The sequence below is a fragment of the Nocardia sp. FBN12 genome, assembly GCF_054031145.1.
Map to the genome: position 1 here is coordinate 5,023,134 of NZ_CM132926.1, position 57,671 is coordinate 5,080,804.

Annotated in this window: 49 protein-coding genes, 1 tRNA gene and 1 pseudogene (2 of these 51 cut by a window edge); 22 read left to right on the forward strand and 29 right to left on the reverse strand. The window is 67.9% G+C overall.

The window, feature by feature from the left end; all coding sequences use genetic code 11:
- The 6 genes from eno to ACWZHB_RS23875 form a co-directional block, all read right to left on the reverse strand.
- Positions 1-406, reverse strand: partial view of a phosphopyruvate hydratase gene (gene eno, locus ACWZHB_RS23850; protein ID WP_427904058.1) — the 5' end (the start) only. The gene continues 881 nt to the left of window position 1, outside the view; only the first 406 of its 1,287 coding nucleotides appear in the window; the start codon lies at positions 404-406; its stop codon lies off the left edge, out of view.
- 114 nt (positions 407-520) lie between these two features.
- A complete protein-coding gene (locus ACWZHB_RS23855; RefSeq protein WP_427904059.1) occupies positions 521-1,249 on the reverse strand; it encodes a lytic transglycosylase domain-containing protein in 729 nt (242 codons plus the stop codon).
- Between the two features lie 40 nt (positions 1,250-1,289).
- On the reverse strand, positions 1,290-2,396 hold the full coding sequence (locus tag ACWZHB_RS23860) for an LppU/SCO3897 family protein (protein ID WP_427904060.1): 1,107 nt from the start codon (positions 2,394-2,396) through the stop codon (positions 1,290-1,292).
- Between the two features lie 179 nt (positions 2,397-2,575).
- Positions 2,576-5,002, reverse strand: coding sequence for an ABC transporter ATP-binding protein/permease (locus ACWZHB_RS23865; protein ID WP_427904061.1), 2,427 nt, complete (start codon positions 5,000-5,002; stop codon positions 2,576-2,578).
- Positions 4,999-5,928, reverse strand: coding sequence for an ABC transporter permease (locus tag ACWZHB_RS23870; RefSeq protein ID WP_427904062.1), 930 nt, complete (start codon positions 5,926-5,928; stop codon positions 4,999-5,001). Before ACWZHB_RS23870 ends, ACWZHB_RS23865 begins: the two co-directional genes overlap by 4 nt.
- 5 nt (positions 5,929-5,933) lie before the next feature.
- Positions 5,934-7,439: an ABC transporter substrate-binding protein gene (locus ACWZHB_RS23875; RefSeq protein ID WP_427904063.1), complete on the reverse strand. Its 1,506-nt coding sequence runs from the start codon at positions 7,437-7,439 to the stop codon at positions 5,934-5,936.
- A 327-nt stretch (positions 7,440-7,766) separates the two neighbouring features.
- Here ACWZHB_RS23875 and ACWZHB_RS23880 point away from each other — a divergent pair, with 327 nt between their 5' ends.
- From ACWZHB_RS23880 to ACWZHB_RS23900, 5 genes are all read left to right on the forward strand, one after another.
- Positions 7,767-8,843 carry a TauD/TfdA family dioxygenase gene (locus ACWZHB_RS23880; RefSeq protein ID WP_427904064.1) on the forward strand — a complete coding sequence of 359 codons (1,077 nt, stop codon included), beginning with the start codon at positions 7,767-7,769 and terminating at the stop codon, positions 8,841-8,843.
- Positions 8,815-9,825 carry an ornithine cyclodeaminase family protein gene (locus ACWZHB_RS23885; RefSeq protein WP_427904065.1) on the forward strand — a complete coding sequence of 337 codons (1,011 nt, stop codon included), beginning with the start codon at positions 8,815-8,817 and terminating at the stop codon, positions 9,823-9,825. Before ACWZHB_RS23880 ends, ACWZHB_RS23885 begins: the two co-directional genes overlap by 29 nt.
- A 143-nt stretch (positions 9,826-9,968) precedes the next feature.
- Positions 9,969-11,258, forward strand: coding sequence for a type III PLP-dependent enzyme domain-containing protein (locus ACWZHB_RS23890; RefSeq protein ID WP_427909276.1), 1,290 nt, complete (start codon positions 9,969-9,971; stop codon positions 11,256-11,258).
- A 36-nt stretch (positions 11,259-11,294) separates the two neighbouring features.
- Positions 11,295-12,326 carry a PLP-dependent cysteine synthase family protein gene (locus ACWZHB_RS23895; protein ID WP_427904066.1) on the forward strand — a complete coding sequence of 344 codons (1,032 nt, stop codon included), beginning with the start codon at positions 11,295-11,297 and terminating at the stop codon, positions 12,324-12,326.
- Between the two features lie 118 nt (positions 12,327-12,444).
- On the forward strand, positions 12,445-13,836 hold the full coding sequence (locus tag ACWZHB_RS23900; protein WP_427904067.1) for an MATE family efflux transporter: 1,392 nt from the start codon (positions 12,445-12,447) through the stop codon (positions 13,834-13,836).
- A gap of 55 nt (positions 13,837-13,891) precedes the next feature.
- On the opposite strand, the gene ACWZHB_RS23905 is transcribed toward ACWZHB_RS23900, so the two are convergent.
- From ACWZHB_RS23905 to mfd, 4 genes are all read right to left on the reverse strand, one after another.
- Positions 13,892-14,467 (reverse strand): TerD family protein, encoded by a 576-nt coding sequence (locus ACWZHB_RS23905; protein ID WP_301903359.1) that lies wholly within the window; start codon positions 14,465-14,467, stop codon positions 13,892-13,894.
- Between the two features lie 38 nt (positions 14,468-14,505).
- Positions 14,506-14,991 carry a hypothetical protein gene (locus ACWZHB_RS23910; protein WP_427904068.1) on the reverse strand — a complete coding sequence of 162 codons (486 nt, stop codon included), beginning with the start codon at positions 14,989-14,991 and terminating at the stop codon, positions 14,506-14,508.
- A gap of 153 nt (positions 14,992-15,144) precedes the next feature.
- The gene (locus tag ACWZHB_RS23915; protein ID WP_427904069.1) at positions 15,145-15,882 is read right to left on the reverse strand and encodes a MazG family protein; all 738 of its coding nucleotides are present in this window, start codon (positions 15,880-15,882) and stop codon (positions 15,145-15,147) included.
- On the reverse strand, positions 15,879-19,487 hold the full coding sequence (gene mfd, locus ACWZHB_RS23920; RefSeq protein WP_427904070.1) for a transcription-repair coupling factor: 3,609 nt from the start codon (positions 19,485-19,487) through the stop codon (positions 15,879-15,881). The genes ACWZHB_RS23915 and mfd overlap by 4 nt, the downstream gene beginning before the upstream one ends.
- Before the next feature lie 218 nt (positions 19,488-19,705).
- Between mfd and ACWZHB_RS23925 the strand changes: the two genes are divergently transcribed.
- Both ACWZHB_RS23925 and ACWZHB_RS23930 read left to right on the forward strand, forming a co-directional pair.
- Positions 19,706-20,989, forward strand: coding sequence for a hypothetical protein (locus tag ACWZHB_RS23925; protein WP_427904071.1), 1,284 nt, complete (start codon positions 19,706-19,708; stop codon positions 20,987-20,989).
- Positions 20,990-21,049: 60 nt separating this feature from the next.
- Positions 21,050-21,673 (forward strand): TIGR03085 family metal-binding protein, encoded by a 624-nt coding sequence (locus tag ACWZHB_RS23930; protein WP_427904072.1) that lies wholly within the window; start codon positions 21,050-21,052, stop codon positions 21,671-21,673.
- A 1-nt stretch (position 21,674) separates the two neighbouring features.
- Here ACWZHB_RS23930 and ACWZHB_RS23935 read toward each other — a convergent pair whose 3' ends face one another.
- Both ACWZHB_RS23935 and ACWZHB_RS23940 read right to left on the reverse strand, forming a co-directional pair.
- On the reverse strand, positions 21,675-22,322 hold the full coding sequence (locus ACWZHB_RS23935) for a TetR/AcrR family transcriptional regulator (protein WP_358071707.1): 648 nt from the start codon (positions 22,320-22,322) through the stop codon (positions 21,675-21,677).
- A 160-nt stretch (positions 22,323-22,482) separates the two neighbouring features.
- Entirely contained in the window at positions 22,483-23,121 is a 639-nt protein-coding gene (locus ACWZHB_RS23940) for a TetR/AcrR family transcriptional regulator (protein WP_427904073.1), read from the reverse strand.
- A gap of 225 nt (positions 23,122-23,346) precedes the next feature.
- Between ACWZHB_RS23940 and ACWZHB_RS23945 the strand changes: the two genes are divergently transcribed.
- From ACWZHB_RS23945 to ACWZHB_RS23970, 6 genes are all read left to right on the forward strand, one after another.
- Positions 23,347-23,417, forward strand: a tRNA-Gln gene (locus ACWZHB_RS23945).
- Between the two features lie 91 nt (positions 23,418-23,508).
- Entirely contained in the window at positions 23,509-24,999 is a 1,491-nt protein-coding gene (gene glmU, locus ACWZHB_RS23950; RefSeq protein ID WP_378940722.1) for a bifunctional UDP-N-acetylglucosamine diphosphorylase/glucosamine-1-phosphate N-acetyltransferase GlmU, read from the forward strand.
- Positions 24,996-25,976, forward strand: coding sequence for a ribose-phosphate diphosphokinase (locus tag ACWZHB_RS23955; RefSeq protein ID WP_101465805.1), 981 nt, complete (start codon positions 24,996-24,998; stop codon positions 25,974-25,976). The genes glmU and ACWZHB_RS23955 overlap by 4 nt, the downstream gene beginning before the upstream one ends.
- Before the next feature lie 207 nt (positions 25,977-26,183).
- Positions 26,184-26,801 (forward strand): hypothetical protein, encoded by a 618-nt coding sequence (locus ACWZHB_RS23960; protein WP_427904074.1) that lies wholly within the window; start codon positions 26,184-26,186, stop codon positions 26,799-26,801.
- A gap of 73 nt (positions 26,802-26,874) precedes the next feature.
- The gene (locus ACWZHB_RS23965; RefSeq protein WP_427904075.1) at positions 26,875-27,540 is read left to right on the forward strand and encodes a DUF2461 domain-containing protein; all 666 of its coding nucleotides are present in this window, start codon (positions 26,875-26,877) and stop codon (positions 27,538-27,540) included.
- 54 nt (positions 27,541-27,594) lie between these two features.
- On the forward strand, positions 27,595-27,969 hold the full coding sequence (locus ACWZHB_RS23970; protein WP_427904076.1) for a hypothetical protein: 375 nt from the start codon (positions 27,595-27,597) through the stop codon (positions 27,967-27,969).
- A gap of 38 nt (positions 27,970-28,007) precedes the next feature.
- Here the strand turns inward: ACWZHB_RS23970 and egtD are convergent, their stop codons facing one another.
- From egtD to egtA, 4 genes are all read right to left on the reverse strand, one after another.
- A complete protein-coding gene (gene egtD, locus ACWZHB_RS23975; RefSeq protein WP_427904077.1) occupies positions 28,008-28,979 on the reverse strand; it encodes an L-histidine N(alpha)-methyltransferase in 972 nt (323 codons plus the stop codon).
- On the reverse strand, positions 28,976-29,950 hold the full coding sequence (locus ACWZHB_RS23980; RefSeq protein WP_427904078.1) for a class II glutamine amidotransferase: 975 nt from the start codon (positions 29,948-29,950) through the stop codon (positions 28,976-28,978). Before ACWZHB_RS23980 ends, egtD begins: the two co-directional genes overlap by 4 nt.
- Positions 29,950-31,284 carry an ergothioneine biosynthesis protein EgtB gene (gene egtB, locus ACWZHB_RS23985; protein WP_427904079.1) on the reverse strand — a complete coding sequence of 445 codons (1,335 nt, stop codon included), beginning with the start codon at positions 31,282-31,284 and terminating at the stop codon, positions 29,950-29,952. Before egtB ends, ACWZHB_RS23980 begins: the two co-directional genes overlap by 1 nt.
- A 244-nt stretch (positions 31,285-31,528) precedes the next feature.
- The gene (gene egtA / locus ACWZHB_RS23990; RefSeq protein ID WP_427904080.1) at positions 31,529-32,818 is read right to left on the reverse strand and encodes an ergothioneine biosynthesis glutamate--cysteine ligase EgtA; all 1,290 of its coding nucleotides are present in this window, start codon (positions 32,816-32,818) and stop codon (positions 31,529-31,531) included.
- A gap of 122 nt (positions 32,819-32,940) precedes the next feature.
- On the opposite strand from egtA, the gene ACWZHB_RS23995 reads away from it, so the two are divergent.
- Entirely contained in the window at positions 32,941-34,119 is a 1,179-nt protein-coding gene (locus ACWZHB_RS23995; RefSeq protein ID WP_427904081.1) for an aminotransferase class V-fold PLP-dependent enzyme, read from the forward strand.
- Here ACWZHB_RS23995 and ACWZHB_RS24000 read toward each other — a convergent pair.
- The gene (locus ACWZHB_RS24000) at positions 34,109-34,669 is read right to left on the reverse strand and encodes a TetR/AcrR family transcriptional regulator (RefSeq protein ID WP_427904082.1); all 561 of its coding nucleotides are present in this window, start codon (positions 34,667-34,669) and stop codon (positions 34,109-34,111) included. The genes ACWZHB_RS23995 and ACWZHB_RS24000 overlap by 11 nt on opposite strands.
- Positions 34,670-34,765: 96 nt before the next feature.
- Here ACWZHB_RS24000 and ACWZHB_RS24005 point away from each other — a divergent pair, with 96 nt between their 5' ends.
- Positions 34,766-35,428 (forward strand): lysophospholipid acyltransferase family protein, encoded by a 663-nt coding sequence (locus ACWZHB_RS24005; RefSeq protein ID WP_427904083.1) that lies wholly within the window; start codon positions 34,766-34,768, stop codon positions 35,426-35,428.
- Positions 35,429-35,544: 116 nt separating this feature from the next.
- On the forward strand, positions 35,545-37,188 hold the full coding sequence (locus tag ACWZHB_RS24010; RefSeq protein WP_427904084.1) for a fatty acyl-AMP ligase: 1,644 nt from the start codon (positions 35,545-35,547) through the stop codon (positions 37,186-37,188).
- Positions 37,189-37,606: 418 nt separating this feature from the next.
- Here the strand turns inward: ACWZHB_RS24010 and pth are convergent, their stop codons facing one another.
- Together pth and ACWZHB_RS24020 are read right to left on the reverse strand one after the other, a co-directional pair.
- Entirely contained in the window at positions 37,607-38,185 is a 579-nt protein-coding gene (gene pth / locus ACWZHB_RS24015; RefSeq protein WP_266293272.1) for an aminoacyl-tRNA hydrolase, read from the reverse strand.
- 21 nt (positions 38,186-38,206) lie between these two features.
- A complete protein-coding gene (locus tag ACWZHB_RS24020; RefSeq protein WP_427904085.1) occupies positions 38,207-38,818 on the reverse strand; it encodes a 50S ribosomal protein L25/general stress protein Ctc in 612 nt (203 codons plus the stop codon).
- 418 nt (positions 38,819-39,236) lie between these two features.
- Here ACWZHB_RS24020 and ACWZHB_RS24025 point away from each other — a divergent pair, with 418 nt between their 5' ends.
- Positions 39,237-40,877: a peptide chain release factor 3 gene (locus ACWZHB_RS24025; RefSeq protein WP_427904086.1), complete on the forward strand. Its 1,641-nt coding sequence runs from the start codon at positions 39,237-39,239 to the stop codon at positions 40,875-40,877.
- 21 nt (positions 40,878-40,898) lie between these two features.
- Here ACWZHB_RS24025 and ACWZHB_RS24030 read toward each other — a convergent pair whose 3' ends face one another.
- Positions 40,899-41,465, reverse strand: a complete 567-nt coding sequence (locus ACWZHB_RS24030) for a nuclear transport factor 2 family protein (protein WP_427904087.1) — start codon at positions 41,463-41,465, stop codon at positions 40,899-40,901.
- 241 nt (positions 41,466-41,706) lie between these two features.
- Positions 41,707-42,579, reverse strand: coding sequence for an Abi-alpha family protein (locus ACWZHB_RS24035; RefSeq protein ID WP_427904088.1), 873 nt, complete (start codon positions 42,577-42,579; stop codon positions 41,707-41,709).
- Positions 42,580-42,982: 403 nt separating this feature from the next.
- On the opposite strand from ACWZHB_RS24035, the gene ACWZHB_RS24040 reads away from it, so the two are divergent.
- Both ACWZHB_RS24040 and ACWZHB_RS24045 read left to right on the forward strand, forming a co-directional pair.
- A complete protein-coding gene (locus ACWZHB_RS24040; RefSeq protein WP_427904089.1) occupies positions 42,983-44,197 on the forward strand; it encodes a hypothetical protein in 1,215 nt (404 codons plus the stop codon).
- Positions 44,188-45,024: an Abi-alpha family protein gene (locus ACWZHB_RS24045; protein ID WP_427904090.1), complete on the forward strand. Its 837-nt coding sequence runs from the start codon at positions 44,188-44,190 to the stop codon at positions 45,022-45,024. Before ACWZHB_RS24040 ends, ACWZHB_RS24045 begins: the two co-directional genes overlap by 10 nt.
- Here ACWZHB_RS24045 and ACWZHB_RS24050 read toward each other — a convergent pair.
- Both ACWZHB_RS24050 and ACWZHB_RS24055 read right to left on the reverse strand, forming a co-directional pair.
- Positions 45,021-46,811, reverse strand: coding sequence for an ABC-F family ATP-binding cassette domain-containing protein (locus ACWZHB_RS24050; protein ID WP_427904091.1), 1,791 nt, complete (start codon positions 46,809-46,811; stop codon positions 45,021-45,023). The two genes, ACWZHB_RS24045 and ACWZHB_RS24050, sit on opposite strands and share 4 nt — an antisense overlap.
- A 188-nt stretch (positions 46,812-46,999) precedes the next feature.
- Complete coding sequence (locus ACWZHB_RS24055; RefSeq protein WP_427904092.1) at positions 47,000-47,935, reverse strand: 4-(cytidine 5'-diphospho)-2-C-methyl-D-erythritol kinase; 936 nt, start codon at positions 47,933-47,935, stop codon at positions 47,000-47,002.
- Positions 47,936-48,088: 153 nt separating this feature from the next.
- On the opposite strand from ACWZHB_RS24055, the gene ACWZHB_RS24060 reads away from it, so the two are divergent.
- Positions 48,089-48,295, forward strand: coding sequence for a heavy-metal-associated domain-containing protein (locus ACWZHB_RS24060; RefSeq protein ID WP_358071300.1), 207 nt, complete (start codon positions 48,089-48,091; stop codon positions 48,293-48,295).
- 333 nt (positions 48,296-48,628) lie between these two features.
- On the opposite strand, the gene rsmA is transcribed toward ACWZHB_RS24060, so the two are convergent.
- The 5 genes and pseudogenes from rsmA to ACWZHB_RS24085 all read right to left on the reverse strand — a co-directional run bounded on the left by rsmA (position 48,629) and on the right by ACWZHB_RS24085 (position 54,210).
- Positions 48,629-49,513 carry a 16S rRNA (adenine(1518)-N(6)/adenine(1519)-N(6))-dimethyltransferase RsmA gene (gene rsmA / locus ACWZHB_RS24065; RefSeq protein ID WP_427904093.1) on the reverse strand — a complete coding sequence of 295 codons (885 nt, stop codon included), beginning with the start codon at positions 49,511-49,513 and terminating at the stop codon, positions 48,629-48,631.
- 34 nt (positions 49,514-49,547) lie between these two features.
- Positions 49,548-50,702 carry a lipase family protein gene (locus ACWZHB_RS24070; protein ID WP_427904094.1) on the reverse strand — a complete coding sequence of 385 codons (1,155 nt, stop codon included), beginning with the start codon at positions 50,700-50,702 and terminating at the stop codon, positions 49,548-49,550.
- A 121-nt stretch (positions 50,703-50,823) separates the two neighbouring features.
- Positions 50,824-51,863 (reverse strand): annotated as a pseudogene (locus ACWZHB_RS24075) (alpha/beta fold hydrolase).
- 192 nt (positions 51,864-52,055) lie between these two features.
- Entirely contained in the window at positions 52,056-53,183 is a 1,128-nt protein-coding gene (locus ACWZHB_RS24080) for a transglycosylase family protein (protein WP_427904095.1), read from the reverse strand.
- Between the two features lie 172 nt (positions 53,184-53,355).
- Positions 53,356-54,210, reverse strand: coding sequence for a TatD family hydrolase (locus ACWZHB_RS24085; protein WP_457204119.1), 855 nt, complete (start codon positions 54,208-54,210; stop codon positions 53,356-53,358).
- Between the two features lies 1 nt (position 54,211).
- Here ACWZHB_RS24085 and metG point away from each other — a divergent pair, with 1 nt between their 5' ends.
- The gene (gene metG, locus ACWZHB_RS24090) at positions 54,212-55,780 is read left to right on the forward strand and encodes a methionine--tRNA ligase (protein WP_427904097.1); all 1,569 of its coding nucleotides are present in this window, start codon (positions 54,212-54,214) and stop codon (positions 55,778-55,780) included.
- 96 nt (positions 55,781-55,876) lie between these two features.
- Here the strand turns inward: metG and rsmI are convergent, their stop codons facing one another.
- Positions 55,877-56,707: a 16S rRNA (cytidine(1402)-2'-O)-methyltransferase gene (rsmI, locus tag ACWZHB_RS24095; protein WP_427904098.1), complete on the reverse strand. Its 831-nt coding sequence runs from the start codon at positions 56,705-56,707 to the stop codon at positions 55,877-55,879.
- Between the two features lie 189 nt (positions 56,708-56,896).
- On the opposite strand from rsmI, the gene ACWZHB_RS24100 reads away from it, so the two are divergent.
- Positions 56,897-57,671, forward strand: the start of a protein-coding gene (locus ACWZHB_RS24100; RefSeq protein ID WP_427904099.1) for a dolichyl-phosphate-mannose--protein mannosyltransferase. 830 nt of this gene lie beyond the right edge of the window; 775 of the gene's 1,605 nt are visible here — the first part of the coding sequence; the start codon lies at positions 56,897-56,899; its stop codon lies off the right edge, out of view.

Genomic DNA, 57,671 nt, shown 5'->3' on the forward strand with positions numbered 1-57,671 from the left:
GGCCGCCCAGGTAGCGGAACAGCTCGAGGCCCGAGGACTCGGCGGCACCACGGGCCACGGCCAGCGACACACCGAGCAGGGCGTTCGCGCCGAGGCGGGACTTGTCGGGGGTGCCGTCCAGATCAAGCAGGACCTGGTCGACGGTGCGCTGCTCCACGGCGTCGAGGCCGATGATGGCGGGCGCGATCTCGTCGAGGACGCCCTCGACGGCCTTGGTCACACCCTTGCCGCCGTAGCGGTCGCCGCCGTCACGCAGCTCGACGGCCTCGTGCTCGCCGGTGGACGCACCGGAAGGTACGTCTGCCCTGGTCAGGGTGCCGTCGTCGAGGGCGATCTCGACCTCGACGGTGGGATTGCCGCGCGAATCCAGAATCTCGCGAGCTCCGACCTGTTCGATAATGGCCACGAAAACTGCTCCTTACGACGGAAGGCACGGTAGGTATCACGGGAAGGGCCGTGCGCGGTCGAGCCTATCGTCTCGGCGGAGTGTGGAGTAACCGGCACTCCGGGCCGTGCGCAACTACACGCGGCGGCCGATGCTGTATATGGCGGCGCGATCGCGCACCACATGCATGTATTTGTTCGACTGGTTGTAGGCGAACAGAGCGCGCTGCCAGCCGTCGGCCGAGGTCAGGTCGCCGCCGCGGGTGCAGAGGTAGCGGGCGGCGGTGAGGGCGGCGTCGTCGATGTTCTGTGGGTCGGCCACGCCGTCGCCGTTGGCGTCGACGCCCCAGCGCTTCCAGGTTTCGGGGATGAACTGCAGCGGGCCGACGGCGCGGTCGTAGGTGGTGTCGCCGTCGAGGCTGCCGCCGTCGGTGTCGCGGATGTCGGCGTTGCCCTTGGTGCCGTCGAGGGCGACGCCGATGATCCCAGGGCGCACCGTCCCGTCGGCGTCGACGCCCGCGCCGCGGTGGGTGCCGTGTCCGCTCTCCACGCTGGCGATACCGGCGATGGTGGTCCAGGCGATCCCGCATTCGGGCTTGGACTTCGCCAGCACGGCCGCGGCGTACCCGTAGGCCTCGAGTGCGACCGGCTGGATGCCGATCGCGTCGGACTGCTCGTCGGCCCAGCCGCGCAACTGCTCGGAGGCGCGGCCGGGTGCGTCGACATCGATCATGGGCAGGGGCACACCGGGCCCCGGCGGCATGTCGCCGGGGATCGACGCGAGCGAACTGCACCCCGCTAAGAGGGCGCTGATCGCGACTGCGGCGAGCACGCCGACTTTCTGCACTGTCACCTGCTCAATCATCCAGATCCAGCGCGCATTGTGCACATCTCACAGGCACTTCTCAGAGTGGCACGTAGCAAACCACCAATCCTGAGGACGCCGCGGGCTTCAGGGTGAACGCCCCCGAGGCGCCCACCGGCCGTGGACATTCCGCGCCCGCGCCCCGGAGAACCTCGCTCACCGTCGCATTGGCGGCCGGGTCGGCACAATCGACGAGCACCGGGGCCGAATCGCCCGTGCCGCCGAACCCGATCAGGCAATCGCCCGGCTTCCCATATCCCAGGTGATCGAGATTCGCCGGACCGAGGCAGACCACCACGCGCAGATCGGTCGTCCCACCGCCGTTGACGACCACCGCGCTGACATTGCCGTCGTCGGGGCACTGCGGCGATACCGGTTCGACGTGCTGGGTTCGCACCGACAGCACTCGATGACGAACCCCCGGCTGGTCGCACGGGGCCAGGGTCATCGTCGTTTCAGCGGCGCAATCACCGACTTTGCTGCTGGTCATCGCGGTCGATGTCACGGCGGGCCGGGCGCACACGACGACCGCGCGACCGCCGAGCGAAACCTGGGCAACGGCGTCGCGCGTCGAGGCGTGGGCTTTGCAGGCTTGGTCGGTGACGGGGATCTTCGCGTGGATTTCGATGGCGACGACGGCGAGGGTGGCGGCCGATGCGCCGCACGTCATCCGCACGATGGTCGCGCCGCCCTTCTTCACGTCGACGCAGTCCCCGGCGAGCAGCGAGCCGGGATCGGTGGTGTTGGCGCGGGTGGGCGACAAGCACAGGGCGGCAGCGGGATTCGACTCATCCGGCTTCGGGTCGAGGACCGCACGGGTGGCAGCGGCGTATTTCATACAGAGGATCCCGAACGGCCACTGCGCCGACTCCCTCGCGACGATCCGGTAGGTCGCCTGCGCGTCTGCACAGCTGTACTCCACCGGGACATCAGCACCGGACACGCAGTCCCCCACCGCCATTGCCGGTGGTTCGGCGCGGGTGAGCGCATACCCCGCCACCCCGGCAGCCGCACCGAGGACGACAACGACACCGAGCACGAGCCATAGCACCCACCGCCTGCGCGTGGAACCAGCAGTCGGAGGTGGTGCGGACGGCGGTGCGGCGGGCGCCTGCATCAGCTCGCTGTGCTGGGGTGGGTACATCATCGAGGTCCGTCTCCTGAAATCGCTTGGAGGACAACCCGATTTAGTCGGAGGTGGGGTAGTAGCCGTTACAGACCGTCGCCGGCCGGTGTGGCCGCGTCAACACGCCGGAGGGGATCAGCACACGGAGCCGCCCGGGCGCAGGGACACGACCAGCGGCTCGGCGGGCGCGGCGCGACGTGTCAGCCCAACAGGTCGGCGGTGGCCTGGTGCGATGGTGCGGCGAGAACCGCTGCCGGGGCGCCTGTTTCGACAATTCGGCCGTGGTCGAGGACGAGGAGGTCGGTGCAGTGGCCGCGGACCAGGGTCATGTCGTGGCTGATCAGGATGATCGCGGTGCAACGGTCGGCGCGGAGGCGGTCAAGCAGGGTCATGATGGCGACGGCGGTAGCGGTGTCGAGGGCGGTGGTGATCTCGTCGCAGATCAGGACGGCCGGGTCGGCCGCGAGAGCGCGGGCGAGGGCTACTCGTTGGCGTTGTCCGCCGGAGAGTTCGTGGGGTCGGCGCGCGGCGAAGTGGGCGGGGAGTTCGACGGCGGCGAGGAGATCGGTGACGCGAGCGGGCGTTTCACGCTTGGGCACCCGCGCGATGCGACGGAGTGGGCGAGCCAGAGTCTGCTCGACGGTGCGCCGCGGGTTCAACGCCGCGCGCGGGTTCTGTGTTACGAGCTGAATCCCGTTGGCGCCGACCTTGATTCGTCGCTTCTGCCCGACCGGGATCCGGACACCACCTACCTCCAGCAACCCGGCCGCGTCGGCATGCAAGCCCGCGATCACCCGCGCGAGGGTCGTCTTCCCTGCCCCGGAAGGCCCCACAACCGCGAGGGCGGCACCTGCGGGCAGACTGAACCCGACGCCCTCGAGCACCACTCGGCCGCCTGCTTCAGCGTTGATGCCCATGGCGTGCAGGGCAATTGCCTGTTCGGAACTCGACGGATCGTTGATCGCAGATGCGGTCGCGGCGAGGTCAGTGGCCTGACCTCCGGAGTCGCCGTTGCGGCCCGCCGGCACCTCGCCCAACGGATCGTCACCGATATCAGGCTCTGCGACAGTGCCCACTGACCGTTCGCTGGGCGGGTGAAGTTCGATCACGGTGTCGGCGATGGCAGTGACCGCCTCGGTGTCGTGCCCGGAAAGCAGGACGGTGGTGGAGTTCTCGGTGGCGAGGTCCGAGATCAGCTGGGCGATGTCGGTGCGAAGCGTGCCGTGCAGGCCGGCCAGAGGTTCGTCGAGGACGAGGATTCGGGGGCGACGGAGGATGGCTCGAGCCAGGGCGACACGGCGCTGCTGACCACCGGAGAGGCGGGCGCAGCGGCGGCGCAGATGCGTAGCGTCGAGTCCTACTTGTTCGAGGACGGCAAGGCGGTCAGCATCGGAAGAGTCGGGCGCCGCCTCCGCCAGGACCGCGCGGACGCGCAGCAGCGGGTTGAGCTCGGATCCGGGATCCTGGCCGACGTAGGCGATGTGTTCGCGGCGGAACGTGCGCAGTGCGCCCGTGTCGAGTGCGAACACATCATGTCCCGCGACGAGCACCGCGCCCTGCCCGCGAGCACCAACGGGCAGATGCCCGAGCAGCGCACGCATCGCCGTCGACTTTCCCGCCCCCGACGCCCCGGTGAGCGCGGTGACCGTCCCCGACTTCAACCGAAACGACAACGGCGCCAGCAACACCGCTCCGCTGTCGGCGACAACGCGGAGCCCGTCCACCACCGCCGCATCCCCGGAATCCACCACGGAGATCCCACATCCCCGCGCATCCGATGCGGTTTTCGGGGTCCGGCGTTTCCCTGGCCCACTCGTCACCACCAGATTCACTCCGACCGCCACGATGGCGATGGCAGCGCTCGGCGCCAGGACCGCCCAGGGGTTCAAGAGGAGCCCGGAGGCGTTGTCGCGGACCATGATCGCCCAGTTGTCCGGGCCGAGCGCCGAGACACCAAGGAAGGCGATGGTGCTGACGAGGTAGACGGCGACGACGAAGCGAAGGCCGAGCTGAGTGGTGAAGACGGCCCGAAGGTTCGGAAGGATCTCACGGAAGACCAGGTGGGACAGGGATTCTCCGCTGGCGACTGCGGCTTCGACGTAGCCGGAGGCAGCGATGGTCGAGGCGGAGGCCGCGAAGATCCTGGCGCAGTAGGGAACGCCGAAGAGCAGCGATACCGCGATCAGCGCGGCGACACCGCCCTGGGGCCATGCGGTGAGCACGAGCAGGATGCCGAGGACCGCGGGCAGCAGGATGACCAGGTCGCCGCACAATTCGATGACCTTGCCCGCGCGCGGGCGCACCGCGGCGATCGCGCCGACGACGGCCGACAGCACGGTCACCGCCACCGCGATCACCGCGGACACGGCCAGCAGCTGGGTGCCGCCGGTGAGCAGGTGACTCAGCACATCCCGCCCGAGCCGATCGGTCCCCAGCAGCGCTCCCCCACCCGGCTGCGCGAACGGCATCCCGACAGCCTGGTCGCTCGAATACGGCGCGAACAGCGGCCCTGCCACCGCGAGCAGGACGAAAAGCCCCACACCGCCCGCCACCGGGTACCGCCACCATGCGACACCAGATCTGGACGCCTGTTCACCAGGCTGTGGCGTCGACATCGGCCTGTTCATCGCGCGCTCCCTGCCGCCCATGCCCGGACAACGTCGGCGATCGCGAGCAACGCCATGATGACGATCGCCGTCAGGGCGACCACCGCGACGACCATGGTGGCGTCGCGGTCGGCGACGGACCCGGCGAGCACGGCGCCGACCCCGGGATAGTTGAAGAGTGTCTCGACCACCAGCGCGCCGCCGAACAGCATGCCGACAGAGGTGGCGTAGCCGGCGACGATGGTCGGCGCCGCGAACGGCAGCATGTGCCGGAGCAGAATCGTGCGGGGCGCGAGCCCGTCCAGCACGGCACTTTCCACATGTGGTGCGGCAGCCACGTCGAGCAGAGCCGAGCGTACGACTCTGGCGTTCCAGCCGATCTGCGGAATAGCCAGCGCCAGCACCGGCAGCACCAGCATCTCGGGACCGAGGGGAAAACCGGAGCGCCCCGTGATGGTCACGGCCGGGAGCCAGCCGGTAGCCAGGGAGAACACCAGGATCAGCAAGGTCCCGCCGACGAATTCGGGCACGGCGACCGCGACAGTGCTGGCCGGCTGCAGGATTCGCGATCCGACCGCGGTCGGGCGCATCGCCCACCAGCAACCGAGCGCCAACGACAGCACAATGGTGAGCAGCAACGCGATCCCACCGAGCAGCAGTGTCTGCGGGAACCTGTCGGCCAGCAGTGCGCCGATCGAATTCCCCCGCGCGGTCTGCCCGAAATCTCCGGTGAACACCCCGGAGATCCAATCCAGGAACTGCACCGGCAGTGCGCGATCCAGGCCGAGCTCGTGTTCCTTCGCCGCCAGCGCGGCCGGGTCCGCGTCCCTACCGAGCGCCGAACGGGCCGCGTTGCCCGGCAGTAGATCCACCGCGACGAACACGATCGCCAGCAATGTCACCAGGAGCGCGATCCGCCGGAACATCGGCACGGCAAAGGTTTTCATCGCCGTCACGCCAGCCAGGCGCGTTCCAGCTGAACGCGCGCGAACCCACCGAGGGTCGGCAGATCACGCACCGTCGACGCGGCGATGTCGATACCGTCGGCCATGCCCCACACCAGATAGCCGCCCCGCTCGAACTCGATGCGCTGCAGGTCACGGGTAGCCCGGGTGTACTCGTCACCGGAAGATGCCAGCGCCTTGGCATTAGCGGCGTCGAATTCGGTGTCGCGGAACGCGGTTTCGTTGCGGTTGGAGCCCGACGTCATCAGCTTGTCGGCCAGGAACAGCACCGAGTCGTTGGTCCCCCACGACACCGTGTACAGCGGCGCGTTCAGCCAGGTCTGGTCGTAGAACGCGGCCGATTCCGCCACCTGCACGTCGAGCCGGACACCGATCTCGGCGAGCTGAGTGGCGATCACCTTCGCCGATTCGACCTCGCCCGGCACTTCGGCCTTCGTGACGAACGGGTAGCTGCGGCCGGTGTCGAAATTCGCTTCGCGCAGCAGGGTTTTCGCGCGCTCGACATCGCGGTCGCGGCGCAGCGAGGTGTCGTAGAGCGGGTCGGCGGTGCCGAGCACATCCGCGGCGACGGTGCCGTAGCCGGAGTGCACCTGGTTGACCAGCGCCGTCCGGTCGACACCGAGGCGCAGCGCCGAGCGCACCCTGGCATCGGCGAACGGGCCGTCGGCGGTACGCATGGCCACCCCGAGCATGGTGTCGTTGGCACGCCGGATGACCTGCAGGTCACCGCGTCCGGCGGCGGTGCGCCCGGCGATCGCGCCGACATTGGAGGCGAGGTCGATCTGCCCGCCGAGCGCCGCGTTACCCAGTGCGGTGACACTGTCGAACATCGTCACCTCGATGGCGTCGAGCAGCGGCGGCGTGCCGTGCCAGCGCTCGTTGCGCACCAGCCTGGCATTGCCGCCCTGATAGGACTCGAGCCGGAACGGACCGGTGCCGATCGCGGCGGCGAAGTCGGTGGTGCCCTTCGGCACGGTGAACGTCATCAGCCGAAGCAGCAGTGGCAGTTGGGTATTGGGCTCTGGCACGGTGAAAACGACGCGATTCGCGCCGTCGGCGACGATATCGTTCTCGGCCACCGGCATCTTCGACGCGCCACCGACCGAGCGCAGGCGCCGCATCGACCACACCACGTCGTCGGCGGTCACCGGTGCGCCGTTGTGGAAGGTCGCGCCGTCGGCGATGGTGAAGGTCCAGCGCCGGTTGTCGGCGCTGGGCTCCCACTTCGAGGCGAGCCGCGGGGCGACGGTCGGATCGGCGCCGGGGACGGTGAGCGCGTCGTAGACGAGCGAGGTGATGAGAAAGTCGCTGTCGTTGCTGAGGTTGGCGTGCGGATCTCGTTCGCTGCGCGCGGCGGTGCCGAGCGCGCCGACGCGCAGCGTGCCACCGCGTTGCGCGGTCGCGGACCGATCATCGCTGGTGCACGCGGCGGCCAGGAGTAGCGCGGTGACGCCGACGCCGGATTGGAAGAGCTGCCTGCGAGTGAAACCCATCGTTTTGCCTCCTCGAACCGCGCGCGCCGAAACCCCTTTCCCGACGCCGCAAACTAGGCGAGGCTAGCCTAAAACCGAACCCGAGTGGGGAGGTTCACATCGACCGTCACCGAACCGCAGCGACCCGCGACACCCCGGTCAGCGCTGACAACGACCGCTCGGGTAGAAAGCTACGTTATATGGATCGGCTATTTCCCTTGCCGACACGTTAGGTAAGTCTTGCCTAATCAGATGGTAGGCACTACCTTCGCACATCGAGCCTGAAGACCACCCGCGTTCGACTGATGCGAAGAAGGGAAGCCGGTGAAAAGCGTTCTCTCCGAACGTATGACGATTCACCAGCACGACATCGAATACCGCGAGCTCGATCCCGCCGCCGCTGCGGCGCTCCGATCGCTCGCGACCGATATTCGCCACCGCTTAGGTGACGCACCCCATACGACCACCCTGCACGACCCGGCGCTGATCGGCCAGATCACCGAGCGCGTCGGCGAACTTCCCGACAGCGTGCGCCACGCGGTTCGACCACCCGCCACCGCGGCGGGCGCGACGGTGGTGCGCGGATTGCCCGTCGACGATGCCGAATTCGGTCCGACACCGGCGCACTGGCAGGCCGCGGCCGAGCAGGCGCACGACGGCTCGCTCGAACTGGACATCACGATGCTGCTGCTCGCGCGGTGTGTCGGCGAACCGTTCGGCTGGCAGGGACAGCAGAACGGCAGGCTGGTGAACAACATCGTGCCCGCCGCGGGCCACGAGGACGAGCAGTCGGGCGCGAGCAGTTCCACCCTGCTCAGCCCGCACACCGAAGACGCCTTCCACGCGCAACGCGCCAACCTGCTGATGCTGACCTGCCTGCGCAACCCCGACCGGGTCGCCACCACGGTCTCCTCGGTGCGCGAGGTGTGCCTGTCCGACGAGGATCTGCGGACGCTCACCACCCCGACGCTGCCGATCCTGCCCGATGTCTCCTACGGCACCGGCTTCGATCGGCTCGCACCGCTGCCCACGCTGTGGCTCGACGAGAACGGCGCTGCCACAGCACGTTACGACCCCGCCTACACTCCGCTCGACGATGCCGACGAGGTCTTCGGCGCCGCCTACACCCGGCTCACCGCCGAACTCGCCAGGGTCAGTCACGCCCCCGCGCTGGCCCCCGGCGAGATCCTGCTGGTGGACAACGATGTGGCCGTGCACGGGCGCGTTCCGTTCCGCGCGCGCTACGACGGCACCGACCGCTGGCTCAAACGCGTCAATATCCGGCTGCCCGAACGCCGTCGGCGTGCGCAGGAGTCGTCCGAGAATGGGTATGGCCAACGAGTGGTCTCGCCGTTCCGGGCGACCGCTGATCGGACAGCAGAGCGGGGCATTGCAGATGAACGAGGATCCGTTGAACAACCGTGACCGCGGCATCGGACTGCGAGTACTCTCCCGCAGCGATCTGGCCGACGTGCCGATCAGCCCCGCCGAAGTGGTGCGCGCCGTCGAGGAGGCCTATCTCGCCTTCGCGGCGGGCGAGTCCGACAATCCACGCAAGCTGAGCGTCGCCGACCCCGGCGGCTCGTCGGTGTCCTACGCCATGCTCGGCCGCGACGGGCGCCGCCGGGTGGTGGCGATGAAGACCTCCTACAAATTCGATCCCGGCCACGACCGCAGCACCAAGCGGTACTACACCACCATCACGCTCTACGACGACACCACCGGCGCCCCTATCGCGATGATGGACTGCTCGCGGGTCGGCGCGTTGCGCACGCCCGCGGTGTCGGCGCTGCTGGTGCGCGAGACGGCGCGGCGCGGGGCGGAGAGCGTACTGCTCATCGGTACCGGCACGCAGGGGCGAAATGCGTTGCCGCACTTGCTCGCCGCGAACCCGCAGTTACGCAAGCTGATGGTGTACGGCACCCATCCCGAGGGGCTGGCGGCGGTGCACTCGCAACTGGCCGATGCGGCGCCGCACGCGCTGCTCGACGTGGTCGACGACCCGTACGCGGCGGCGGCGTCCGCCGATGTGGTGCTGGCGACAGCGGGACCGGGTACCGAGGTCGCGCTCGAATCCTCGCATCTGGCACCGGGTTCGGTGGCCGTGCTGGTCGGCTACGGACTCGCCCCGTCGACGCTGGTCGAAGCCGATCGGGTCGTCGCCACCAGTGCGGCACAGATGGCGCTCACGGGCACCGACATGGTGGGCCCCGACGGGACCCTGCGCTCGGTGGATGCCGAACTCCCGCAGGTCCTCACCCGCAGTGCCGTGGCCCGCCGCAACGAGGACGAGAAGATCTTCGTCTACAACAGCGGGCTGGTCCTCACCGATATCGCGGTCGCGCACGCGTTGGCGGCCAGGGCGATCGCCGAAGGACGCGGCACGGAGGTGCCGTTGTGGGACTGACGGGTGCGCAGACCGGGGAAGGCAGCGCGTCGCCACCTGACACGGCGGCAAACCTGTACACCCCGTCGGCGCGAGTGCCCGCACAGCACACCACCGCCGGTCGGCCCGTCAGCGGCAGCGTGCCGGAGCACTGCGCTCCGCCGATGCCGGCTGACATCGACCCGATCGAGCGGCGACTGCTCGCGGATCCATTACTGCTCAGCGATATCGCCGAGGCGGTCGGCGGACCGTTTCACGTGTTGTTCCCAGAGCGGGTTTCGGTGAATATCGCCGCTTTTCAGTCAGCATTCGCCGACGCGGGTGTCGACGGTGTCGTCTACTTCGGGAAGAAGGCGAACAAGGCGGCATGTGTGGCTCGGGCGTGCGCGGAGAACGGGGCGGGGATCGATGTCGCCAGTACCGGCGAGCTGATCGCGGCCATGGCCCAGGGGGTGCGTGGCGAGGATCTGGTGGTCACCGGACCCGCCAAGTCCGACGATCTGCTGTGGCTGGCCGCTCGGCATCGCGCGCTGATGGCGATCGACGCCCTCGATGAACTCGACCGGCTCACCGCGCTGAATCTGCCGGTACGCGTGCTGTTGCGGGTGCTGCCCGCAGGCTCGACCAGCCGGTTCGGACTCGATCCCAGGGAACTCGAACAGGCGATCCACGCCATCAGCGCACCGATCACACTGTCGGGCTTCAGCTTTCACCTTTCCGGATACGACGCCGTCGCCCGCTCCGAGCAAGCGGCCGCGTTGGTCGGACACTGCAGGCGCGCGCGGGCCGACGGCCATCCGGCGGACACGATCTCGATCGGTGGCGGGTTCGGGGTCGACTATCTCGACGCCTCGACCTGGGCTGAGTATCAGAACACCCTCAGCGACAACTGGTTTCACACCAACCCGCCCGGCGACTACTACCCCTACCATTTCCCGGTTCCCGGCGCGGCCATGCTCGAGGCGATCCTGGCGCATAACGATCTCGCGACACTGTTGCGCGCCGCCGGAATACGACTCGCTGTCGAGCCGGGTCGGGCATTGCTCGATCGCGCCGGTAGCTCCGTCTTTCGCGTCCAAGGCGTGAAAACCCGGACCACACAAGGAAACCCGTACGACATCCTCACCGTCGACGGCACCAGCCTCAGTCTGTCCGAACAGTGGTTCGACAGTGAATACCTGCCCGATCCCGTGCTGTGGCCGCCAACCACCGGCCACCTCACCCCCACCTGCGTCGGCGCCACCACCTGCCTGGAGTCCGACCTGCTGAGCAGACGGCGCATCCCGCTGCCCCGCCGCGCACGCACCGGCGACCTGCTCGTCTACCCGAACACCGCCGGGTACCAGATGGACTCCAACGAGTCCGGCTTCCACGAACTCCCGCTCCCGCCGAAAGTAGTGCTGCGCGCAGACGCCGACCGACTGCGCTGGAGTCTGGACGGCACAGCCCGCTGATCCACCCGAGATATCGATCCGATGGAGGAACACCCCATGGCTCTCGTCACGCGCGTGACGGACCTGATCGGCCGCACCCCGCTGTTCGAACTCGCCGTCACCGACACCGGCACGCGGCTGCTGCTCAAGCTCGAACAGTTCAATCCCACCGGCGCCGCCAAGATCAGAATGGCCCGTTCGATGGTGCTCGACGCGGAGCAGCGGGGTTTGCTGCGCGATGGCGGGCATATCATCGAGTCGACGTCCGGCAACACCGGACTCGGCTTGGCGGTGGTCGCGGCCGAACGTGGCTATCGATTCACCGCCGTGGTCGACAACCACGCCTGTAAGGACAAGTTGCGCGCGATGCGAGCCATGGGCACCGACCTGGTGTTCGTCGCCGATGACGACAGCGACGAACTGGCCACCTCGGCACGAGAAGATCTCGCCGAGGCGATGGCCGCCGCGCGCGAGGACGCGTACTTCACCGAACAGCACAACAACGACGCCAACGCCGTCGGCTACTACGCCGTCGCCGAGGAGTTGCTGGCCGAGGTCGACCGGGTCGACATCCTGCTCTCGGCGGTCGGCACCGGCGGCTCGCTGTTCGGCACCGCCACCCGCTTGCGCGACCTCGGTCTGCCCGCCCGGGTGATCGGCGTCGAGCCGGTCGGCTCCATCGCCTTCGGCGGCGAGGGCGGACCGTACTGGCAGTCGGGCACGGGCACCCCGCCCGGCGCGACCATCGGCACGGCCGTCGACTATTCGCTGCTCGACGAGGGCGTGAAGGTCAGCGATGTCGACGCCTTCGCCACCACGCGCGCCGTCGCCAGGACACACGGACTGTTGATCGGCGGTTCAGCGGGCGGTTCGGTGCACAATGCCTTGGCGCGGCTCGCGGAGTTCCCGGCCGGGTCCACCGTGGTGACCATCGTGTGTGATGGTGGCGAGAAGTATCTCGACACCGTGTTCGACGACGACTGGATGCGCGCCCGCGACCTGCTCGATCCCGCCGCCGAAGAAGAAGTGACCACGCTGCTGCGCCGCTATTCACCGCTGCGGCGCCACAACGAACTGATGGAGGTCTGAGTGAGCGCGATCGCGCGCCACCCGAGCGTCTGCCCCGGAGCATCCGGGTGAACGTCACTACCCGTTTCGCCAGCCGGAGCGCCAACGTCAACCGGAAGAGCCACGCCGGAGCGAGCCGATGAGCGCCGCGCGCGCGGACGGCGGCGCGCTGGCCAGGCTGGCGACGCCGATCGCACTCACCCAATTGGCGCAGATCGCGGTCTCGACGACCAATCTCGCGCTGATGGGCACGCTCGGGGTGCGCGAGGTCGCCGCGGGTGGGCTGGCGCTGGTGTTGTTCAACCAGATCCGGACGATGTGCGTCGGGCTGATCACCGGCACCGGGAATCAGATCGCCGGCGCGCTCGGTGCGGCCGGTAAGCGTGGCGGTTCGGCCGACGACGAAGTGCGCGCGGTGGTGCGTGCCGCGTTCGTGATCGCGACCATCGCCGGCCTGCTCGGTGGTGCGCTGCTGGTCGGGCTGGGCTGGGTATTGCCATGGCTCGGCCAGGATGCGGCGGTGCTCGAGCTGGCCCGGCCGATGATGATCGCGCTCGCGCCCGGGTTGCTGCCGTGCCTGTGGTTCCAGGTCTTGCGGCAGTACACCGTCGGCATGCAGCGTCCGCAGGCGTTGTTGCTGGTCACGCTCGGTTCGGTGGCGTTGAACGTGGTGCTCGCGCTGGCCTTCATCCACGGCTGGGCCGGCATTCCGGCGATGGGCCTGACGGGTGTGGGCATCGCGACCTCGCTGGTCTTCCTGATCACCTTCGGGGTGCTCTGGGCGATGGTGCGCCACGACGAATATCTCGGCCGCACGCTGCCGTCGACGCCGTGGCCGGTGCGCTGGTCGACCGTGCGCGAGGAGTTGCGGCTCGGCACGCCGATCGCGCTCACCTACGGTTCGGAAGCGGGCATGTTCTCGGTACTCGCGCTGGTGATGGGCAGTTTCGGGCCCGCCGCGCTCGCCGCGCACAATGTCGTCTACCAGATCATCTACATCGTGTTCCAGGTGGCGATCGGCCTGTCCCATGGCGCGTCGATCCTGGTCAGCGATGCTGTCGCGCGTGACGAGTACAGCCACGCGAGGGCACTGGCCTGGCTGGCGCTGCGGATGGCCGCGGTGCTCGCGATCGTCACCGGTGCCGTCTACGTGCTCGCACCGGACCTGGTGCTGGCGCCGTTCCTCGACGCGTCCGATACCGACACGGTCGCGATCGCGCACACGCTGCTGCTCATCGGCATCGTGCTGCAGTTCTTCGACGCCGCCCAGAACATCGGCACCGGGCTGCTGCGCGGGCTCAAGGAAACATCCGCGGGCTTCCGGCTCTCGCTGGTCGGCTATTGGGGCGTCGGGCTTCCGGCGGCGTTGCTGCTCGCCTTCCCGCTGCATCTCGGCGCGGCGGGCGTGTGGTGGGGCCTGACGGCAGGCCTGGCGACCACCGCCGCGCTCATGCTCCGCAAGTACTTCGCGCTGCTCGATCAGGCCAGCACGGCGCGGCCGCCGCGCGTGCCCGTCAGCCAGTCGAGATAGGGACACACACGACACAGGCGGGCGACACCACGTCGCCCGCCTGTGTCGTGGTTCGTCAGAGATTCACGCCGTAATCACGAGCGATGCCCGCGAGACCCGAGGCGTACCCCTGGCCGACCGCGCGGAACTTCCACTCGTTGTTGTGGCGGTACAGCTCGCCGAAGACCATGGCGGTCTCGGTGGACGCGTCCTCGGACAGGTCGTAGCGGGCCAGCTCGACGCCGGTGTTCGCGTCGGTGACGCGGATGTAGGCGTTGCGAATCTGACCGAACGACTGGCCGCGGGCCTGGGCGTCGTGGATCGAGACCGGGAAGAAGATGTTGGTGATCGTCGGCGGGGTGGCGGCCAGGTCGACGTTGATGATCTCGTCGTCGCCGTCGCCCTCGCCGGTCAGGTTGTCACCGGTGTGCTCGATGGTGCCTTCCGGCGAGCGCAGGTTGTTGTAGAAGATGAAGTGCTGATCCGAGAGCACTTTCAAATTCGTGCCGGTGGCCAGCGCGCTGGCGTCCAGGTCGTGGTCGGCACCGGTGGTGGTGCGCACGTCCCAGCCGAGACCGACCGCCACCTTGGTGAGGTTGTCGGTCTGCTTCGACAGCGAGACATTGCCGCCCTTGGCGAGTGTGACGCTCATGAGAACCCTTCTGTCCAGATGGTGTGCCGTAGAAGAACTTACGCTGCAGGTCCGTGGTCGGCCCAGGTTCGCAGGGTCTCGACCCGACCTTCGAGCGCCCGCAATTCGGAGTCGTCGAGGACCGTGCGCTGGATGCCACGGTCGACGGCGAACGCGGACTGCCGATGGTCGTCGATCACGTCGACGTCCAGCTGCACCGCGGTGTAGTCCTCGGCCCCCGGCATCTGCTCGGCGACGACTTTCGCCCGCCCGCGCGCGCACAACGCCACATTGCCGCCGCCCAGGATCAGCAACGCCACCTCCGGCCGCGCCCGCAACCGTGCCAGCGACCCGCGATCGGACTTCAAACTGATGAGAATCCGCCGGTCACCCGCGCGCACCGGCCACGAAACGGGAATCGCGTGCGGCGCGGGATCGGTGGTGACCAGTACCGCGATGGTTTCCTGCGGCCACACCGGCAGCACGTCCAGCTCGGGATGCTCGGCCATCACGTCCTGCCCTGCCGGATCTACCTCTGTACCCATCAACCTCACCTCGACGATCGCCGGACCCCTGCCCCGCCGCGCACGGCGAGCTGCTACGAGTCTAAAGCGGTGTGCGCCTTGCTCGCTGGCGCGCGCGAGATTGTCCACAAGATCTCAGCAACGTCTCAGATGCCGCGCACCCGCGAAACGTCGTTAGCTCATCGGTAACTGATGGTCTCGATGCGCGGCGGGCCAGTAGGCGCGCCAGTCGTCCGGGGTGAGCGGGGACCGGGTGCCGCGTGCGGCTTCGGCGGCATCTTCGGCGGCGCGGATGGCGGTGGCGAAGGCGATGGCCGCTTTGCGGAGGCATTCCTCCGCCGATTCGGGGCCGCCGAGCTCGACCACGCGCAGGGTGTCAGGGACGAGATCGGCGGGCAGGCCCGCGGCGGCGCTGCGGGTACGGATCTTTTCGGCGAGAGCGAGGGCGGGTTGGGCCATGGCGATGCCGTCGAGGCAGGAGCGGCGGGACTTCTCCGCGGATTTGCGCTCTTCCCAAGCCTTTTCCTGTGCGGCGATCTTGTCGGCCGTCGAGGTACCCGAGGAGAAATCGGCGTCGGTCAGGTAGGGGCTGCGGTGGACGAGTTTGCCGACAAGGGTTGCCGCGACGTCGTCGACGGTGAATTCGCCTGCGTGTTCGGCGATTCGGGAGTGGAAGAGGACCTGGAGCAGGAGGTCGCCCAATTCTTCCTTGATGGTTTCGGCGTCGCCAGCTCCGATGGCGTCGAGGAGTTCGTAGGTCTCCTCGAGGAGGTAGGGGCGCAGGGAGTCGTGGGTCTGGGTGCGTTCCCAACCGCCGAAGTGCCAGAGACGGTCCATCACCTCGACGGCGTCGGACAATCCCGCGGCGACGACCGCGGTGTCGGCTTGCTCCTGGGAGATCTCCCGGCTCATCGGACGGCTTCCACCGGAACCGAAAGATCCACCATCCCTTGGGGTTTACCATCGAGCACCAGCAGTAGATCCGCGACGAACTGCAGCACTGCCACATCGCGCACCCGATCGGCACCGACGCTGTCGGTGATCCGCGGCAGCGGCAGCGTGATCAGCCCACTCGCGGGACGGTAATTGGCCGCCGGGTAGATCCGCTTGAGCCGAAGCTGTTTGGAATCGGGGAGATTCAGCGGCGCGATCTTGAGCGAGGAACCGGTGACGACGATCTCGGACACGTCGTACTCGCGGGCGAGCAGGCGCAGCTTGGCCACCGACACCAGTCGGCCGACCTCCACCGGTAGCGGGCCGTACCGGTCGGCGAGTTCCTCGATCACCGCCGACAGGGCCGTATCGTCCTGGGCGGCGGCGAGTTTGCGGTAAGCCTCCAGCCGCAGGCGGTCGCTGGCGATGTAGTCGGGCGGGATGTGCGCGTCGACGGGCAGATCGATGCGCACCTCCTTGTTCTCCTCGGTGACGATCGGCTTGCCGTCGGCGGCCGCGCGGTAGGCCTCCACCGCCTCGCCTACCAGTCGCACATACAGATCGAAGCCGACACCGGCGACGTGACCGGACTGTTCGGCGCCGAGCACGTTGCCCGCGCCACGGATCTCGAGGTCCTTCATCGCCACGGCCATACCGGCACCCAGATCGGAGTTCTGCGCGATGGTGGCCAGCCGGTCGTAGGCGGTCTCGGTGAGCGGCTTCTCCGGCGGGTACAGGAAGTATGCGTAGCCGCGCTCGCGCGAACGACCGACGCGACCACGCAACTGGTGCAGCTGCGAAAGGCCAAGGGAGTCGGCACGTTCCACGATCAACGTGTTCGCATTCGAGATGTCGAGGCCGGTCTCGATGATCGTGGTGCAGACGAGTACGTCGTACTCGCGCTCCCAGAAGCCCTGCACGGTCTTCTCCAGCTGGTCCTCGTTCATCTGACCGTGCGCCACGACCACCCGCGCCTCGGGCACCAGATCGCGAATCTTCTTGGCGGCCTTGTCGATCGAGGACACCCGGTTGTGCACGTAGAACACCTGGCCGTCGCGCATCAGCTCGCGGCGGATGGCGGCGGTGACCTGCTTGTCGTTGTAGGCGCCCACATAGGTGAGCACCGGATGACGTTCCTCGGGCGGGGTGAGAATGGTCGACATCTCGCGGATGCCGGCCAGGCTCATCTCCAGGGTGCGCGGGATCGGGGTGGCCGACATGGTGAGCACGTCGACGTGGGTGCGCAGGGCCTTGATGTGTTCCTTGTGCTCCACACCGAAGCGCTGTTCCTCGTCGACCACCACCAGGCCGAGGTCCTTCCAGCGCACACCGGTCTGCAGCAGCCGGTGCGTGCCGACCACGATGTCGACCGAGCCGTCGGCCAGCCCGGCCAGGATCTCCTTCGAATCAGAGACATCGGTGAAGCGGGAGAGCCCGCGCACCGTCACCGGGAAGCCCGCGACGCGTTCGGTGAAGGTCTGCAGGTGCTGCTGCGCGAGCAGCGTGGTCGGCACGAGCACGGCGACCTGCTTGCCGTCCTGCACCGCCTTGAACGCGGCGCGCACGGCGATCTCGGTCTTGCCGTAGCCCACGTCGCCGCAGACCACGCGGTCCATCGGCACCGCCTTCTCCATGTCCGACTTCACGTCGGTGATGGCGGTCATCTGGTCGACGGTCTCGGTGAACGCGAACGCGTCCTCCATCTCCTGCTGCCACGGGGTGTCCGGGGCGAAGGCATGACCGGGCGCGGCCTGCCGCGCGGCGTAGAGCTGCACCAGCTCGCCGGCGATCTCGCGAACGGCCTTGCGCGCCTTACGTTTCGTGTTCGCCCAGTCGGAGCCGCCGAGCTTGGACAGGCTCGGCAGTTCGCCACCGACATAGCGGGAGAGCTGGTCGAGCGATTCCATCGGCACGAACAGGCGGTCGCCGGGCTGACCGCGCTTGCTCGGCGCGTATTCGATCACCAGGTACTCGCGGCGCGCGCCGCCGATGGTGCGCTCGATCATCTCGACGAACCGGCCGATGCCGTGCTGGTCGTGCACCACCATGTCGCCCGAGGCCAGCGCGAGCGGGTCGACCTGGTTGCGGCGCTTGGCGGGCAGCCGTTTGCCCTCGGTGGGCGCGGTGACCCGGTTGCCGGTGAGATCGGATTCGGCGACGACAACCAGTCCGGCGTCGTCGAAGATCAGGCCGTCGTGCAGCGATCCACACAGCACGCCGACGACTCCCGGCTCCGGGGCAGCCCCGGAGGCCAGCAGCGCGGCGGGTACTTCGGCCTCGCCGAGCCGCTCCAGCACGCGTTGGGCCGTGCCGTGGCCGGTGACCACGACGACCGCGCGGCCACCGGTGGCGACGTGCGCGCGCAGCGACGCGAAGATGGTGGCGACCAGTTCCTCGGACCCGCGCGCGGTGGGTCCGGCCTGCACCGGCAGGTTCACCTCGATCGGATCGCCGGAGCTGAGCGGGCTCAGCGTCCACCAGGGCAGGCCGAGTTCGTCCGCGCTGGTGTGCAATTCGGGCAGGCTGCGGTAACCGGAAGCGGCCAGATCGAGGCCGTTGGCACCCAGCGGAGCGTCGCTACCGAAAGACGCCGCGGTCCAGGAGGCTTCGAGGAATTCCTCGCCGGTGCGCACGAGATCGGCTGCGCGCGTACGGATCTTCTCCGGATCGCACAGCAGCAACTGGGCACCGGCAGGCAGTGCCTCGGTGAGCAGGCTGAGCTTGCCCGGCGCGAGGACCGGCAGCAGCGCCTCCATACCGTCGACCGGAATGCCATCGGCGATCTTGTCCAGCATCTCGACCAGGGACGCATCGGCCTCGTTGTCGGCGGCGACGGCGGCGGCACGTTCGCGCACCGGAGCGGTGAGCAGGAGTTCACGACACGGGGGCGCGACCACCAAGTCGACGGTGTTCTCGCTCAGCGAGCGCTGATCGGCGACCGAGAACGGGCGGATCTCGGTGACCTCGTCGCCCCAGAACTCCACGCGCACCGGATGATCCGCGGTCGGCGCGAACAGATCGAGGATCCCGCCACGCACCGCGAACTCACCGCGCTTGCCGACCATGTCAACCCGGGTATACGCGAATTCGACCAGGCGAGCGAGCAATTCGTCGAAATCGGACTCACCGCCGACGCGCAACACCACCGGCTCGATATCGCCGAGACCGGCCGTCATGGGCTGCATCAGCGAACGCACCGTGGTGACCACGACCCGGAGCGGATCGGGATAAACAGGATCTTCCGGGTGAGCGAGCCGGCGCAGCACCTCGAGCCTGCGGCCCACCGTGTCGGGGCCGGGCGAGAGGCGTTCGTGCGGCAGGGTCTCCCAGGACGGGAACATCGCCACCGACGGGCCGAGCATCTCGGTGAGCTCCACGGTCAGATCGTCGGCCTCACGACCGGTCGCGGTCACCACCACCAAGGGGCGCTGATCGGCGATCGTCGCGGCGACGAACGGCCGCACAGCCGACGGCGCGACCAACTCCACCCCGGACTTGCCGACCAGGTCGGTGACCATCCGCAGCGCGGCATCACCCGCGACCACTTCGGCCAGACCGGCGAGCGGAGGACGAAGGGAGGACATTGTTCGCTCCTGAATGCGCAGTCGGGATGGGCGAGGTAGCCGTCTCGGAGTCTAGATGAGTGATTCCGGGGGGTTGGTCCGCGGCTGACCCCGGAGTGCGAGCTGCCGCAGGGGCGGTAGGTGACCTATGAGAGACATCACAGTTGGAATATCGACCAGTCGCCGAACGCGCTCGCCACGAATCCCAGAAAGCTATAGATCTATCGAGTAGGTGATCCATGACGACCACGGTCGGAATATCAGCGGAACGCACTGTCGTCCGGGGGATACTCCTGTCCAGCGGATCGGGAAGACAGTCCGAGGTCCTGCGGACAGTCGAGCAGCGTGTCGAAGACGGCGGCTCGATCGTCGGCGCGCTCGACGCGCTCACCGCGTCAGCACCGGTCATCGCCGACGTCGCGGTGGCCTATCACACGGCGGAGGACCGGCAGCGGATCGTGTCACAGCTGGCGGACGGGCAGTGGCGGGCATCGTCGCTGGTTTCGACCCGATCGGCACTGTTCGCACTGGTCGGCGCCATGCCGGAACTCGACGAGTTCGGGACCGTTGTGCTGCTGAACCTCGCTGATCGCACCGCGACCGCCGTAGTGGCCGGGCCGGATCGCCGGCAAGTCCTGGCATCGCGGACCTGGACCACTGGACTCGCCGACGGCACCTCGGACGAGGGCTCCCTGGCAGCGTTCGATGCCGACGCGATGGCCGAGACGATCGGTCATGTGCGCTCGATGCTGGAGTCGATCCCGACGCGTCCCGACGTGGTTGCCCTCTGCGGTACATCAGCGGCCGATCCCGAGATCGCGGGCGCGTTGCGCTACGAACTCACCGCACGCGTCGTTCTCGTGCCGGACTTCGGGCAGGCAACGGCGCGCGGAGCCGCGCTGATCGCCGCCGACCAGGTACGACAGCAATACACCGAACCTCCGCGCGCTCCCGGGCGCCCCAAGCGGCTACTGCTGGCCGCGGCGGCACTCGCGGCCTTCCTCGGGGTGTCCGGATTCGCGGTGTCACAGGTACTGGACGACAGCGCGCCGACCATGACCGCGGGTTCGGCGGACACGACCAGCCTTTCGCCACCGTCGTCCTCGGCGCCGCCATCCGTCGAGGCCCGGCTTCCGACCTCGCCCGCGGGCTCGCCGCGATCACCGGATCAGCCCGCCCCACCCCTGGCACCCGCGCCGAACCACGGCCCACCCGCAGCCGCTGCTCCGGCGCCGCCCTCGACCGCTGCGGCCCCCGCCACCACCGCGCCTCGCGATCCAGAACCGCCCACTTGGGTTCCAGCACCTGGGGCCGGCCCCACAGACCCCTCCGCGCCACCGAGTTCACCGGAAGCGGTCGCGCCGAGCGAGGCTCCGACACCGACAAAGGTCGGCGCCCCTGGTCCGGCGGGGCTGTTCCCAGGAGAATCGCCACCCCCGGCGGCGGGCTCGGACCCCGCGGCGGAACAGGCGTGGTGGGCCAACCATTGGAACCTGAAGCGACAGTGGATGAACGGCGGCTGAAACGCACCGCCGGATGAGATCGCTCGGTGCTGAACGTCGCGACGCGCGTAAGGTCGAGGCGTGAGTCTGGCTCGACGTGAACGCCTCGCCCTCGTGGCGACAATGACCGAGGCCGGCCCTGCCGCGCCGACCCTGTGCGGCACCTGGACGGTGCACGACCTCGCCGCCCACCTGGTGGTCCGCGAGCGCAGGCCCGACGCGTCGATCGGCATCGTCTTCCGGCCGATGGCCGGCTACCTCGACGCGAAGCAGGCGCAGATCGCGCAGCGACCGTTCGCCGAACTGCTCGAGCTGGTGCGCACCGGTCCGCCCTGGTGGTCGCCGCTGCGCCCGGTCGACGCGGTGGCCAATCTCAGCGAGATGTTCGTCCACCACGAAGACGTCCGCAGGTCCGAACCGGGCTGGGAGCCAAGGCAATTGGCGGCGCGCGACGAAGATCGCCTGTGGAGCGCGCTGCGCGCCGTCGCCCGCGCGGCCTACCGCAAGTCGCCGGTTCCGGTCGTCCTCGCGACGCCGCAGGGCGCCACGATCACCGCACATCGCGGTGACGGCGCCGGGGTGGTGCTCACTGGACCGCCGTCGGAGCTGCTACTGCACGCGTTCGGCCGCGACGAAGTCCGGATCACGCCGACCGGGGCCGACACCGACGTGCGGGCGGTGCTCGCCACCGACCGCAGCGTCTGACCTAGACGACGTAGCGACGCAGCCTGCGCGCGGCGAACTCCCGGAAGTACGACAGCTTCTCCGGCGGCACCAGCGAGGGCAGCAGGAAGTACCAGGCCCGTTCCATCCGCGCCGCCATCTGCTCCATCGACTCGGTGCCGACCGCGACGATGTGCACGCCCGCGGTCAGTTCCTGGAGCAGCACACCGACGACCTCCGGATCGAGGTCGGCGATCAGATCACCCTGGGCGATGGCCCGCTCCGACAGCAAACGGTAGGTCTCGCCCCAGGTCTTGGCGATATTGTCGCCCTGCGCACCGCGATAGTCACCGATCTGGTGGGTGAGCTTGAGCATCGCACCGACCATCGGATCGTTCATCGACAGGTCGGCCACCACATAGGTGATCCCGACGGCCGCCTCGAGCGCGGGCACCCGGGAATCGAAGAAGCCCTGACAGGATCCGGTCAGGCGCTCGTTGCCCTGATCGACCACCGCCCTGGCCAGCTCCTCCTTGGAGCCGAAGTGAAAGTACAAGGCGCCCTTGGTCACATTGGACTGCGCGATGATTTCGCTGAGGCTCGCGTTGGCGTACCCCAAACGGAGAAAGACATCGGCAGCGCCAGCAAGGACGGAGTCGCGGGTGATCTCCGCGCGTGCTTGCCTAGCCATCAGATCCGCCTGTCATCCAATAATCCAGCCATCCTGAAGTAGACCGACATCCCGAAATTTGCTCGACATACCGCCCGGCAGCACCCAAAAGGATGGGTGAACCGTACCACCAGGCGGCAAAGTGGCAGCCGAATCATGGATTCGGTCCACACTGCGTGCGCTAACGTCCGGTTACCCCACCGATTGTCGGCGTAGTCCCCGTATTCCATTCGGAGCTGAGACCCGGTTCGGCTTCCAAATGACTCAAACCGTTCCAACACAGGTTGACCAGGTGCGCCGCGACCACCTCTTTGGGCGGGGTGCGCTCGTCGAGCCACCAGGTGGCGGTGGTCGAGACCATGCCGACCAGTGCCTGGGCGTAGAGCGGAGCGAGGCTGGTGTCGAAATCGCGACGGCCGAAATCGCCGGCCAGGATGTGCGCGACCTCTCTGACGGCCTCGTTGAGCAGGCTCGAGTAGCGGCCGTCGGCGTTGTTCGCGGGCTGGTCGCGGACCAGGATGCGAAAGCCGTCGGTGCGCTCCTCGATGTAGGTGAGCAGGGCCAGCGCGACCTGCTCCAACCGCACCCGGGAACGATTCTGGGTGAGCGAGGAGGTGATCATCTCCAGCAGCATCGACATCTCGCGATCGACGACCACCGCGTAGAGGCCTTCCTTGCCGCCGAAATGCTCATAGACCACCGGCTTGGACACCTGCGCGCGCTGCGCGATCTCCTCGATCGATGTCGCGTCATACCCACGCTCGGCGAACAACGCGCGACCGATCTCGATCAGTTGCTGCCTGCGCTGCGTACCGGTCATCCTGGGCCTCGTTGTTCGCCCTGGCTCACCAGACGACATGCGTTCCCCCGCCTCTCCGCGTTTCGACTCACGAGAATCAGTACGTGCGTTCCAGAAGGCTAACAACGTCATCCGAGCTCGGGCGCGACAGGCACACACTAGATTCGCCGGAGGGCGGGATCGTGTGCGAGGATCATGCCGTGCCGTAGCACAGTGGTGGGCTTACCCGGCCCACTGGTGTGGCGATCCGCCGTAGTGTAATGGCAGCACCTCTGATTTTGGTTCAGATAGTTCAGGTTCGAGTCCTGGCGGCGGAGCACACGGACACACAGTGACGTATCGTCGGCCCGCACCATCTACCGACCGAACCCGCCACAGCACTCGCTGACAGGCAGCCGAGGGAGATCCATGCCACCGCAGACCGCCGTCGTCGTTCTCGCAGCAGGTGCTGGGACGCGAATGCGGTCGAAGACTCCGAAAGTGCTGCACCCGTTGGCAGGCCGGTCGATGCTCTCGCACGCGCTGCACGCCGCCGTCGAGATCGATCCGACCCACCTGATCACCGTTGTCGGGCACGACCGCGAGAAGGTCGGCGCCGCCGTGGCGGACGTGGGTAAGGAACTCGGCCGCGAGATCGTGTGCGCGGTGCAGGAGCAGCAGCTCGGAACCGGACACGCGGTGCAGTGCGCACTGGGTTCGATCCCCGCGGACTTCGACGGCGACCTTCTCGTCACCTCGGCCGACGTGCCGCTGCTCGACGGGCACACCCTCTCCGCGCTGCTCGACGAGCACCGCAGCTACGCCGACCGGCCCGCCGTCACCGTCCTGACCTTCGTGCCCGACGACGCCAACGGCTACGGCCGGATCGTGCGCGACGACGACGGTCAGGTCGCCGAGATCGTGGAGCACGCCGACGCGACGCCCGTGCAGGCCAAGATCAAAGAGGTCAACTCCGGCGTCTACGCCTTCGACGCGTCGGTACTGCGCACCATGATCGGGCGGCTGTCCACCGCCAACGCCCAGCACGAGCTCTACCTCACCGATGTGCTGCGGCTGGCCCGCGAGGCCGGCCATCCCGTGCACGGCGCGCGGCTGATCGATTCGAACAAGGTCACCGGCGTGAACGACCGGGTGCAGCTCTCGCAGGCGGGCGCCACTCTCAATCGCTACATTCTCGAACGGCACATGCGCGCGGGCGTCACCATCATCGACCCCGCGACGACCTGGATCGACGCGAGCGTGCGCATCGGACGCGACGCCGTGCTGCGGCCGGGCACCCAGCTCTTCGGCGAGACCCACATCGGTGAGGACGCCGAGATCGGGCCGGACACCACGCTCACCGACGTGTTCGTCGGCGAGGGCGCGAGCGTGATCCGCACCCACGGCGAGCGCGCCGAGATCGGCGAGGGCGCCACCATCGGGCCGTTCAGCTATCTGCGGCCGGGCACGGTTGTCGGCGAGGAAGGCAAGCTCGGCGCGTTCGTCGAAACCAAGAACGCCTCGATCGGCGCGCACTCGAAGGTTCCGCACCTGACCTATGTCGGCGACGCGACCATCGGCGAGTACAGCAACATCGGCGCTTCCAGTGTTTTTGTGAACTATGACGGAGTGAACAAGCACCACACCGTGGTTGGTTCCCATGTGCGAACAGGTAGCGACACCATGTTTATCGCACCGGTAACGGTGGGTGACGGGGCATATACGGGTGCGGGTACTGTACTGCGCAGAAGCGTTCCACCGGGTGCACTTGCTGTGTCGGGTGGGCCACAGCGCACTATTGAAAACTGGGTGCAGCGCTACCGTCCAGGAACCGCTGCGGCGCGCGCGGCGGCGGAAGCCATCGCGGCAGACGAGACGTCTTCGAAGACAATCGAGCAAAAGGATGGCAACCAGCAGTGACCGCGTTCTCGATCGACAACCAGAAGAACTTGATGCTCTTCGCCGGCCGGTCACATCCTGAGCTGGCCGAGCAGGTCGCCAAGGAACTCGATGTCGACATCACGCCGCAGACCGCGACGGACTTCGCCAACGGCGAGATCTTCGTCCGGTTCGAGGAGTCGGTCCGCGGTTCGGACGCCTTCGTGCTGCAGAGCTTCCCCGCGCCGCTGAACCAGTGGCTGATGGAACAGCTCATCATGATCGACGCGCTCAAGCGCGGTTCGGCCAAGCGGATCACCGCGGTGCTGCCGTTCTACCCGTACGCGCGCCAGGACAAGAAGCACCGCGGCCGCGAGCCGATTTCGGCCCGCCTGGTCGCCGACCTGCTCAAGACCGCGGGCGCCGATCGCATTATCAGCGTCGACCTGCACACCGACCAGATCCAGGGCTTCTTCGACGGCCCCGTCGATCACATGCACGCGCTGGTGCAGCTCTCGGACTACATCCGCACCAACTACTCCACCGACAACCTCGCCGTCGTCTCCCCCGACGCCGGCCGCGTGAAGGTCGCCGAGAAGTGGGCCGACGCGCTGGGTGGCACGCCGCTGTCCTTCATCCACAAGACCCGCGACCCGCTGGTGCCCAACCAGGTGAAGTCCAACCGCGTCGTCGGTGACGTGGAAGGCCGCACCTGCGTGCTGATCGACGACATGATCGACACCGGTGGCACCATCGCCGGCGCGGTGAAGGTCCTCAAGGAAGCGGGCGCGGGCGACGTCATCATCGCGGCCACCCACGGTGTGCTCAGCGATCCGGCCGCCGAGCGTCTGGCCAACTGTGGTGCCAGGGAAGTCGTCATCACCAACACGCTGCCGATCAGCGAGGACAAGAAGTTCCCGACGCTGACGGTGCTGTCGATCGCGCCGCTGCTGGCCCGCACCATCCGCGAGGTCTTCGAGAACGGCTCGGTCACGGGCTTGTTCAACGGCAACGCTTGAGCTGTTCCGCCTCTCCGGGTCTTTTGGCCAGACCTAGGTGCGGGTGAATTGGGGACGCGGCAAGCCTCCATTGGTGGAGGGTTAGCTCGTACCCCGTGAGTTACCCATGTTCTCTCGAGACCAGTCGGTGCGCTTTGTCTTCGGACGTGGCGCGGCGGCTGGTCTTCGGGCATGGTGGTCCTGTAGTCCGGGACGTGAGGGGGGATTGTGAGTAGCGAATCGGAACGGCCGGTCGAGTTGGGGAAAGACCGGGTGCAGGATGCGCCGGATTCCTCGGGTGGGGAGCCGTGGGGTGGGATCGCGAGGCCGGTGCCCGCCGATGATGCGGTGCCTTATCCGCCGCCGCCGGCGGCGGCACAGCAGCCTTGGGGTGGGGGCGCGAATCCTGGTCCGGCTGTCGAGCTTCCGCCGTATCCGCCGCCGCCGCCGGGGCCGATGTTTCCCGCGCCCGGCTATCCCGCTGTCGGCAATGCCTCGCCGATATATCCCGCTTATGGCTATCCGCCGCCTGGACGGGCGCCCTACGGTGCGCCGCAGTACCCCGGGCAGGTCCCGGCGCCGCTGCCGCCGGGTTATGGCTATCAGGACAACACGCCCGTGTGGTCGATCGTCAGTTTCTGTTGTGTCGCGGCCTCGCTGCTCGGTGGGGCCATGCTGTGCGGGCTGCCGGTACTGGTGACCGCGCCGACGGGAGTCGTGCTCGGGCTGGTCGGGCATGCCAAGGGTGAGTCGATGGGCAAGTGGGCGGCGACCGCCAACGGGGTGGTCGCGGCGCTGGCCGCGGTTCTGGTGCTCGTGTTCGTGGCACTGATCGGCGGTGTTTGAGCGTCGGAGGGCGATACTGGTAGGCGGTAGCTGGACCTCTGATCCCCGAACAGAACTGAGAATCGCCGCACCGATGGACGCTTTCACCGGATTCCCGCTCGCCGGACTCGACTTCTACGAAGACCTCGAGGCCGACAATTCGAAGGCCTTCTGGAACGCGCACAAACACATCTACGACGAAGCCGTGCGCGCCCCCATGACCGCACTCACCGCCGAACTCGCGGCGGAATTCGGACAGGCCAAGATCTTTCGGCCCTACCGTGATGTGCGGTTCTCCGCCGACAAGCTGCCCTACAAGACGCATCAGGGTGCGGTGGCCGGGGTATCGCCGGGCGTCGGCTGGTACGTGCAGATCGGGGCGGCGGGGTTGTTCATCGCGGGCGGTTGCTTCCGGCCCTCACCCACTGCCTTGGCTGTCCTGCGGGCCACCATCGACGACGACGTGCGCGGCGCGGAACTGGAAAAGATCCTGGCCGCGACGACGGCAGCCGGCTTCGCCCTCGGCGGCGACAAGCTCAAAACCAAGCCGAAGGGCTACCCGATCGACCATCCCCGCATCGACCTGCTGCGCCACAAGTCACTCACCGTGCACCGCGACTTCGGCGCCCCGGACTGGCTCACCACTCCGGTCGCCGCGACCGAGATCCGCCGCGCCTGGAACGACCTGCGCCCGCTCGTCGAATGGTTCGCTGCCGTCCTCGAGGGCGTCCCGGAGGACACGAGCGGCCGACGCCCGTAGGCCGTGCGAGCGTGGCTCGTGACGGACGGCCGATGGAGGCCGATACTGGAAACCATGAGCCGTGAACCGTTGGACATGGACATGGGCGACGACGATCAAGCCGACGACATCGTCGAATACGAGCGCTACGTCGAAGACCCGCCCGCCGACCACGTGATCCGCAACCACGAAGCCGACGCTGACGGCTTCCTCGGTATCAACGAGGAAGTCGCCGAGGAATGGTCTGAGGGCGGCTCCCGCCACGAGGCCATGGAGGAAGACGAACGCCCCGCCGAGGAAGGCGCGATGGGAGTGCGCGGCGACACCGCCGTCGACGGCGACCTCTTCGACGACGACGCCGTCAACGGCGAGGAGAGCGTCGAAAAGGACCTCGAGGGTGATGAGAACCTGACCAGCGGCGAATACCTCGCCGACGAGCTCGACCTGTAACCGGACCTACGCCGTAGGTCCGGTTACCTGCCCCTTGATCAGCGGCGTTCGGCCAAGGTCAGAATGAAGCGGTCGTCGGGGTCGGTCCAGGTGTGGGTGGGGGTGAAGCCTGCGGTGTCCAGTTCGGTGGACAGGGATTCCGGTCGGAATTTGGCGGATATCTCGGTGCGCATCTCCTCGCCTGCGGCGAAGTCGACAGTGAGGCCGAGGGCTTTGACGGTGGCGGTCATTGCCTCGGTGGCTCGCAGGCGCATTTCGATCCACTCGTTCTCGGGGTCCCAGAGGGCGACGTGGTCGAACTTCTCTGCCACGAAGTCGGCGTCGAGGCGGGTGTTGAGGACGTGCAGGACGTTGCGGTTGAATTCGGCGGTGACGCCTGCGGCGTCGTCGTAGGCGGGGACCAGGATCGCGGGATCGATGACCAGGCCCGCGCCGAGGAGGAGTAGTTCGCCGGGTTCGAGGACTTCGTTGATGCCTGCCAGGAATTCGGCGCGCTCGGTGGGGACCAGGTTGCCGATGGTGCCGCCGAGGAAGGCGATCATGCGACGGCCGCCGCGGGGCAGGTTGTGGAGGGTGTCGGTGAAGTCGCTGACCACTCCGTGCACGGACAGGTTCGGGTATTCGGCCGCTATCTCGTCGGCCGCACCGCGCAGTGCCGAGGCGGAGACATCCTGCGGTACATAGGTTTTCAGCGAACCTTCGGCGGTGAGAGCATCCAGCAGCAGACGGGTCTTTGCGGCCGAACCCGAGCCGAGCTCCACCAGCACCTCGGCGTGGGCGGCCGCGGCGATCTCGCCGACGACCCGCTCGAGCAGGGCCCGTTCGGTGCGGGTCGGGTAGTACTCGGGGAGTTCGGTGATCTGCTCGAAGAGTTCGCTGCCGCGCGCGTCGTAGAACCACTTGGGCGGCAAGGATTTCGGGGTGGAGGTGAGGCCGGTGCGGGCGTCGGTGCGCAAGGCCGCGGTGAGATCGTCGTCGGTGAGGTGGATGTCCAGCAGCGGCGCGGTCATGAACGGACCCTTTCGGTGGCGGGGAGTTCGAGAGCGGTGATGGTGCAGTGGCCGGGCGTGGCGGTGACCAACTGGTGGTCGTCGACGGGTTGCCAGCGCGGGTCGGCGTCGTAGGGTTCGGAGCACAGCACGGTGTAATCGTCGGCGACCAGCACCGACAGCGCATGCCAGCAGGTCGTGGCCCACAGCTGGACCCCGTTGCCGAGCAACAAGTTCACCCGGGCGCTGGGTTGGTGCCGCAGCACGGCCGCAACCAGAAGTTGCAGGGCCTGGTCCGGCGAGGTGACCGGACCCGCGGGGGCGATCGCCCCGAGCAGGCCGCGCAGCAGCACCCACAGTGCGGCGGAATCAGTGAGCGACTCAGCCTGTAACAGCACAGCAGGCGAATCGAACAGCACTGCGGCGCCGGGCAATGCATCGAGATCCAGCGTGGTGGCGGTGGGTATCTCGTCCGTGACCGACTCAGCGGGAACGAAGGTGTCACCGAGAACCGGCGACGCGGACATGTTCGCCGGCTGCGCATACGACGGTCCGGCGGCGAAGACCTCGTTCAGGTCGGCGAGGACGGCGACGAGAGTGTTTCGCCAGTCGGGAATGACGCCGTTGTGGCTGAAGGCCCAGTGTTCGTCGGTGAAGGGGGCGCAGGCGGAGCGCTCTACCGGCATTCCCACGGTGGCCGAACGGACGGCGGCGATCACCGAGCGGGATTCGAGTTGACCGAGGACTTCGGCAACGGCGGGGTCGGTCCAGATCGGGGCGTGATTGCGATAGCGGGTTACCGCGTCGCGGGCACCTTCCATGCCGACATCAGCTCGGCGCCACCAGGCGACGCCGAAGCCGTCGGCGTTGATGGTGCCGCCCGCGCGCATGTCGGTAGGCGCCCAGGACTGGGCGTAGAGCGAGTGTGGGCCGCGCAGCACCAGCTCGCCGACCCCCACCGGCGGGCCGACATAGCCGAGGTGCCTGCACATCAGAGTTCGTCCGCACGCAGATCTCTGGCCAGGCGGAACCCGGCGAAGATCTGACGGCGGATCGGGTGGTCCCAGTTGCGGAACGTGGCGCGGCAGGCGACCTCGTCGGTGCCGAACGAGCCGCCGCGCAGGATGCGATAGTCGCCGCCGAAGAAGACCTCCGAGTACTCGCGATAGGGGAAGGCGCGGAAGCCGGGGTAGGCCTCGAAACCCGATGAGCACCATTCCCAGACATCGCCGATGAGCTGGTGCACGCCGGTGGCCGACGCACCGGCCGGATAGGCGCCGACCTCGGCGGGTTCCAGGTGTTGCTGGCCGAGGTTGGCCAGGTGCGCGTCCGGCTGATCCTCGCCCCACGGATAGCGCCGCGACGCTCCGGTTTCCGGGTCGAATCGGGCTGCCTTCTCCCATTCGGCCTCGGTCGGCAATCGCTTCCCTGCCCAGCGAGCGTAGGCCTGCGCCTCGAACCAGCACACGTGCACGACCGGTTGATCGAGTCGCAGTGGAGCGCGGACGCCGAAGGCCGTGCGCGTCCACCCGTCACCGTCGCGCTCCCAGAACTGCGGCGCGACCAACCCCGCCTCCTGCCGGTGCGCCCAACCACGCTCCGACCACAGCTCGGGACGGTCGTAGCCGCCATCGCCGATGAACGCGAGGAACTGCCCGTTGGTCACCGGAGCGACAGCGATGGCGAAGCCGTCGACATGCACCGGATGGGCCGGTTGTTCATTGTCCAGCGCCCACGGATCCGCCGAGGTGCCCATCAGGAATTCGCCTGCCGGAATGACGATTTCGCCACTGACCGGCACCCGCGAAACAGGCGCGGGCGGAGCCGACAGCACCGGCGCGCCGATCCGTAACTGATGGGTGGCGAGCATCGTCTCGTCGTGCTGCTGCTCGTGCTGGGCGATCATACCGAAGGCAAAACCCTTGTCCACCAGCGGATTACCGGAAAAGTCACTGGAATCGAGAACGTCGAGTACCTTTTCGCGCACCGAGCCCACATAACCGCGCGCCTGCTCGGGGTCGAGCAGCGGCAGCGCGGGCCGGTTCGATCTGGCGTGTTTGAACGCGTCGTAGAGCTCGTCGATATCGGCACGCACCGCCTCGCGCCCACCGACATCACGTACCAGCCACAGCTCTTCCTGGTTCCCGATATGCGCCAGATCCCACACCAGCGGCGACATCAACGGCGAATGCTGCGCGACGAGATCGGCCTCGTCCACACTGTCGGTGAGCAAGGCAGTGCGGCGACGAGCGCGCTGCAAGACCTCAGCGATCCGGGCGCGCGTGCGGTCACGATCACTGTGGTCGGCGGGGGCGGAAAGAGTCACGAGATCTCCGAAACAGACTGGTAGACAACGATTTCAGACGAGACGGCGGAAGCTGAATCGACGGCACCTGCAGGTGACTCACCCGCGCGGACAAGTCGCCGGTGACAACACATAGGCGCGCGGTTCACCTCGGCGGGCGCGCAACCGTCGGCGTACCCGAACGAGCCCCTCGCCGGCCCACAACCGTTGCTGCCGGACAAGCGATCAGCGGTTTCGTCCCCGAGACACGCGGTCGGCGACAACGTCATCGCGGCCCACCAGAACCATCGCTGGCCGATTCGACCTCGGCGAGCGGACTGCGACCGGACCGACATCGGCGCGCGGCGGCTGCCAATTCCGCAGCAGCAGAGGGTGTTCGCGCATGGGCGGCGGCCAGATCCAGCACCTCCACGGCCGCGCGGCGCAATTGCGGGTCGAGCAGTCCGCACCGGGCCGACGTCAGCCACTCCCCCGCGGTGGGCGCGGCGAGCGCTGTTGCCTCGGCGACGACGGACGGGGTCGACAGCAGCGCGTCGAAGAGGTGGATCGGGGTGGTCCACGCCGCACCGGGCTGGGTGTCGAGGTAGCGGACTTCCAGGTGACCGGAGGCTCGAACCGGAGGAAACAACGTGGTCAGGTGGTAGTCCAGGTCGGCGCGGGTGGGGCGGCGGCCGACCTCGTCGTCGAGCGCGCCGGACAACCAATCGGCGAACGTGGCACCGGGGGGTGGCGACCAGTCGGCGTCGATGTCGGTGCAGCGCACGCACAGCAGCGGCACATCGAGCGCCCAGTGCGCATAGGAGGTGATCGGGTCGGCCCAGTCCGCCACCGGAGGTCTGGTGCGGGCGGGGTCGAGGCGCAACCAGGTGCGCATTCGCTGCGAGGCCCACTCGCCGCGCGGAACGCCGTGCAGACGCGGTGAGCAGGCGAACGCCGCGATCAGAGTGGGGCCGAGGACGTAGAGCGCCGTCCAGCGGGCCCGTACTTCGGCGGCATCGGCGCCCGCGTCCACGCTGACCTGCGTGGCGGCGGTATTGCACATCATCAGCGCGCCGAACGGGCCGACACCGCCGAAATGGCGTTCCATCGCGGCGTAACGGGGCAATCGGAGCAGGCGCTCGGCGGGACGGCCCGCATCGGCGGCGGCGGCGAAGATGCTGATCTCTCGGGCGGCGAGCAAGTCCCGCAAACGGGCTGCATCAGCGCGCAGATGCTGGGTCAGCGCGGCCGGATCGGCGAACGGTGCGCTGGAAAGTTCTATCTGACCACCGGGTTCGATGGTGACCAGGCTCCCGCCGGGCAGGGGAATCGCGGCGGAATCGGCAGTGATGGAGGTGGGTGCGTGCGGCCCGAGGGCCGCGGCCAGCTGGTCGAGCGAGGGGCGGGAACCGGTGGGCCCGGCGGTGAGCCACTCCAGTTCGGCGCCGATCAGCGCAGGTGGTCCGAGCTTGAAACAGACCCCGCCGACATAGGCCTCCGCAGCCGCCCTTGACGATAGTTCGCCCTGGTCGGGGGCATAATCTGGCCACGATGACCGCTCCAGGGTGACCGCCATACCAACCTCCACGTGCTGTGTGCTGCCGGGGAACCTGCGTTTCGCTCATTCCAGAGTAGCGAGGACCACCGACAGAAAAAGTGACGAAAAGGGGAACGAATCGGGGCGCTATCGTCGTCACCATGCTTGACCTCGCCGCGATCAGAGCCGCCACCTCAGGACTTGCCAACGGTCAGATCTTCCTCGACAGCGCCGGATCATCGCTGCCCCCTCAGGTCGTCCTCGACACGATGATCGCCCACCTGCACCGCGAAGCCGAGATCGGTGGCTACCGTGCCGCTAACGAACGTCTCGACGATCTGGCGAAGGTGAAATCCTCGATCGCCACCCTGATCGGCGCCACCCCGGACACCATCGCGCTCAGCGACAGCGCGTCCCGGTCATGGGCCGATTTCGCGTACTCGGTCCCGCTGCGTCCCGGCGACCGAATCCTCATCTCGGGTGCCGATTACGCCAGCAACGCGATCGCCGCGCTACAGCGGGCCAAGCACACGGGCGCGGTGGTCGAGCGCATTCCCAGCGACGACACCGGACGCCTCGACACCGACGCGCTCGCCGATATGCTCGACGACCGCGTGCGGCTGGTCTCGCTCCAGCACGCGCCGACCAACGGCGGTCTCGTGAACCCGGTCGCCGAGACCACCAGAATCGCCCACGAAGCCGGTGCGCTGGTGCTGCTCGACGCCTGCCAATCGACCGGCCAGCTGCCCATCGACGTCACCGAACTCGGGGTCGACGCCATGTCGAGCACCGGCCGCAAATGGTTGCGCGGGCCCCGCGGTACCGGATTCCTTTACGTCCGTTCCGAATTGGCCAAGACGATGGAACCGGCCCGCCTCGACCTGCACAGCGCGCAATGGGTGAGCCCCGGCGAATACCGCCTCGCCGACGACGCTTCCCGTTTCGAATTCTGGGAATGCGGCGTGGCCGCCCGCCTCGGCCTCGGAGCCGCCGTCGACTACCTGCTCGAACAGGGCCCCGGCGAGGTCTACGCGGCCGTCGCCACCCGCGCCGCGTACCTGCGCAAAACCCTGCCCGAGCTACCCGGCGTGACCGTGCGCGACCTCGGCACCGAGCACAGCGGCATCGTCTCGTTCACCGTCGACGGCTACGATCCCGAACGGCTGCGCGATCGCCTCGCCGAGCACGCGATCACCGTCACCGTGAGCCACGCGGGCTCCACCCTGCTCGACATGTCCGAGCGCACCCTGCCCGCCATCCTGCGCGCCTCGCCGCACTACTTCGTCAGCCCGGACGACCTCGACCGCTTCGTCACGACACTGGCCGAGCTCACCCGCTGAGCCCCGCGAGGTGCTCGCGGACGATCCGGTCCACGAGCACCCGCGGATCCTGATCGGGCGCAACGATTTCCAGCGTCCGGTTGACGGCGATCGTCGCCAATCCGTGCACATTCGTCCACAGGGCAAGGGCCCGCTGCGGCGCCGACTCCGGCGCCACCGCCGCGACCAGCTCGACCACCTGCCCGTACAGCGGTTGCGTTGTCGCCCGCAGGTTCGCACCGGAGCCGACGAGCAGATCGTGGCGAAACATCAGCGTGAACATCTCCGGCCGCGACACCGCGAAATCCACATAGTCGACGGCCATCCGGCGCAACCGCTCCCGCGGGTCATCGATGGTGGCAAGGGCCGCGAACCGCTCGATCAGCTCCCCGAATCCACGCGCGGCGATCGCCGCGAGCAGCGCCGCGTGCGTGGGAAACCACCGTCGCGGCGCGCCGTGCGAGACACCGGCGGCCCGCGCGATCGCCCGTAGTCCGAGTGCGCCGAACCCGTCGGTTTCGAGCAGGTCGACGCCGACGTCGATCAAGCGCTCGCGCAACGAATCAGGCATCCCGCAATTCTGCACGCACCGTCGGTACGGCCATCCGTGGCATCCGTAGACACTGTCTACTAATCTTCGGTAGACACTGTCTACGAAGGGTTGCCCATGTGGTATCTGCTGTGCAAATACGTCCTCATCGGCCCGGTGCTGCGCCTGCTCGGACGCCCACATGTCGAAGGACTCGAACACATTCCCCGCACCGGCCCGGTGATCATCGCGGCCAACCACCTGGCCGTCGTCGACTCGCTCTACCTGGCCCTGGTGATTCCACGGCCGCTCACCTTCCTCGCGAAACAGGAGTATTTCTCGGGCACCGGATTGCGGGGGCGGTGCAAGCGCTGGTTCTTTACCGCCGCGAACCAGGTGCCGGTGGACCGAACCGGCGGTGACGCGGCCACCGACGCGCTCGCCGCGGCCACCGGAATCCTCGATGGCGGCGGTGTCTGGGCAATTCACCCGGAGGGCACACGCTCACGGGATGGCAGGGTCTATCGTGGTCGCACCGGGGCGCTGCGCGTTGCCATGGCCACCGGGGCACCGGTGGTGCCCGTGGTCCTGGACGGTACCGATCGCATGAACCCTCGCGGTCGGAAACTGTTGCGTTTCACCAAGGTACGCATCACCGTCCACCCCCCGCGGCACTATCCCGCAGCAGATCATCATGCCCAGGTCAGAACGGCAACAGATCTGCTGATGCGGGAAATTGCCACGCTATCGGGTAGACCATACGTAGACCGCTACGCAGCTACCTTCGCTGTCGAGGGCTGATCAGCAGGGGTGCTGGAGTTGTCAGCCCGGGTTAACACGCGCGGGGCGGGGCGGGATTTCTGTTGGGAGTGCAAAGCACGGCCGTAACCGATCGTTGGCGTAAAGGGAGACCGACGTTGAGCAGGTTCACCGACGAAATGTTTGGCACAGCGTTGACCAGCTCGAAGGGGCTGGTCACCGGAGAGCCGGAGGCGCCACTGCGGCAGACCTGGGGGGACATTCACAGGCAGGCGCGGCGGATGGCGGGTGGTCTCGCGGCCGCCGGGATCGGGCACGGCGACGCTGTCGGCGTGCTGGCGGGTCTGCCCGTCGACATCGCGCCCGCCTGCCAGGGCATCTGGATGCGTGGCGCGTCGATCACGATGTTGCATCAGCCGACGCCGCGCACCGACCTCGAGGTCTGGGTGCGCGACACCGAAACGGTGCTGCGCATGATCGACGCGAAGGCCGTGGTCCTCGGCGCGCCGTTCGCGGCGGCCGAGCCCGTATTGCTGGAACGCGGAATCACTGTGGTGCGGATCGAGGACCTGCACACCGGCGCGGACGCCGACCCGGTGCCCACCACCGAGAGCGATATCGCGTTGCAGCAGTTGACCTCTGGGTCGACCGGATCGCCCAAGGCGGTGCGAATAACCCACGGCAACTTCTACGTCAACGCGTACGCGATGTTCAACCGGGTGAAATTCCAGACCGACGACGACGTGATGATCAGCTGGCTGCCGCTGTTCCACGACATGGGCATGGTCGGATTCCTCAGCGTGCCCATGCAATTCGGTGCCGAAGTGGTATGCGTGACGCCGCTGGACTTCCTGGCCAGGCCACTGCTGTGGGCCGAGCTGATCGACAAGTATCGCGGAACCGTGACCGCCGCACCCAATTTCGCGTATTCCCTGCTGGCGCGGCGGCTGCGTCAGGCCGAACCGGGCACCATGGATCTGTCCAGCGTGCGCTACATGTGGAACGGCGCCGAACCGGTCGACCCCGACACCATGATCGCCCTCGCGGCGGCCGGAAAACAGTTCGGGCTCAACCCGATGGCCCTCACGCCGGTGTACGGCATGGCCGAGACCACCCTGGCCGTATCGATTCCCGACCCCGGCCACGGACAGGTGCTCGACGTGATCGATGCCGACCTGCTCGAGGTTGTCGGCAAGGCGGTACCGATCGCCGAGGACGGTCACCACGGCACCCCGCGCAGGCTGCCGACGCTGGGGCACCTGGTCGACGACCTGGAGGGTCGCGTCGTCGACGCCGAACGTCAGCCGCTGCCGGTCCGCTCGGTCGGTGTCATCGAATTGCGCGGCCCCGCTGTCACTTCGGGCTACGTCACCGTCGACGGCTTCCGCCCCGCCCAGGACGCCGAAGGCTGGCTCGACACCGGCGATATCGGCTACTTCACCGAAGGTGGCCTGATGGTGGTGTGTGGGCGCATGAAGGACGTGATCATCATGGGCGGCCGCAACATCTACCCCACCGACATCGAACGAGCCGCCCTGCGCGTGCCCGGAGTCCGCCCCGGCAACGCGGTGGCGGTGCGCCTCGACGCGGGCGAGAAGCGCGAAAGCTTCGCGGTGGTAGTCGAAACCAACGACTACCAGAACCCTGACGAGGTGAAACGCATCGAGCGCGAGATCGTGCACGAGGTCTTCGCCGAAGTAGGTTCGCGCCCCCGCACCGTAGCCGTCCTAGGCCCAGGAGCCCTCCCGAAGACGTCATCGGGCAAACTCCGCCGCTCCGCCACGGCGGTGCACCTCCGGTAGCCCAACCCCAGACCCCCCATGACCGCACCCCCAGCCCCCACCCGCGACCCATAGGAAGCGGCGGCGCGAAGTTAGCCGGTCACGGCCGGCCGCCGGTTAGCCGCCGGGGCGTAGTCGACATAGCCCCACCCCAGATCCGCCATGACCGCACTCCCAGCCCCCACCCGCGACCCATAGGGAGCGGCGGCCACGAAGTGGCCGGTCGCGGCCGGGTCGCCGGTTAGCCGCCGGGGCGTACGCGACGAAGGAGCAAGCCCCGGTGGCTAACCGGCGGCCCCTCGGGGCCGCGACTCGAGCGCGCCAGCGCTCCAATAAACACAGCGTCAAACCTGCCTGGGACTACTCAAACCCCCGAGCCCTGCCACACAACCCGCCCCCGAGCCCTGCCACACAACCCGCCCCGGGACCACCAAACCCCCTAATGCAGATTGTTCTGAGCCGCTTCCAGCCCGACTTTCAAGAGCAACTCCACCGCATCAGCCGCCTGCTCCACAATCACCGGAACCTCTTTACGCTCCGGCGCGGCGAACGGCTTCAACACATAATCGGCCGGATCCTGCCGCCCAGGCGGACGTCCGATCCCGATCCGCGTCCGCAGGTACTCCTTCGTGGTCAACGCCTGCGAGATAGACCGCAGCCCGTTGTGCCCACCCTCGCCGCCGCCCTGCTTGAGCTTGAGCGTCCCGAACGGCAGATCCAGCTCGTCGTGGACCACGATCACCTGGTCCACCGGCACCGAGAAGAACTTCGCCAGCGCGGCGACCGGCCGACCGGACAGGTTCATGTAGGTGCGCGGCTTCGCGATGAGGATCTGACGGCCGTCCAGCCGCGCCTGCAGCAGGTCGGCGCCGGACTTCTTGTGCACGGCAAAACGGCCGCCGACGCGCTCGGCGAGCACATCGGCGACCAGGAAGCCCACATTGTGGCGGGTGCGCTCGTATTCGGGGCCGGGGTTACCCAGTCCGACTACGAGCGCGGGCCCGGAAGATTCGGTCACAGGCCGAACCGTAGCGCAGTATTACTCGGACTCGGGAGCGGTCTCCGCGGTCGCGGCCTCTTCGCCCTCTTCGTCCATCTTCGCGGCGGACGGCGCCTCGATGACGTTGACGATCAGCGCTTCCGGGTCACCGGCCAGGGTGACGCCCTCGGGCAGCGCGATGGCGCCGGCCAGGATCTGGGTGCCGGTGGCGACACCGTCGACCGAGACCTCGATGGTCTCGGGCAGGTTCATCGCGTCGGCCTCGATCGACAGGGTGTTGAGTTCCTGGGTGATCAGGGCGCCGGAGACGGCGTCGCCGACGACCACGACGTTGACGTCGGTGGTGACGCGCTCGCCACGCTTGACGATCAGCAGGTCGGCGTGCTCGATGTAGCGACGGATCGGGTGGACGACGACCGACTTGGTCATCGCCAGCTGCGGCTTGCCGTCGATCTGCAGGCTCAGGATGGCGTTGGTGCCGTGCAGACGCAGGATCGCGGCGAACGCCTTGGCGTTCAGCGACAGGTGCTGCGGCTCGGCGTGGTGGCCGTACAGCACGGCGGGCACGTTGCCGTCGCGACGGGTACGGCGAGCGGCACCCTTACCGAATTCGGTGCGAACGGCGGCTTCGATCAGATTGGCGTCGGACATACTGATGCGCTCCTACGGCTGGTCATGGGTGACCCAACTCCGGGGTCAAGGTCTACTCGTCGGACGAAAGAACGAACGAGGACGGCCCAAACAACTCAGCCGAGCCGCGTCGATCACGGTGTGCGCACCAAAACGGGCACTCACCCTCGCCGAGACAACCCGCCAACCATACCGCATCGACAATCGCACCCTGAAACCGCCATGTGACCGCACACCGACCCGCACATCCCGACCTCGAGGAGGGATCGCCGACGACGTCGGCGGTTCGCGCCCGTCCCGTCGATCAGGTGCCGTTGCGTAGGCGACGAAGGAGCAAGCAACGGTGCCTGATCGACGGGACCGCCGGGGGCGCGAACTCGAGCGCGCCAGCGCTCCAATACTGTAGATAGGTTGCCGCCCACTGCGAAAGGTCCGTCCGTTGACCGAGTCCGGAGAAGTCGTCGCCACCACCCCACGCGGGCTGCCCGCCGAGGTGGCCCGCCGGCGCACGTTCGCCGTGATCTCGCACCCCGACGCGGGTAAGTCGACGCTGACCGAAGCGCTCGCCCTGCACGCTCGGATGATCTCGGAAGCGGGCGCGATCCACGGTAAGGCCGGTCGCAAGTCGACCGTGTCGGACTGGATGGAGATGGAGAAGGCGCGCGGCATCTCGGTGAGCTCGACCGCGCTGCAGTTCAACTACCGGGCCGCCGGCTCCGATATCGACAATGTGATCAATCTGGTCGACACCCCCGGTCACTCCGATTTCTCCGAGGACACCTACCGCGTCCTCACCGCCGTCGACGCCGCGGTGATGTTGATCGACGCGGCCAAGGGCCTCGAACCGCAGACGCTGAAGCTGTTCCAGGTCTGTCGCCATCGGGGCATCCCGGTGATCACCGTGATCAACAAGTGGGACCGGCCGGGCCAGGCGCCGCTGGAATTGCTCGACGAGATCAGCGAGCGGATCGGCCTCACCCCCACTCCCCTGTTCCTTCCGGTCGGCATCGCCGGCGATTTCCGCGGTCTGCTGCGCCGCGGGCCCGAGGGCGAGGCGGCCGAGTACATCCACTTCACCCGCACCGCCGGTGGCGCGACCATCGCACCCGAGGAGTACCTCACCGCCGACGAAGCCGAGGCGCGCGAGGGCGAAGCGTGGACGACCGCGGCCGAGGAGAGCGAACTGCTCTCGGCGACCGGGCAGGACCACGATCAGGAAATGTTCCTGGCCGGCCAGACCTCGCCGGTCATCTACGCCTCGGCCATGCTGAATTTCGGTGTGCGCCAACTGCTCGAGACGCTGGTGGAACTGGCGCCCGCACCCGGTTCCCGCGAGGACGTGACGGGCAAGGAACGCACGACCGGTGACCCGTTCAGCGCCGTGGTGTTCAAGGTGCAGGCCGGAATGGATACCGCCCACCGCGACCGGCTGGCGTTCATGCGGATCGTGTCCGGTGAATTCGAGCGCGGCATGGTGGTGACCCACGCGCAGACCGGTCGCCCGTTCGCCACCAAGTACGCGCTGACCGTCTTCGGCCGCGAGCGCACCACCGTCGACACCGCCTACCCCGGCGATGTGGTCGGCCTGGTCAACGCCACCGCACTGGCGCCGGGGCACACGCTGTTCGTCGAGAAGAAGGTGGAGTACCCGCCGATTCCGAGCTTCGCCCCCGAACATTTCGCGACGTTGCGCGCGCAGAGCGCGGGCAAGTACAAGCAGTTCCGCAAGGCCATCGACCAGCTCGATTCCGAGGGCGTGGTGCAGGTGCTGCGCAACGACGCGCGCGGTGACGCCACGCCGGTGCTCGCCGCCGTCGGTCCGATGCAGTTCGAGGTGGTCACCGCTCGCATGCAGGGCGAGTTCAACGTCGAGACCCAGCTGGACTTTTTGCCCTTCACGCTGGCTCGGCGCACCGATGCGGAGTCGGCGCCCGAACTCGACCGCCAGCGCGGGGTCGAGGTGTTCACCCGCACCGACGGCGTGATCCTGGCACTGTTCAGCGACAAGTGGCGGCTGCAGTACATCGAGAAGGAACACCCGAAGCTCACGCTGGAACCGCTGGTCGCGACCGCGGATTAGGACTCAGGCTGTCTGGGTCGGCTACGCGGCCGGTCCCGGGTTGCGTTCCACCGGGGAGATATGGTTCTCCTGCGCGATCATGCCCCAGCGGCTCGCGGTGAGCCGCAGGCTGGGCAGATCACTGAGGGAGAGCACCACCTCATAGGTGCGCTCGTAGCCGGTGTGCGAGATGCGCCAGTGCCCGTCGTCGCAGCGGACGTAGCTGTCGGTGTAGAAAGCGGCGCCGCGCAGGCACATATTGTGTTCGGGGATGATCACCGTATCGGCCAGGTACCAGGTGCCGGAGGCGGTGTCGCCGTCGACATCGATCTCGGGATGGTCGCAGCGGTGCTCGGTGATCACGTGTGGTCCGAGGGTGTTGCGCAGGAAGGCAAGGAAGGCCTCGCGCGACTCGAACTGCAGGTATTCGCTGTAGGTGGCGGTGGCCTCGGGGACAAGGGTGTCGGCGAACTCGTCCCAGGACTTCGTATCGAGGCTGCGCAGGTAGCGGTACTTCAGCCTGCTGATCGCGATGAGGTCGTCGGGGTGATCCGGCGGCCGCTCGATCGGTGCGGGCTGTTCTTCGTCGTCCGACGGCTCTGACGCCATCCAAGCCTCCCCCGAGTTCGACCCAGGGACCAACGGCGCGTCCTCACCGGGCAGCAATGGCGCAGGACCTGTCCACACGGCCGCGACAGGTTCGTCGACGTGCACGTTCGGAGTTTCCGGACCCTGCTCCATCCCTCCACGATCCCACCAGAACCGGCTCGCCGCCCGTTCTGTATCAGATCGCTATCACTGCCGACACCGGAGTGTGACCTCCGGCGCCGGCAGGCCCGGGGTGTCTGGGCTACCCGATGGTGAAGCAGGTGCGGCAGAAATCCTCACCGAATTCCGAGAGGCGAAGGCTCTTGCGCACGATCTTGGGCGCGCGGCCCGCCTTCTTGAGCGCGTGCTCCACCACGGGCTGTACTTCCAGCACCATGTACCGGCTCAGCACCACCGGATCGTCGGAGGTGAGCGTGAGACCGAGGCGGTTGAGGTTGATCAGGTAGGACCGCGCGCGGTCCGGGTAGCGCACGCCCGCCTGTTCGGGGACCGAGGTCAGGTCGCCCTGCACCAGCTCGGAGCCGATGCCGAGCGGGCGGTTGGTGCGCACGTCGACCGAGGGCTGCGGACCGTTGAGGGCCATGAATCGAAGGATGCGGGCCTCGTCGGGCGCGACCTCGTCGAGGATGCGGTCGTAGGCCGGGTGCACGTCTTCGGTGAAGTACACATCCGCCGAACGGGCCAGCAGCGCGTCGCCGCGTCGGCGCAGGTCGTCGGTGGTGGCCGAGCGCAGGTACGGGCCGACGGTGATGGCCTGCTGGTTCGCCCCGTTCGGCGTCGGCACATAGCTGACGATCTCGCGCACCGACCCCTCGGTGACGCCGAGTGCGCTGCGCGCGATGGAGCGCAGGGCGTTGCCGGTGCGCTCGGCGATATCGGCGGAGGACTCGCCGTCCAGCGCCGCCTGCGCCAGTTCCTTGGTGACCTCATAGGTGGTGCCGACAGCCCACTGGCTGCCACGCACCGCGGTACCGGCGGCCAATCCGGCGGCGCGGAAAACGCCACGGATCAACCGTGCTTCATTACTGATCTGTCGCTGCTCGACATCCGAGCTGCGCTCGACGGCGCGGGTACCGGCACGGGCCAGGTCCTGTCCGGTCCTGTCGTCTGTCACGTCCTACTCCGAAGTCTCGCCATGTGAACAGTGCTGCCACTACCGCGCGTCCCCTCTGCACGATATTTGTGGCCTGTCACGAAAGGTGGTGATGGTCATTGTGTCCGACTCGCCAAGGGGAGTACGGCATTCGGGACAGGTTCTGTGACTGATGTCTCAGACACTACCCTGTGGCCTGACACACGACGAATGGACCCAGTTCCTCATCTCACAGTAGGGTCACCTCGCCGCGGGGGTGATAAATTTTGGTTCTCGGTGAGGCGGTGGTCACCGGGTATCGGCAGGAGGGCGTGTCGTGTTGGAGAGTGTGTTCGGGTTACACCCGACACTCCTGCTAGAAATTCTGACCATTCCTCTTTTCACAGGAATTATCGGTTACATAACCAACTGGTCCGGCATTCTCATGCTGTTCCAGCCGATCAAATTCCATGGATTCCGACTGCCCGGTCTGCGCGCGGTCTTTCCCTATCTGCCCAAGCGGATTCAGGTATTGCCGCTGCTCAGCTATGACGGCCGGATCGGCTGGCAGGGCATCGTGCCTTCGCGCGCCGACAAGATGGCCAGCATCGCGGTCGACAAGGGACTGTCCAAGCTGGGCAGTGTCGCCGACTTCTATCGCGAGCTCGACCCGGAGAAGCTGGCCGAACATCTGGCCGAGGTCGCCGATGCGCAGATCCGCGACATCGTCGAGGTGATCCTGCGCCGCGAACACCCGCAGCTCTGGTACAACCTGCCCGCCGGGGTCAGGGAGATGATCCATCAGCGGGTGCGCTCGCAATTGCCGGAGATCCTGCGCGACCTCACCATGGAACTCGGCGCCAATATCGACCAGCTGCTCGATGTGAAACAGATGGTGATCCGCTACTTCCAGGCACGCCCGCAATTGCTCAACCAGCTGTTCCAGGTGCTCGGCGCCAAGGAACTGCGCTTCATGCAGAACTTCGGCTTCTACTTCGGCGCACCCTGCGGGCTGCTGCTGGTTCTGGCGCTGCACACCACCGCGCTCTCGCCGCTGGTCGTGCTGCCCGTCGGCGGCATCATCATCGGGTGGGTGGTGAACTGGGTGGGGATCAACATGATCTTCGCGCCCGCCACGCCGAAGTGGTGGTGCCCGTGGCGGCAGGGTCTGCTGATCAAGCGTCAGCCCGAGATCACCGCCGGTTACGCGGCATTGGTGTCCACCGAGGTCGTCACGGTGGCCAATATCGGCGACGAACTGCTCAACGGACCGCGCTCCGACCGCACCCTGCAGATGCTGGAGGACACCCTGCGCCCGGCCGCCGACCGTGCGCTCGGGCCCGCGCGGCCCGCGGTGAAATTCATGCTCGGCAGCCGCGAATACGACACGCTACAAACAACTCTCACCGCGCAGGCGATGACGATCGCGCCGATGGCGTTCGCCGATCCCGCGTTCAATGTCCAACAGGGCAGGCAGGTGAACGAATATATCGCCCGGCAAATGTCCGCACTTTCGCCACATGACTTCGTGGACATGCTGCGCTCGGCGATCAAACAGGACGAATGGTTGCTTTTCGTCCATGGCGGCGCGCTGGGACTGCTCGCCGGATACGCTCACATCCTGGTCTTCGGAACAGGAGTAGCGACGACATGGATGTAGACGACGGGACCCCGTCCACCGACCTGGTGCGACGATCGGTACCGCCGCTCGACAAGCGTGGTGGCTTGCTGCCCGTCTCACCGGTGCGCACGGTGCGGGCGGCCACCGGCGTGGCCAGGGTGGCGCTCACCGCCGCCTCCGGGATGACGCTGTGGACCCTGGACACCGCGCTCGGGGTGACCGTTACGGTGCTGCGCGGCAGCATGGCGGGCAACCCGCCCAACGAGGTGCTCGCGGACGCGGAAACCGAAGTGCGCGACCGGCTTCGGCACGCGCTCGGCCTGCCCACAGGTCCCGAGCACCGCAGCGACGACGGCGCGCCGACCCTGCGCGAACAGGGCGCCGAACTGCTTCGCCTGTCCGCCAGCACCACCGCTGCCCAGCCCGACACCCATCCGGCCTATCCCGGCATCCTCGCCGAGATCACGCCCGACGAAGCCCGGATCCTGCGCTTCCTGCACGTCGACGGGCCGCAGCCGGCCATCGATGTGCGCACCGGGCGCCAGCGGGCATTCGGTGGCGAGCGGCTGATCAGCGGACTCACCATGCTGGGCGACCACGCGGGCCTGCGGTTCCCGAACCGGGTGCCGCAATACCTGCCCAACCTGCGCAGGCTCGGACTCATCGAGTCCACCCGCGAACCTGTCGGCAACCCGCACCGCTACCAGGTGATCGAGGCACAGGAGCAGGTGCGGGAAGCGTTGAAGCGCCCCGGTTTCGGCACGAAGGTGACCTACCGCAGTATCCTGCTCACCGAATTCGGCGCCGACTTCGTCCAGACATGTTTACCGGTAGTCATCAATGACGGACGCGAGACCGCGACCTAGCTCTCCCCGAGCTCGGCCAGTTCCATCCAGCGCTCTTCTGCCGCTTCCTTTTCGGCGACAACAGCCTTCAGCTCGGACCCGAGCTTGACCAGCTTGTCGGGATCCGTCGCGGCGTCGGCGAGGGCGGCGTGAAGCTTCTGTTCGCGCTCGTCGAGTTTGGCGATGCTGCGTTCGACCTTCGACAGTTCCTTGCGGGCGGCGCGGCGGTCGGACGAATCCGTCGAGGTACCACCGGTTTTCGCGGTGAGCGGCTTGGCGTTGCCCGCCATGGTGGCGCGCTTGGCGAGGTAGGAGTCGATGCCGCCGGGAAGGTTGGTGAGTTTGCCGTCGCCGAACAGGGCCCAGGTGGAGTCGCAGATGCGCTCGACCAGGTAGCGATCGTGGCTGATGACCACCAGCGTGCCTGCCCAGTTGTCGAGGAGATCCTCGAGCTGCTGCAGGGTGTCGATGTCGAGGTCGTTGGTCGGCTCGTCGAGCAGCAGGACGTTCGGTTCGGCCATCAGGATGCGGGTGAGCTGCAGGCGACGGCGTTCACCACCGGAGAGGTCGCCGACCGGAGTGCGCTGGCGGGCCGGGGTGAACCCGAGCCGTTCGGCGAGCTGACCGGCCGAGATCTCCTTGTCGCCGAGCATGATTCGCTGCGCGACCTGCTGCACGGCCTCGAGCACCCGCATATCGGTGGGCAGGTCGTCGAGCTCCTGGCGTAACCAGCCGATCTGCACGGTCTGGCCCTGGATCCGCTTGCCCTTGGCTGGCTCGGTCTCCCCGGCCAGCGCGCGCAGCAGGGTGGTCTTGCCCGACCCGTTGACGCCGACCAGGCCCACTCGCTCGCCCGGCGCGAGCCGCCAGGTGAGGTCGTCGACCAGGACGCGGCCGTCGGGGGTGGTGAGCGCGGCATCCTCTAGTTCGATCACCACGCGGCCAAGGCGCTTGCGCGCGAACGCGGCCAGCGAGACCGAGTCGCGCGGCGCGGGCACATCGGCGATCAGCGCCTCGGCGGCCTCGACGCGGTAGCGCGGCTTGGACGTGCGGGCCTTGGCGCCACGGCGCAGCCAGGCCAGTTCCTTGCGGGCCAGGTTCTGGCGGCGCGATTCGGAGGCGTCGGCCTGACGGGCACGCTCGGCGCGAGCGAAGATCCAGTCGCCGTAGCCGCCCTCGTAAACCTCCACCTTGCCGCCGACGACCTCCCAGGTCCGGTTGGCGACGGTGTCGAGGAACCAGCGATCGTGGGTGACGACGACGAGCGCGGTGCGCCGGGCGACCAGATGTTCGGCCAGCCACTGCACACCCTCGATGTCGAGGTGGTTGGTCGGCTCATCGAGAACCAGCAGGTCCAGATCGCGCACCAGGGCGGCCGCCAGTGCGACGCGACGGCGTTCACCACCGGAGAGGTTGGTGACGAGCGTGTCGAGGCCGAGATCGGCGATGCCGATGCCCTCGAGGATCGAGCGCACGCGCGAATCGGCGGCCCACTGGTGGTCGGCGATGTCGACGGTGGACAGGTCGTCGGACAGCCCCGCGAACACGATCGAACCGATGCTCGCGCCCGCTGGCAGCACGCCGCGCTGGGTGACCACGGCCATCCGCAGCCCACCCACCCGGCTCACCCGGCCATTGTCGGGCGGCTCCAGTCCGGTCAGGACCTCGAGCAGCGTGGTCTTACCGCCACCGTTGAGGCCGACCACCCCGATCCGTTCCCCCGCGTGAATTCCGAGGGAGACGTCATCCAGCAGCGGCTTGACACCGAAGCTCTTGGAGACCTGTTCCAGGTTGATCAGGTTGGGCATTGCCGCCTCTCCGCGACTCGAGGCCAGACATAGGTGCGGCGCGTCGGCGTCCGACGGGGGATTTGCTGGACCAGTTGGCCCGTACCCGGTGAGTTACCCATGTTCGTGCGAGATGTTGATTGCGATCATAGTGGACGCCGCCGGGTGGTCTGTCCGGCGGCGCTGCGGCCGGGCTCAGCTGGTGGTCGTCAGCGTTTGGACGGTGCCTCGCTGTCGAGCACACGCGCTCCCGACACCGGCCCGGTCGCGGTGCGCACGCTGCGGCACACGCCCGCGCCTGCCAGCTCCGCGGCGACACCGATCGCGGCCTCCTCGGATTCACAGAGGAAGGCGCAGGTGGGGCCGGAGCCCGAGACCAACCCGGCCAGGGCGCCCGCGCCGACGCCCGCGCGCAGGGTGCGGCGCAGTTCGGGTTTCAGTGAGAGGGCCGCGGCTTGGAGGTCGTTGCCAAGCAGCGGCGCGAGCGTGTGGGGGTCGCCCGCGGCCAGTGCCTGCATGAGTTTTTGGGGGTCACCGAGGCGCGGGGGCTCACCCTCGGCGCGGAGGCGGTCGAGTTCACGGAAGACCGAAGGGGTGGACAGCCCTTCCTTGGCCAGCGCGAGGACCCAGTGAAAAGTGTTGCGCGACAGCACCGGAAGTAGTCGTTCGCCGCGGCCGGTGCCCAGCGCCGTGCCGCCGTGCAGGGAGAACGGGACATCGCTGCCGAGTTCGGCGGCGATCGCGGACAGTTCGTCGCGGGTCAGGCCGAGGTCCCACAGCTCGTTGAGCCCGACCAGGGTCGCGGCCGCGTCGGCGCTACCGCCCGCCATGCCACCGGCCACGGGGATGCCCTTGGTGATGGCGATCTCGACCAGCGGGGCACGACCCGCCAGATGCGCGAGGCGGACCGCGGCCTTCCAGACCAGGTTGGCCCGATCGGTGGGCACCTCGGCGGCGCCCTCGCCGCTCACCCGCACGGCGAGCGAGGCCGACGGTGCCAAGCGGATGTCGTCGGCGAGGGACAATGCCTGGAAGACGGTGGTCAGATCGTGGTAGCCGTCCGGACGCAGATCACCGACTCCGAGATGCAGGTTCACCTTCGACGGAGCTCGCACGACGACCGGGCTGGGCACAACTGACAGCACGATTACCCAGCGTAATAGGTTCCACCGACGAGTACGCACGTCGAACGCCCACAGTTCGATCGACGGGTTGCGTCATATACCTATGGGGGGTATGTTCATTCGTGTCGGGGACATACCCCTGGACCGTATGATCGAAGAGCGAAGGAGCCAGCCATGGCCACCACCACCTACACCGTCACGGGGATGACCTGCGGACACTGCGTGAGCTCGGTCAAGCAGGAGATCGGCAAGATCGACGGCGTCACCAGCGTGGATGTCGACCTCGCGAGCGGTCTCGTTCGCGTCGACAGCGCGGGCGAGCTGGCCGATACCGACGTGGCCGCCGCGGTCGACGAAGCGGGCTACGCGCTGAGCGCCTGATCTCCTCGCCGATGACGCGAGACCGTTCCTGCTGGGTGAGACCTTCCGCCGCCTCGCCCAGCGGAGCGCGGTGCGGCTGACAGGCCGTTCACCAGCGGTTCATCCGCGTCGCGCAGGCCGACGAATCATCCACAACGTCATCCACATCCCTGACCGGGCGTGGTGAGACACGAATTTCCGGGTTCGACCGGGAGCGCCACGCGCGGATCATGATCAACTCCGAAGGCGGCGAAAACCGGTTGTCCACAATTGCTTTCACTCCATGTGCACAACCCGCCCGATGAACGGCCGGTGTACTGCGGGTTCCCCTGCCAGAACCCATGATTCGCCGAGCTAGGTCGTGGCCGCCAGGCGGACGAACGCCGCGGTCTCGAGCGTCTCGCCCCGTGCGGTCGGATCGATACCCGCGGCGATGAGCCGGCGCTCGGCCTCGGCGGGCGAGCCCGCCCAGCCGGACAACGCCGCCCGCAATGTCTTTCGCCGCTGCGCGAACGCGGCGTCGATCACCTCGAACACCCGGCGGCGATGCGCGTCGTCCATCGGCCACGGCGGTTCGGCGTAGCGATCGATCCGTACCAAGCCCGATTCCACGCGCGGCACCGGCCAGAACACCTGCGTCCCCACGTGCCCGGCCCGCCGGACCTTGCCGAAGAAACCGGCCTTGACACTCGGCACCCCGTAGACCCGATTGCCGGGTTCGGCGGCGAGCCGGTCGGCCACTTCGGCCTGGACCATCACCAGCGACACCATGATGCTCGGCAGGGTGGCGAGCAGGTGCAACAGCACGGGCACCGCCACGTTGTACGGCAGGTTCGCCACCAGCGCGGTGGGCACGGCGGGCAGCTGCTCGGGGCGCACCCGCAGCGCGTCGGCCTCGACCACGCGCAGATGCTCGACCAGACCGGGCGCGCGAGCGGCGACGGTTTCGGGCAGATAGTTGGCGAGCACGGGATCGATCTCGACGGCGACCACCTGGTCGACCACGTCGAGCAGCGCCAATGTCAGCGAGCCGAGGCCAGGGCCGACCTCGAGCACGGTGTCCCCCGCGCCCACGCCTGCCGCCGACACGATCCGACGCACCGTGTTGCCGTCGTGCACGAAGTTCTGCCCGAGCTGCTTGGTAGGCCGGACGCCGAAACGCTCGGCCAGGGTCCGCACCTCGGCGGGACCGAGCAATGCGGCACGGTTACCTCGGGCGGAATTATCTGGTTCGGACACTGCTAGAACCTACCAACCTCACCGATGGGGCAGCTCAGCGCTGTGTCGGGGCCGCGTTGACGCGCGCGAGGAACCCGTCGATGGCGGCGAGTTGCTCGGCCGAGACCGAGCCGTGCTGACCGGTGCCGGTGACCACCTGCTGGTCGACGCCGTTGGCCGCGAGCTGGGCGACCAGCGCCGCGTGCAGCGGGGAGGGCACGATCGTGTCGGTGATGTTCATCGTCAGCAGAATCGGGGCGTCGTAGCCGCTGGTCGGCAGCATCATGTAGGCGGCGAGCGCGTCCCGCAGCGGGGCGAGCGGGCGCGCCAGGAAATCGGCCGAGGTCACGCCCTTGGTGGCGGTGATGATCTCGTCCAGGCACTGGGTGCCCGCGTCGTCGACGAGCGCCTTGCCGCGTTCGGTCAGGTAGGAGTCCACGTCGAGTTCAGGGTGGGTGGCGCGCAGCCCGGCCAGGATGCTGACGATGAACGACGTGGTGCCCGAAAGGCCGGGCACCGACGGGACATCCGGCCCGAGGAACGGCACGATCTTCTCCACATCGGAGGCCGCGTCGATAGCGGCGGTGCCGCGGAAGTCCAGCTCAGGGGCATATTCAGCCTGCACATGTGCCGCACTCAGCGCGGCGTGGCCGCCCTGGGAGGTGCCCGCGGCGCTCCAGGTCCGCGACAGTTCGGGACTGGCGGCTCTGGCCGCGCGGACCAGGTCGATCGTCGCGGTCGCCTCGCTGCGCACCTCGAGGTAGGGGTGCGGGCCGGTGTCGAACCGGCCGAGACCGAGGTAGTCGGGGGTGACCACGGCGAAACCCTGGTCGACGAACCGTTTGATCAGCCGGTCCTCGGACGCGCGGTGCAGCGGCAGCGGCGCGAGTTCCGGGTCGGCCTGACCGCCGCAACCCGGGCCCGAGCCCGAGGTGCCGTGGGCGTAGGCCAGGATCGGCCAGCCACCGGCCGGAGCGTCACCTTCGGGCAGGAACATCGCACCGCTGGCCGGGCGCTGGACCCCGGCCGAGTCGGTCATCCAGTACTCGACCGACGAGCCCCTGGCGAGCCCGTGCCAGCCCGCGGGTTCGGCCTGCACCGAGATCAGCGAACCGGGAGTTCCGGCCAGCGCCGGGGTGAAGCCTGCGGCCGCGAAAGCACTCGCGGCCAGCGCGGCGACAACGGCCGCCCGCATCGGGTTTTTCAGCACAGTCCGGTCTCTCTACCAGGCGATCAAGATCTTGGACGAGTGTACAGATCCACCGGGCCCCTACCCCTGAATGACAGAGAATCCTCAGTCTTGGAGTCAGCGCTGCGGCGCGGCCGGGCGATCAGTGAACCTGACCGAGGAACTCGTCGATCGCCGACCACATGGCGGGGTTCAGGTCGCAGTGGCTGCCTGTCCCGACTACCGGCTTGTAGTTCACGCCGCCCGCGGTGAACTGCGCCGCCAGTGCCGCGTGCAGTGGCGAGGGCACCGTGCGGTCGGTGGCGTTGACCAGCAGCAGGATCGGGGCGTCGTATCCGCTCGTCGGCACCGTATGGTCCCGATCTCGTCGATGACCTGGCGGCCGAGCGGGCTGAGGTAACTGTCGACCTGTGCGTCCGGGCGGGCGGCGCGCAGTCCGGCCAGGATGCTGGACGAGAACCCCAGAATCCCGCCGCTGACCCGATCGGGATTACCCGGCCCGAGCAACGTCGCTACCTTCTCCACGTCCGATTCCGGGTCGATCGCGATGGTCCCGCGGAAGTCCAGCTCCGGCGCGTAGCTCGTCTGCCGGTGCGCGGTGCCGAGCGCGGCCTGCCCACCCTGCGACATTCCCGTCGCCACCCACACCGGTGACAGATCATCACGCACCGAATGCGCGGCCCGGAGCATGTCGATGGTGGCAGTGGCCTCGGTGTCGATCCCGAGATACGGATGCGGACCGGTATCGAACCTGCCGAGCCCCAGATAGTCCGGCGCGACAACGGCGAACCCCTTCGACACCAGGTGCCGAAGGAAAACATCCTGTCCCACTTGCGATTCCGGCCACGGCGCCCCCGCCGGATCCGATTGACCCCCACACCCCGCGCCCAACCCCGTGGTCCCGTGGTCATACGTGGCAACCGGCCAACCGCCCGCGGGCGCGACTCCGGTCGGCAGATACAGCGCACCGCTCGCAGGTTGTGACACACCACCGACGCCGCGCGTCCAGTAGTCGATGACCTGAGCGCCGGACATCCCGTGAAACCCGTCACCCTGCGGAACCACCGCGATGACCGTGCCCGGCGCCTCCGCGTGCGCCACCGTAATCGGCGCGCACACTCCGGCACCCGCCGACAGAACTATCGCGGCAACCACACGCCGCCAGGCCGAAACCCCACGCATCACAACCCCTGTCGACTCGTCACCGAGCCGAACCCGCCGCACGAGCACAGCAGACCCGGCGAAACGAGAGCACAGTACCGCCTCCCCGGATATTCAGCGTGTCGTCCGGGAGCTCGGCTGTTCGTTGTCGTCCGCGCGTTGGGTGTGCGTCAGATGGGAGGTGGCTGGGGAGTTACCCATGTTCTCGCGAGATCAGCTGATTCCCAAGCGCCCGGTGCAAGCAGGCCAGGCACCCCAACCCTGTCGCGCCCGAGTCACCTCGGCGATCGCGATCTGTTCTTCGCGGCTGGCCAGGTCGGCGCGGGGTGCGTACTTCAAGCCACCCTGGCGCTCCCAGGTGCTCTGGTCGAACTGGATGCCGCCGTAGTACCCGTTGCCCGTGTTGATAGCCCAGTTCCCCGTCGACTCACACTTCGCCAACGCATCCCATACCGCACCATCACGCACCGGCGGAACCTCGGTCCCCGGCTTGGCACCCTTACGAATCGTCTTGTTCTGCGCCGGCGTGATCACATTCGAATGCACCTGCACGCGTGAGGCTTCGACCCCGTTCACCATCTTCACCGCGAAGGTCGCCTCGTGCAGACCCGGCATGCCCGGATTCTCGACCACCGTGCGGCTCATGTTCATGGTCACGTCCTCGATCACCGTTTCGGTGGGATCGAGCGGCAGCGTCTCGGTGCGCTGTTCGGTGCGCTGGCGCGTGACGACCACCTGCATGCCCTCGGCGAGCGGCGTCGTGGCGGCGGGTTCGGTGAAGTCCTCGTCCTTCAACGGAACGCCTGCGGCCGTGAGGAATTCACCGATCGTCGCGGCGGCAAGGCGCACATCGACCGGGGCTGCGCCACCGTCGATCAGCGAGATATTGCGCGGGGTGTACACGCTCAGCGCCGCGCCCGCGAGGGGCAGCTTCTCGGCGCGGGACGGCAACACGTGGGTGTCGGACGGGATCTGCATCGCCACGAGCGCGTCGCCCGCGGTGGTGCCGGTGGTCCACACCTTGCGCTCGACACCGTCGACGGTGACCGTGATCTCGCGGCCCCGGTTGAAGGTGATGGTCGCACCGTCGCCGACCTTGGCGCTCGCGGCGGGGATCACCTCGTCGTGTTCGGCGATCTCGTAGCCCGCGTCGGCCAGGATGGCGCGCACATCGCGCGACATCGTCGAGAGCTCGGTCCGCTCGCCGTCGATGACGATCGCGACCGTTTTGTGGTTGACGATGGCCAGCGAGGCGCCGACGAGCAGAATCAGCAGCATGGCCGCCACTGCTGCGAACAGCAGCGGTGAACGTGACGAGTTGATCCGCGCAAAAGCTGACATGATTACAGGACGATAACGACGCGATGCGCGGTAGACAACACCAGGCCGTCCGATCAGCGGGATCGTAGATCACGATTCGATATAGACGGCGCTGGTAGATAACGGCGCGAGCGGGCGAATGTGAGCCGACTCACGTTTATCGTCCAGCCCCCTACCGACCAGACGAATCGGACTACCGAATCCGATACAGCCTGCGCGCGTTGGCGGTGGTGATCTCGGCCAGCGCCTGCGGATCCTGTTCGCGCACTTCGGCGAGCGCGCGCACGGTGTACGGCAGGCAGTACGGCTCGTTCGGCGCACCGCGATACGGCTGCGGCGTGAGATACGGCGCGTCGGTTTCCACCAGGATCTGGTCGTCCGGGACCAGCTTGGCGGCCTCGCGAAGTTCATGCGCGTTCTTGAAACTCACGGTGCCAGAGAAACTCAGCACATATCCCTCCGCCACGCACGCCTCGGCCATCGTGGGGCCCGAGGAGAAGCAGTGGAAGATCACCGTGTCCGGCGCGCCCTCGTCGAGCAGCACCGTGAGCAGGTCGTGGTCGGCTTCGCGGTTGTGGATCATCAGCGGTTTGCGCACGCGTTTGGCCAGGTCGATGTGCCAGCGGAAACCCTCGATCTGGGTTTCGATATCGGCGCAGCCGTCGAGCTTGCCGGGCCAGTAGTAGTCGAGGCCGGTCTCACCGACCGCGACCACGCGCGGGTCGGTGGCGAGGTGTTCGAGTTCGGCCTTGGCCTTGTCATCGAGGGCGTTGGCCCGGGTGGGGTGCAACGCGACGGCGGCGTACACCCGCGGATCCCACTGCGCCGCCTGCACAGCCCACTGCGCGGCCGCGAGATCGTCGGCGACGGTCACCACGTGCCCGACACCGGCCGAGGCGGCCCGGTCCACGATGGCCGCGGTGGACGCGGCATCGGTTGCGCCACAGGCATCGAGGTGTGTGTGCGCATCGATCAGCGGCGCGAGCGGCGGAGGTAGGGGCGGAGCCGGACGATTCGTGTTTGCCACCCGGATTACAGTAATGGGCATCATGAGTGCAGCCGAAGGCGCCGAGGCGCCCGCCTTCTACGTCACGACGGCCATCGCGTACCCGAACGGTGCGCCGCATATCGGCCACGCGTACGAGTACATCTCCACCGACGCGATCGCCCGCTTCAAGCGACTCGACGGATTCGACGTGTTCTTCATGACCGGCACCGACGAGCACGGTCAGAAGATGCAGCAGACCGCGGCCACCGAAGGCATCCCGGTGCAGGAGCTCGCGGCCCGCAACTCCGACGTCTTCGAGGCGATGGACAAGGCGCTCGACATCTCGTTCGACCGCTTCATCCGCACCACCGATGAGGACCACCAGGCCGCCTGCGTCGCCATCTGGGAGCGGATGCTCGCCAACGGCGACATCTACCTCGGCAACTACTCCGGCTGGTACTCGGTGCGCGACGAGGCCTTCTACAACGAGGACGAGACCACCCTCCTGCCCGACGGCACCCGCGAGTCCACCGAGACCAAGACCCCGGTCACCTGGACCGAGGAGTCGAACTACTTCTTCAAGCTCTCGGAGTACCAGGACAAACTCCTGGCCCTCTACGAGGAGCGGCCCGAGTTCATCGCGCCCTCGACCCGGCGCAACGAGATCGTCAGCTATGTCAAGGCCGGTCTGAAGGATCTGTCGATCTCGCGCACCACCTTCGACTGGGGCGTTCCGGTCCCCGGTGAGCCCGACCACGTGATGTACGTGTGGGTCGACGCGCTCACCAATTACCTGACGGGCGTCGGCTTTCCGACCACCGACTCCGCGTCGTTCGAGAAGTTCTGGCCGGCGAACCTGCACATCATCGGCAAGGACATCACCCGCTTCCACACGGTGTACTGGCCCGCGTTCCTGATGTCGGCCGGGATCGCTTTGCCGGACCGGGTTTTCGTGCACGGGTTCCTGTACAACAAGGGCGAGAAGATGTCGAAGTCGACGGGCAACGTCGTCGACCCGCTCGCGCTGGTGTCCACCTACGGCCTCGACCAGGTGCGCTTCTTCCTGCTGCGCGAGATCTCCTACGGCCAGGACGGCAGCTACAGCAACGACGCCATCGCGGGCCGCATCAACAGCGACCTGGCCAACGAGTTCGGCAACCTGGTCCAGCGCAGCCTGACCATGGTCAACAAGAACTGCGACGCCAAGTCCCCCACGCCCGGCGAATTCACCGACGACGACCGCGCCCTGCTCGACCGCGCCAACGGGCTCCTCGCCAAGTGCCGCACCGAGTTCGACGCCCAGCAGATGCACCTCGCCCTGGAAGCCATCTGGCTCACCCTCGGCGAAACCAATCGCTACTTCTCCGCCAACGCCCCCTGGGCGCTGCGCAAGTCGGGCACCGACGAAGACCTGGCCCGCATGGCGACGGTCCTCTACGTCACCCTCGAGGTAGTCCGCATCGTCGCCATCCTGGTCCAGCCGGTCATGCCCGGCTCGGCGGCCAAGATCCTGGATCTGCTCGCTCAAGAAGGCCGCGCCTTCGCCGACATCGCCACTCCCCTGGTCCCCGGTCTCGACCTGCCCGCGCCGGAACCGATCTTCCCGCGCTACATCGAGCCCAAGGAATAGTCGTCTGAGCGGGGTCGACGACCTCAGCTCACCGGGGTCACCGTCGTTCGCCAGGCAGGTCCGCGACCGACGGTGACCCATCGCAGCCGCTCGCGATCAGTCTTCGGCGGACCTGGCCGCCAAGACGGCGTCGTACAGTTCGCGGCGGGAAGCGCCGCGGCCCGCGGAGACTTCGGCGCAGGCGTCCTTGAGCCGCATCCCGCCCGCCACCAATGTCTCGACCTCGTCGACCAATTCGGCGGGCTCGGCCGAAACCGGTTGGGAGCCTTCGAGAACCACGGTGATCTCGCCACGGGCGCCGTCGGCGGACCAGGCGGCCAGTTCACCCAGGGTGCCGCGGACGACCTCCTCGTAGGTTTTGGTGAGTTCGCGGCAGATGGCGGCGCGACGGTCGGGCCCGAGGACCGCGACCGCGTCGGCCATGCAGTCGGCGAGGCGGTGCGGTGCCTCGAAGAAGACGATGGCGCGTTGTTCGGAGGCCAAGGTGCGCAGCCACTCCCGGCGCTGGCCACCCTTGCGTGGGGCGAACCCGTCGAAGCAGAAGCGTTCCACCGGGAGACCGGACAGGGCCAGCGCGGTGGTGACCGCGGAGGGCCCGGGTAGACAGGTGACCGGCAGGTCGCGTGCGACGGCGGCCGCGACAAGTCGATAACCGGGATCGCTCACCGACGGCATGCCTGCATCGGTCACCAGCAGGACCTGCAGGCCGCTCTCGATGTCGTCGAGCAGGGCGGGGATGCGGGCGGTTTCCACGTGATCGTAGAAGCTGACGACGCGGCCGGTGATCTCCACGCCGAGCGCCTTCGCGAGCGATTTCGTGCGACGGGTGTCCTCGGCGGCGACCACGTCGGCCGAACCGAGCGCGTCGCGCAGTCGCTGCGACGCGTCGCCGATATCGCCCATGGGGGTTGCCGCTAAGACCAACACAGTGTTGTCCCGCCTCTCCGGTATTTTGGCCGCAGGCGATCGTGTACGGCGAGCGGTGCGTGCGATGAGCAGATGGCGCCCGTACATTCTGTCAGGCGAGCGTGCCGCCGCTGTGCGCGCGTAGGTGGGGAAACGAGGGGGCGCGGTGTCGGGTCGGACTTCAGTGGGCGTACCGCCTACGATCGGGGCGTGATCCCGGTGACCGATGAGCGCGCGATGCCCCCGGCGCGCCCCGCGTCGGCGTCGGTGAGTCCCGCGCCGCTGCGCCCGGCCCCCGATTTCGGTCCGCTCGACACCGCGCGCGGCTGGGTGGTCACCGGTGTACTCACCCTCATCGCCGCGGTGACCCGGTTCGCCAACCTGAACTATCCGACCGACGCGCGCACTCCCGTCTTCGACGAAAAGCACTACGCCCCACAGGCCTGGCAGATGGTCACCGGCGGCGGTGTGGAGGACAACCCCGCCTACGGCCTGGTCGTGCACCCACCCGTCGGCAAACAGTTCATCGCCATCAGCGAGGCGATCTTCGGCTACAACGCGTGGGGCTGGCGCGGCACCGCGGCGCTGGCGGGCACGATCCTGGTGCTGCTGGTGGTGCGAATCGTGCGCCGGATGGCCCGGTCGACGCTGATCGGCGCGTTCGCGGGCGTGCTGCTCATCGCCGAGAGCCTGACCTTCGTCTCCTCCCGCATCGGCATGCTCGACATCTTCATGTCGCTGCTGGTCACCGCGGCTTTCGGCTGTCTGATAGTCGACCGCGACGAAGTCCGCGAGCGAATGGCTCGCGCCGATCTGGCGGGTCGGGTCCGCGTCTCGGACTGGGGGCCACGACTCGGCGTGCGCTGGTGGCGGTTCGGCGCGGGCGTGCTGCTCGGGCTGGCGTGCGGCACCAAATGGTCGGGCGTCTACTACATCATGTTCTTCGGCCTGCTCAGCGTGGCCTTCGACGTGAGCGCGCGACGCG

Bases quoted from the DNA above. Each gene is read 5' to 3' on its own strand.
- ACWZHB_RS23900 (WP_427904067.1), top strand. From the start codon at position 12,445: ATGAGCGCCGCGCGCGCGGACGGCGGCGCGCTGGCCAGGCTGGCGACG.
- ACWZHB_RS23855 (WP_427904059.1), bottom strand. From the start codon at position 1,249: ATGATTGAGCAGGTGACAGTGCAGAAAGTCGGCGTGCTCGCCGCAGTC.
- ACWZHB_RS24085 (WP_457204119.1), bottom strand. From the start codon at position 54,210: ATGCCCATTACTGTAATCCGGGTGGCAAACACGAATCGTCCGGCTCCG.
- ACWZHB_RS24080 (WP_427904095.1), bottom strand. From the start codon at position 53,183: ATGTCAGCTTTTGCGCGGATCAACTCGTCACGTTCACCGCTGCTGTTC.
- ACWZHB_RS24030 (WP_427904087.1), bottom strand. From the start codon at position 41,465: ATGGCGTCAGAGCCGTCGGACGACGAAGAACAGCCCGCACCGATCGAG.
- ACWZHB_RS24000 (WP_427904082.1), bottom strand. From the start codon at position 34,669: ATGCCTGATTCGTTGCGCGAGCGCTTGATCGACGTCGGCGTCGACCTG.
- metG (WP_427904097.1), top strand. From the start codon at position 54,212: ATGAGTGCAGCCGAAGGCGCCGAGGCGCCCGCCTTCTACGTCACGACG.
- ACWZHB_RS23915 (WP_427904069.1), bottom strand. From the start codon at position 15,882: ATGAGCCGGGAGATCTCCCAGGAGCAAGCCGACACCGCGGTCGTCGCC.
- ACWZHB_RS23865 (WP_427904061.1), bottom strand. From the start codon at position 5,002: ATGAACAGGCCGATGTCGACGCCACAGCCTGGTGAACAGGCGTCCAGA.
- glmU (WP_378940722.1), top strand. From the start codon at position 23,509: ATGCCACCGCAGACCGCCGTCGTCGTTCTCGCAGCAGGTGCTGGGACG.
- egtD (WP_427904077.1), bottom strand. From the start codon at position 28,979: ATGACCGCGCCGCTGCTGGACATCCACCTCACCGACGACGATCTCACC.
- ACWZHB_RS24040 (WP_427904089.1), top strand. From the start codon at position 42,983: ATGCTGTTCCAGCCGATCAAATTCCATGGATTCCGACTGCCCGGTCTG.
- ACWZHB_RS23925 (WP_427904071.1), top strand. From the start codon at position 19,706: ATGACGACCACGGTCGGAATATCAGCGGAACGCACTGTCGTCCGGGGG.
- ACWZHB_RS23875 (WP_427904063.1), bottom strand. From the start codon at position 7,439: ATGGGTTTCACTCGCAGGCAGCTCTTCCAATCCGGCGTCGGCGTCACC.
- ACWZHB_RS23870 (WP_427904062.1), bottom strand. From the start codon at position 5,928: ATGAAAACCTTTGCCGTGCCGATGTTCCGGCGGATCGCGCTCCTGGTG.
- egtA (WP_427904080.1), bottom strand. From the start codon at position 32,818: ATGGCGGTCACCCTGGAGCGGTCATCGTGGCCAGATTATGCCCCCGAC.
- ACWZHB_RS23935 (WP_358071707.1), bottom strand. From the start codon at position 22,322: ATGGCTAGGCAAGCACGCGCGGAGATCACCCGCGACTCCGTCCTTGCT.
- ACWZHB_RS23905 (WP_301903359.1), bottom strand. From the start codon at position 14,467: ATGAGCGTCACACTCGCCAAGGGCGGCAATGTCTCGCTGTCGAAGCAG.
- ACWZHB_RS23890 (WP_427909276.1), top strand. From the start codon at position 9,969: ATGCCGGCTGACATCGACCCGATCGAGCGGCGACTGCTCGCGGATCCA.
- ACWZHB_RS24060 (WP_358071300.1), top strand. From the start codon at position 48,089: ATGGCCACCACCACCTACACCGTCACGGGGATGACCTGCGGACACTGC.
- ACWZHB_RS23860 (WP_427904060.1), bottom strand. From the start codon at position 2,396: ATGATGTACCCACCCCAGCACAGCGAGCTGATGCAGGCGCCCGCCGCA.
- ACWZHB_RS24045 (WP_427904090.1), top strand. From the start codon at position 44,188: ATGGATGTAGACGACGGGACCCCGTCCACCGACCTGGTGCGACGATCG.
- ACWZHB_RS23885 (WP_427904065.1), top strand. From the start codon at position 8,815: ATGAACGAGGATCCGTTGAACAACCGTGACCGCGGCATCGGACTGCGA.
- ACWZHB_RS23965 (WP_427904075.1), top strand. From the start codon at position 26,875: ATGGACGCTTTCACCGGATTCCCGCTCGCCGGACTCGACTTCTACGAA.
- ACWZHB_RS24020 (WP_427904085.1), bottom strand. From the start codon at position 38,818: ATGTCCGACGCCAATCTGATCGAAGCCGCCGTTCGCACCGAATTCGGT.
- ACWZHB_RS23940 (WP_427904073.1), bottom strand. From the start codon at position 23,121: ATGACCGGTACGCAGCGCAGGCAGCAACTGATCGAGATCGGTCGCGCG.
- ACWZHB_RS24050 (WP_427904091.1), bottom strand. From the start codon at position 46,811: ATGCCCAACCTGATCAACCTGGAACAGGTCTCCAAGAGCTTCGGTGTC.
- ACWZHB_RS23995 (WP_427904081.1), top strand. From the start codon at position 32,941: ATGCTTGACCTCGCCGCGATCAGAGCCGCCACCTCAGGACTTGCCAAC.
- ACWZHB_RS23895 (WP_427904066.1), top strand. From the start codon at position 11,295: ATGGCTCTCGTCACGCGCGTGACGGACCTGATCGGCCGCACCCCGCTG.
- ACWZHB_RS23880 (WP_427904064.1), top strand. From the start codon at position 7,767: ATGACGATTCACCAGCACGACATCGAATACCGCGAGCTCGATCCCGCC.
- ACWZHB_RS24005 (WP_427904083.1), top strand. From the start codon at position 34,766: ATGTGGTATCTGCTGTGCAAATACGTCCTCATCGGCCCGGTGCTGCGC.
- mfd (WP_427904070.1), bottom strand. From the start codon at position 19,487: ATGTCCTCCCTTCGTCCTCCGCTCGCCGGTCTGGCCGAAGTGGTCGCG.
- ACWZHB_RS23980 (WP_427904078.1), bottom strand. From the start codon at position 29,950: ATGTGCAGGCACCTCGGCTATGTCGGCCCGCCGGTGGGGGTCGGCGAG.
- ACWZHB_RS23970 (WP_427904076.1), top strand. From the start codon at position 27,595: ATGAGCCGTGAACCGTTGGACATGGACATGGGCGACGACGATCAAGCC.
- ACWZHB_RS23910 (WP_427904068.1), bottom strand. From the start codon at position 14,991: ATGGGTACAGAGGTAGATCCGGCAGGGCAGGACGTGATGGCCGAGCAT.